Annotated in this window: 66 protein-coding genes, 1 tRNA gene and 1 pseudogene; 46 read left to right on the top strand and 22 right to left on the bottom strand. The window is 50.8% G+C overall.

Features of this window, described 5'->3' with window-relative positions; translation table 11 throughout:
- Positions 1-17: 17 nt before the first annotated feature.
- Positions 18-251: a hypothetical protein gene (locus HV302_RS14980; RefSeq protein WP_029139493.1), complete on the bottom strand. Its 234-nt coding sequence runs from the start codon at positions 249-251 to the stop codon at positions 18-20.
- Positions 252-404: 153 nt separating this feature from the next.
- Between HV302_RS14980 and HV302_RS28610 the strand changes: the two genes are divergently transcribed.
- Entirely contained in the window at positions 405-581 is a 177-nt protein-coding gene (locus HV302_RS28610) for a YnfU family zinc-binding protein (RefSeq protein WP_213083733.1), read from the top strand.
- A gap of 502 nt (positions 582-1,083) precedes the next feature.
- Here HV302_RS28610 and potB read toward each other — a convergent pair.
- Entirely contained in the window at positions 1,084-1,947 is an 864-nt protein-coding gene (potB, locus tag HV302_RS14970) for a spermidine/putrescine ABC transporter permease PotB (RefSeq protein ID WP_016150058.1), read from the bottom strand.
- Complete coding sequence (gene potA / locus HV302_RS14965; protein ID WP_016152695.1) at positions 1,931-3,067, bottom strand: spermidine/putrescine ABC transporter ATP-binding protein PotA; 1,137 nt, start codon at positions 3,065-3,067, stop codon at positions 1,931-1,933. The genes potB and potA overlap by 17 nt, the downstream gene beginning before the upstream one ends.
- Positions 3,068-3,317: 250 nt before the next feature.
- On the opposite strand from potA, the gene pepT reads away from it, so the two are divergent.
- The gene (pepT, locus tag HV302_RS14960; protein WP_181626201.1) at positions 3,318-4,544 is read left to right on the top strand and encodes a peptidase T; all 1,227 of its coding nucleotides are present in this window, start codon (positions 3,318-3,320) and stop codon (positions 4,542-4,544) included.
- Positions 4,545-4,648: 104 nt separating this feature from the next.
- Here the strand turns inward: pepT and roxA are convergent, their stop codons facing one another.
- The 5 genes from roxA to znuC form a co-directional block, all read right to left on the bottom strand.
- Positions 4,649-5,770: a [50S ribosomal protein L16]-arginine 3-hydroxylase gene (roxA, locus tag HV302_RS14955; RefSeq protein ID WP_016152697.1), complete on the bottom strand. Its 1,122-nt coding sequence runs from the start codon at positions 5,768-5,770 to the stop codon at positions 4,649-4,651.
- Positions 5,771-5,862: 92 nt separating this feature from the next.
- Positions 5,863-7,326, bottom strand: a complete 1,464-nt coding sequence (gene phoQ, locus HV302_RS14950) for a two-component system sensor histidine kinase PhoQ (RefSeq protein WP_016152698.1) — start codon at positions 7,324-7,326, stop codon at positions 5,863-5,865.
- Positions 7,326-7,997 (bottom strand): two-component system response regulator PhoP, encoded by a 672-nt coding sequence (gene phoP, locus HV302_RS14945; RefSeq protein WP_003846709.1) that lies wholly within the window; start codon positions 7,995-7,997, stop codon positions 7,326-7,328. The genes phoQ and phoP overlap by 1 nt, the downstream gene beginning before the upstream one ends.
- 153 nt (positions 7,998-8,150) lie before the next feature.
- Positions 8,151-8,936 (bottom strand): zinc ABC transporter permease subunit ZnuB, encoded by a 786-nt coding sequence (gene znuB / locus HV302_RS14940; protein WP_103766149.1) that lies wholly within the window; start codon positions 8,934-8,936, stop codon positions 8,151-8,153.
- Complete coding sequence (znuC, locus tag HV302_RS14935) at positions 8,933-9,688, bottom strand: zinc ABC transporter ATP-binding protein ZnuC (RefSeq protein ID WP_016152761.1); 756 nt, start codon at positions 9,686-9,688, stop codon at positions 8,933-8,935. Before znuC ends, znuB begins: the two co-directional genes overlap by 4 nt.
- 78 nt (positions 9,689-9,766) lie before the next feature.
- Between znuC and znuA the strand changes: the two genes are divergently transcribed.
- From znuA to lpxM, 3 genes are all read left to right on the top strand, one after another.
- Complete coding sequence (znuA, locus tag HV302_RS14930) at positions 9,767-10,711, top strand: zinc ABC transporter substrate-binding protein ZnuA (protein WP_019076521.1); 945 nt, start codon at positions 9,767-9,769, stop codon at positions 10,709-10,711.
- Between the two features lie 15 nt (positions 10,712-10,726).
- The gene (gene mepM, locus HV302_RS14925; RefSeq protein WP_016152763.1) at positions 10,727-12,046 is read left to right on the top strand and encodes a murein DD-endopeptidase MepM; all 1,320 of its coding nucleotides are present in this window, start codon (positions 10,727-10,729) and stop codon (positions 12,044-12,046) included.
- Between the two features lie 119 nt (positions 12,047-12,165).
- Positions 12,166-13,137: a lauroyl-Kdo(2)-lipid IV(A) myristoyltransferase gene (gene lpxM, locus HV302_RS14920; RefSeq protein WP_137381103.1), complete on the top strand. Its 972-nt coding sequence runs from the start codon at positions 12,166-12,168 to the stop codon at positions 13,135-13,137.
- A gap of 45 nt (positions 13,138-13,182) precedes the next feature.
- On the opposite strand, the gene pyk is transcribed toward lpxM, so the two are convergent.
- A complete protein-coding gene (pyk, locus tag HV302_RS14915) occupies positions 13,183-14,625 on the bottom strand; it encodes a pyruvate kinase (protein WP_016152765.1) in 1,443 nt (480 codons plus the stop codon).
- 118 nt (positions 14,626-14,743) lie between these two features.
- A complete protein-coding gene (locus HV302_RS14910) occupies positions 14,744-15,613 on the bottom strand; it encodes a MurR/RpiR family transcriptional regulator (protein ID WP_181627469.1) in 870 nt (289 codons plus the stop codon).
- A gap of 368 nt (positions 15,614-15,981) precedes the next feature.
- Between HV302_RS14910 and zwf the strand changes: the two genes are divergently transcribed.
- The 3 genes from zwf (at position 15,982) to kdgA (ending at position 20,177) form a co-directional block, all read left to right on the top strand.
- Positions 15,982-17,457, top strand: coding sequence for a glucose-6-phosphate dehydrogenase (zwf, locus tag HV302_RS14905; RefSeq protein WP_003034896.1), 1,476 nt, complete (start codon positions 15,982-15,984; stop codon positions 17,455-17,457).
- 232 nt (positions 17,458-17,689) lie between these two features.
- The gene (edd, locus tag HV302_RS14900; RefSeq protein WP_016152767.1) at positions 17,690-19,501 is read left to right on the top strand and encodes a phosphogluconate dehydratase; all 1,812 of its coding nucleotides are present in this window, start codon (positions 17,690-17,692) and stop codon (positions 19,499-19,501) included.
- Between the two features lie 34 nt (positions 19,502-19,535).
- The gene (gene kdgA / locus HV302_RS14895; protein ID WP_016152768.1) at positions 19,536-20,177 is read left to right on the top strand and encodes a bifunctional 4-hydroxy-2-oxoglutarate aldolase/2-dehydro-3-deoxy-phosphogluconate aldolase; all 642 of its coding nucleotides are present in this window, start codon (positions 19,536-19,538) and stop codon (positions 20,175-20,177) included.
- Between the two features lie 66 nt (positions 20,178-20,243).
- Here kdgA and purT read toward each other — a convergent pair whose 3' ends face one another.
- Positions 20,244-21,422 (bottom strand): formate-dependent phosphoribosylglycinamide formyltransferase, encoded by a 1,179-nt coding sequence (purT, locus tag HV302_RS14890; protein ID WP_181626199.1) that lies wholly within the window; start codon positions 21,420-21,422, stop codon positions 20,244-20,246.
- A 132-nt stretch (positions 21,423-21,554) separates the two neighbouring features.
- On the opposite strand from purT, the gene yebG reads away from it, so the two are divergent.
- The 4 genes from yebG to ptrB all read left to right on the top strand — a co-directional run bounded on the left by yebG (position 21,555) and on the right by ptrB (position 25,243).
- The gene (gene yebG / locus HV302_RS14885) at positions 21,555-21,845 is read left to right on the top strand and encodes a DNA damage-inducible protein YebG (RefSeq protein WP_003833810.1); all 291 of its coding nucleotides are present in this window, start codon (positions 21,555-21,557) and stop codon (positions 21,843-21,845) included.
- A 121-nt stretch (positions 21,846-21,966) separates the two neighbouring features.
- Positions 21,967-22,320 (top strand): protein YebF, encoded by a 354-nt coding sequence (gene yebF / locus HV302_RS14880; protein ID WP_016152770.1) that lies wholly within the window; start codon positions 21,967-21,969, stop codon positions 22,318-22,320.
- Between the two features lie 101 nt (positions 22,321-22,421).
- Entirely contained in the window at positions 22,422-23,081 is a 660-nt protein-coding gene (locus tag HV302_RS14875; RefSeq protein ID WP_131348360.1) for a tellurite resistance TerB family protein, read from the top strand.
- Positions 23,082-23,167: 86 nt separating this feature from the next.
- Positions 23,168-25,243: an oligopeptidase B gene (ptrB, locus tag HV302_RS14870; RefSeq protein WP_181626198.1), complete on the top strand. Its 2,076-nt coding sequence runs from the start codon at positions 23,168-23,170 to the stop codon at positions 25,241-25,243.
- Here the strand turns inward: ptrB and exoX are convergent.
- The 3 genes from exoX to HV302_RS14855 form a co-directional block, all read right to left on the bottom strand.
- Positions 25,225-25,887 carry an exodeoxyribonuclease X gene (exoX, locus tag HV302_RS14865; protein ID WP_016152773.1) on the bottom strand — a complete coding sequence of 221 codons (663 nt, stop codon included), beginning with the start codon at positions 25,885-25,887 and terminating at the stop codon, positions 25,225-25,227. The genes ptrB and exoX overlap by 19 nt on opposite strands.
- A gap of 23 nt (positions 25,888-25,910) precedes the next feature.
- The gene (locus HV302_RS14860) at positions 25,911-26,567 is read right to left on the bottom strand and encodes a carbon-nitrogen hydrolase family protein (protein WP_181626188.1); all 657 of its coding nucleotides are present in this window, start codon (positions 26,565-26,567) and stop codon (positions 25,911-25,913) included.
- A gap of 106 nt (positions 26,568-26,673) precedes the next feature.
- Positions 26,674-26,904, bottom strand: a complete 231-nt coding sequence (locus tag HV302_RS14855; protein ID WP_003034925.1) for a DNA polymerase III subunit theta — start codon at positions 26,902-26,904, stop codon at positions 26,674-26,676.
- 143 nt (positions 26,905-27,047) lie between these two features.
- Here HV302_RS14855 and yobA point away from each other — a divergent pair, with 143 nt between their 5' ends.
- From yobA to HV302_RS14840, 3 genes are read left to right on the top strand one after another with little or no spacing between them, the layout of a single operon-like run.
- Positions 27,048-27,422 (top strand): CopC domain-containing protein YobA, encoded by a 375-nt coding sequence (yobA, locus tag HV302_RS14850; RefSeq protein ID WP_046276426.1) that lies wholly within the window; start codon positions 27,048-27,050, stop codon positions 27,420-27,422.
- Between the two features lie 3 nt (positions 27,423-27,425).
- Positions 27,426-28,298: a copper homeostasis membrane protein CopD gene (gene copD, locus HV302_RS14845; RefSeq protein WP_053389206.1), complete on the top strand. Its 873-nt coding sequence runs from the start codon at positions 27,426-27,428 to the stop codon at positions 28,296-28,298.
- Positions 28,299-28,318: 20 nt separating this feature from the next.
- Positions 28,319-28,657, top strand: coding sequence for a YebY family protein (locus HV302_RS14840; RefSeq protein ID WP_181626185.1), 339 nt, complete (start codon positions 28,319-28,321; stop codon positions 28,655-28,657).
- Between the two features lie 391 nt (positions 28,658-29,048).
- On the opposite strand, the gene HV302_RS14835 is transcribed toward HV302_RS14840, so the two are convergent.
- From HV302_RS14835 to HV302_RS14800, 8 genes are all read right to left on the bottom strand, one after another.
- Positions 29,049-30,128, bottom strand: a complete 1,080-nt coding sequence (locus tag HV302_RS14835) for a tyrosine-type recombinase/integrase (protein ID WP_181626183.1) — start codon at positions 30,126-30,128, stop codon at positions 29,049-29,051.
- Complete coding sequence (locus tag HV302_RS14830; RefSeq protein ID WP_181626181.1) at positions 30,106-30,366, bottom strand: excisionase; 261 nt, start codon at positions 30,364-30,366, stop codon at positions 30,106-30,108. Before HV302_RS14830 ends, HV302_RS14835 begins: the two co-directional genes overlap by 23 nt.
- Positions 30,367-30,422: 56 nt before the next feature.
- On the bottom strand, positions 30,423-30,656 hold the full coding sequence (locus HV302_RS14825) for a hypothetical protein (protein ID WP_181626179.1): 234 nt from the start codon (positions 30,654-30,656) through the stop codon (positions 30,423-30,425).
- Complete coding sequence (locus tag HV302_RS14820) at positions 30,653-32,470, bottom strand: hypothetical protein (protein WP_181626177.1); 1,818 nt, start codon at positions 32,468-32,470, stop codon at positions 30,653-30,655. The genes HV302_RS14825 and HV302_RS14820 overlap by 4 nt, the downstream gene beginning before the upstream one ends.
- Positions 32,471-32,803: 333 nt before the next feature.
- On the bottom strand, positions 32,804-32,989 hold the full coding sequence (locus HV302_RS14815) for a hypothetical protein (RefSeq protein WP_044711810.1): 186 nt from the start codon (positions 32,987-32,989) through the stop codon (positions 32,804-32,806).
- On the bottom strand, positions 32,982-33,176 hold the full coding sequence (locus HV302_RS14810; protein WP_181626175.1) for a hypothetical protein: 195 nt from the start codon (positions 33,174-33,176) through the stop codon (positions 32,982-32,984). Before HV302_RS14810 ends, HV302_RS14815 begins: the two co-directional genes overlap by 8 nt.
- Positions 33,177-33,328: 152 nt before the next feature.
- Positions 33,329-33,453 (bottom strand) — tRNA-Leu (locus tag HV302_RS14805).
- A gap of 820 nt (positions 33,454-34,273) precedes the next feature.
- Positions 34,274-34,681: a helix-turn-helix domain-containing protein gene (locus tag HV302_RS14800; RefSeq protein ID WP_181626173.1), complete on the bottom strand. Its 408-nt coding sequence runs from the start codon at positions 34,679-34,681 to the stop codon at positions 34,274-34,276.
- An 82-nt stretch (positions 34,682-34,763) separates the two neighbouring features.
- Here HV302_RS14800 and HV302_RS14795 point away from each other — a divergent pair, with 82 nt between their 5' ends.
- From HV302_RS14795 to HV302_RS14650, 31 genes and pseudogenes are all read left to right on the top strand, one after another.
- Positions 34,764-35,003 (top strand): Cro/CI family transcriptional regulator, encoded by a 240-nt coding sequence (locus HV302_RS14795; RefSeq protein WP_080625018.1) that lies wholly within the window; start codon positions 34,764-34,766, stop codon positions 35,001-35,003.
- On the top strand, positions 35,003-35,479 hold the full coding sequence (locus HV302_RS14790; RefSeq protein ID WP_181626170.1) for a toxin YdaT family protein: 477 nt from the start codon (positions 35,003-35,005) through the stop codon (positions 35,477-35,479). Before HV302_RS14795 ends, HV302_RS14790 begins: the two co-directional genes overlap by 1 nt.
- Before the next feature lie 12 nt (positions 35,480-35,491).
- Positions 35,492-35,734 carry a DUF4222 domain-containing protein gene (locus tag HV302_RS14785; RefSeq protein WP_181626168.1) on the top strand — a complete coding sequence of 81 codons (243 nt, stop codon included), beginning with the start codon at positions 35,492-35,494 and terminating at the stop codon, positions 35,732-35,734.
- Positions 35,731-36,825, top strand: coding sequence for a DnaT-like ssDNA-binding domain-containing protein (locus HV302_RS14780; protein WP_181626166.1), 1,095 nt, complete (start codon positions 35,731-35,733; stop codon positions 36,823-36,825). The genes HV302_RS14785 and HV302_RS14780 overlap by 4 nt, the downstream gene beginning before the upstream one ends.
- On the top strand, positions 36,809-37,264 hold the full coding sequence (locus HV302_RS14775) for a replication protein P (protein WP_220131616.1): 456 nt from the start codon (positions 36,809-36,811) through the stop codon (positions 37,262-37,264). Before HV302_RS14780 ends, HV302_RS14775 begins: the two co-directional genes overlap by 17 nt.
- Before the next feature lie 13 nt (positions 37,265-37,277).
- Positions 37,278-37,940, top strand: coding sequence for a DUF1627 domain-containing protein (locus HV302_RS14770; protein WP_181626159.1), 663 nt, complete (start codon positions 37,278-37,280; stop codon positions 37,938-37,940).
- Between the two features lie 217 nt (positions 37,941-38,157).
- Positions 38,158-38,379 (top strand): hypothetical protein, encoded by a 222-nt coding sequence (locus HV302_RS14765; RefSeq protein WP_181627498.1) that lies wholly within the window; start codon positions 38,158-38,160, stop codon positions 38,377-38,379.
- A gap of 164 nt (positions 38,380-38,543) precedes the next feature.
- A pseudogene (locus HV302_RS14760) lies at positions 38,544-38,837 on the top strand (dATP/dGTP pyrophosphohydrolase domain-containing protein); the annotation flags it as partial.
- 26 nt (positions 38,838-38,863) lie between these two features.
- Positions 38,864-39,121, top strand: coding sequence for a hypothetical protein (locus HV302_RS14755; RefSeq protein ID WP_181627468.1), 258 nt, complete (start codon positions 38,864-38,866; stop codon positions 39,119-39,121).
- Positions 39,097-41,160 carry a DNA cytosine methyltransferase gene (locus HV302_RS14750; RefSeq protein WP_181626155.1) on the top strand — a complete coding sequence of 688 codons (2,064 nt, stop codon included), beginning with the start codon at positions 39,097-39,099 and terminating at the stop codon, positions 41,158-41,160. Before HV302_RS14755 ends, HV302_RS14750 begins: the two co-directional genes overlap by 25 nt.
- 456 nt (positions 41,161-41,616) lie before the next feature.
- Complete coding sequence (locus tag HV302_RS14745; RefSeq protein WP_181626152.1) at positions 41,617-41,796, top strand: hypothetical protein; 180 nt, start codon at positions 41,617-41,619, stop codon at positions 41,794-41,796.
- A gap of 10 nt (positions 41,797-41,806) precedes the next feature.
- Positions 41,807-42,301 (top strand): type II toxin-antitoxin system death-on-curing family toxin, encoded by a 495-nt coding sequence (locus HV302_RS14740; protein WP_181626148.1) that lies wholly within the window; start codon positions 41,807-41,809, stop codon positions 42,299-42,301.
- 185 nt (positions 42,302-42,486) lie between these two features.
- Positions 42,487-42,723: a DinI-like family protein gene (locus HV302_RS14735; protein WP_181627466.1), complete on the top strand. Its 237-nt coding sequence runs from the start codon at positions 42,487-42,489 to the stop codon at positions 42,721-42,723.
- A 132-nt stretch (positions 42,724-42,855) separates the two neighbouring features.
- The gene (locus HV302_RS14730; RefSeq protein ID WP_181626146.1) at positions 42,856-43,035 is read left to right on the top strand and encodes a hypothetical protein; all 180 of its coding nucleotides are present in this window, start codon (positions 42,856-42,858) and stop codon (positions 43,033-43,035) included.
- Positions 43,036-43,183: 148 nt separating this feature from the next.
- A complete protein-coding gene (locus HV302_RS14725; protein ID WP_181626143.1) occupies positions 43,184-43,492 on the top strand; it encodes a Ref family recombination enhancement nuclease in 309 nt (102 codons plus the stop codon).
- Entirely contained in the window at positions 43,485-43,844 is a 360-nt protein-coding gene (locus HV302_RS14720) for a RusA family crossover junction endodeoxyribonuclease (protein ID WP_103848999.1), read from the top strand. Before HV302_RS14725 ends, HV302_RS14720 begins: the two co-directional genes overlap by 8 nt.
- Positions 43,841-44,449: a hypothetical protein gene (locus HV302_RS14715; RefSeq protein WP_181626140.1), complete on the top strand. Its 609-nt coding sequence runs from the start codon at positions 43,841-43,843 to the stop codon at positions 44,447-44,449. Before HV302_RS14720 ends, HV302_RS14715 begins: the two co-directional genes overlap by 4 nt.
- Before the next feature lie 273 nt (positions 44,450-44,722).
- The gene (locus HV302_RS14710) at positions 44,723-45,310 is read left to right on the top strand and encodes an ORF6N domain-containing protein (protein WP_181626138.1); all 588 of its coding nucleotides are present in this window, start codon (positions 44,723-44,725) and stop codon (positions 45,308-45,310) included.
- 396 nt (positions 45,311-45,706) lie between these two features.
- Entirely contained in the window at positions 45,707-45,985 is a 279-nt protein-coding gene (locus tag HV302_RS14705) for a phage holin (RefSeq protein ID WP_016150433.1), read from the top strand.
- Positions 45,957-46,505, top strand: a complete 549-nt coding sequence (locus HV302_RS14700) for a lysozyme (RefSeq protein WP_103848997.1) — start codon at positions 45,957-45,959, stop codon at positions 46,503-46,505. Before HV302_RS14705 ends, HV302_RS14700 begins: the two co-directional genes overlap by 29 nt.
- Complete coding sequence (locus HV302_RS14695) at positions 46,502-47,008, top strand: DUF2514 domain-containing protein (RefSeq protein ID WP_103848996.1); 507 nt, start codon at positions 46,502-46,504, stop codon at positions 47,006-47,008. Before HV302_RS14700 ends, HV302_RS14695 begins: the two co-directional genes overlap by 4 nt.
- A 162-nt stretch (positions 47,009-47,170) precedes the next feature.
- A complete protein-coding gene (locus tag HV302_RS28035; RefSeq protein WP_213077861.1) occupies positions 47,171-47,335 on the top strand; it encodes a YnfU family zinc-binding protein in 165 nt (54 codons plus the stop codon).
- A gap of 87 nt (positions 47,336-47,422) precedes the next feature.
- Complete coding sequence (locus HV302_RS28325) at positions 47,423-48,124, top strand: Fur-regulated protein (protein ID WP_224774996.1); 702 nt, start codon at positions 47,423-47,425, stop codon at positions 48,122-48,124.
- Between the two features lie 15 nt (positions 48,125-48,139).
- On the top strand, positions 48,140-48,373 hold the full coding sequence (locus HV302_RS14685; RefSeq protein WP_181626136.1) for a hypothetical protein: 234 nt from the start codon (positions 48,140-48,142) through the stop codon (positions 48,371-48,373).
- On the top strand, positions 48,361-48,711 hold the full coding sequence (locus tag HV302_RS14680; RefSeq protein ID WP_181626134.1) for an HNH endonuclease: 351 nt from the start codon (positions 48,361-48,363) through the stop codon (positions 48,709-48,711). Before HV302_RS14685 ends, HV302_RS14680 begins: the two co-directional genes overlap by 13 nt.
- A 156-nt stretch (positions 48,712-48,867) precedes the next feature.
- Positions 48,868-49,365, top strand: a complete 498-nt coding sequence (locus tag HV302_RS14675) for a phage terminase small subunit P27 family (protein ID WP_181626132.1) — start codon at positions 48,868-48,870, stop codon at positions 49,363-49,365.
- Positions 49,365-51,122 carry a terminase large subunit gene (locus tag HV302_RS14670; RefSeq protein WP_181626130.1) on the top strand — a complete coding sequence of 586 codons (1,758 nt, stop codon included), beginning with the start codon at positions 49,365-49,367 and terminating at the stop codon, positions 51,120-51,122. Before HV302_RS14675 ends, HV302_RS14670 begins: the two co-directional genes overlap by 1 nt.
- A gap of 10 nt (positions 51,123-51,132) precedes the next feature.
- Complete coding sequence (locus HV302_RS14665; protein ID WP_008323320.1) at positions 51,133-51,318, top strand: hypothetical protein; 186 nt, start codon at positions 51,133-51,135, stop codon at positions 51,316-51,318.
- Positions 51,318-52,547, top strand: a complete 1,230-nt coding sequence (locus HV302_RS14660; RefSeq protein ID WP_181626128.1) for a phage portal protein — start codon at positions 51,318-51,320, stop codon at positions 52,545-52,547. The genes HV302_RS14665 and HV302_RS14660 overlap by 1 nt, the downstream gene beginning before the upstream one ends.
- Complete coding sequence (locus HV302_RS14655) at positions 52,534-53,187, top strand: HK97 family phage prohead protease (RefSeq protein WP_181626125.1); 654 nt, start codon at positions 52,534-52,536, stop codon at positions 53,185-53,187. The genes HV302_RS14660 and HV302_RS14655 overlap by 14 nt, the downstream gene beginning before the upstream one ends.
- A gap of 13 nt (positions 53,188-53,200) precedes the next feature.
- Positions 53,201-54,409: a phage major capsid protein gene (locus HV302_RS14650; protein ID WP_136346201.1), complete on the top strand. Its 1,209-nt coding sequence runs from the start codon at positions 53,201-53,203 to the stop codon at positions 54,407-54,409.
- Positions 54,410-54,444: the final 35 nt, after the last annotated feature.

Genomic DNA, 54,444 nt, shown 5'->3' with positions numbered 1-54,444 from the left:
CTGAGTCCGGACGCGCATTAACGTCTGCCGTTAATGCGCTGATTATCCCTGAGAACCTCAATCGCTGTCTGCATGGCGATTTTGTCATCTCGTTTTTTTTGCTTGTCCTGCATGACCTGAAGGTATTCCAGCAAAGTTCGGGTATTAATAGGTCGGCCCTGTTTGCCGACTGCCAGCACGGCTTCGCCAAGAATAATTTTCACTGGTGGCAACTGGGCCGGGTACCAGTCAAGGGTGTCTTCTGATTTCATGATAAATTTCTCACGGAAGGGTATTATATCATAAATCAGACGTTTATTTTTCAATATCTGATATCCTGATTTAATCATAAATTAACATAACTTAAGCCAGTTATTTTTATATTAAGGCGTATAATAATTACTGTGTTCCTCAGAGAATTATTTATGTCTTATACAAAAGGACTCAGGCACTTTAAAGAAAGACCGGTGCATGTTGCCTGCCCGGTATGCGCATACAGAGCCGATCAGAAAGCAGGTAAATTAAGAAAAGATGCGGTTCTGGAGTGCCCTGCCTGCGGGCTGTTGTTCAGACCATCAGAATGCTGGTGTATCGGCGGCTGATCGGCTTCTGCCACCTAACGTGAGTGATATTGGGAAATGACAATATTGCTCCTGTACTGTAGTTTGAGAGGATATGATGATGAAATCTAAAAAATCTATTTTTATTGAAGGACATATCCTTTCGAACAGCTGTCATGGGCAGGTTGGTCAATCTTTCTGTATCCACAGGGCCAAGTTTAATAATGGTAAATATGCGATTATCCGGGAAGCATCCGGAATATGTTTCAAGCCTGGCGAAATTATTCAACGAAACGATTGCGAGTGGTTTTATAACCTTACCAAAATTCGCCTTCTCTCATTTGAGTACCTTGAAGATGATGAATCCAGAAGACAATTTCTTGAATATCGATAATAAATTCATGCGTATCATGACGGCATATTTTTGCGGGTTTACAATTCCTTTCTGATTTTACAAATCTTATCCCCGTTCGTGACCTGGCATGCAGTTTACTTGAGGGTAAAAAGCATGCCATGATCATTTTAACTTACTGAGTAATAGCGGTTAACTATCAATGTCGCTAACCTTCTTGTTCAGCAAGCGGGAGGCGCGCCAGTAGATCAGCAGCATCAGACCCATGACGATGGTCAGCGTAATGCTGGTGGCAGCACCGAACGGCCAGTCGCGGATGTTCAGGAACTGAACTTTAATCACGTTGCCAATCAGCAGGTTTTTCGCCCCACCCATTAAGTCGGAAACGTAAAACAGCCCCATTGCGGGCAGCATAACCAGCAGGCATCCGGCGATAATTCCCGGCATCGTTAACGGAATAATGATGCGGGTGAAGGTCTGAAGTTTACTGGCGCCCAAATCGCGCGCGGCTTCCAGCAGCGGTTTATCGAGCTTTTCAATGCTGGAATAGAGCGGCATCACCATAAACGGCAGCAGGATGTACACCAGGCCGATAATCACCGCGCTGGGGGTAAACATGATGCGAATGGGGGTATCGATCACGCCGAGCCACAACAGAAATTCGTTGAGGTAGCCCTTGGTACTGAGGAATATTTTGAGTCCGTAGATGCGAATAAGCGAGTTGGTCCAGAACGGAACAATCAGCAGGAACAGCAGCAATGGACGCACTTTTTCCGGCAGTTTCACCAAAAACCAGGCAAACGGATAGCCGAGCACCAGACAGGCGAGCGTGGCAATCAGCGCCATATTGAGGGAGTGAACCAGTACCTCAAAATAGAGCGGATCGAGCAGGCGTGTATAGTTTTCCAGCGTAAAGACCATTTTGACGAAATTGGCGTCGTCGCGGGTCAAAAAGCTGGTGCCGATGATCATCAGGTTGGGCAGAAAGACAAATAACACAAGCCAACCGACAATGGTGACGATCACCACACTCTGGAATTTACTTGTGTTCTTCATCAGCCAGTACGACCTCCCAGCTTTCTACCCAGTTAATCGCCATTTTCTGATCGAGAGAGTGGTCAAAGTCAGGATCGTCTTCGTTGAAGAATTCACTGACCATCACCATCTTGCCATTTTCCAGTTCCACAACCGACTCCAGCGTCATGCCCTTGTAGTTGCGTTCACGCACGTAGCCGATCAGGCCTTCGATATGATTGTCGTCGTTGATTTCATCAACGCGCAGATCTTCAGGGCGTAACAGGACGTGCAGCTTCTGCCCGGGAATCACCGCGAAGTTGACATAAATATTGCACTCACGACCTTCAACGTTAGCACGAACGCGCTGTTCGTCCAGACGTTCTATCACCGTCGCGTTAAACATATTGATCTCACCGATAAACCCGGCGACGAACAGGTTTTTCGGCTCTTCGTAGATTTCGCGGGGCGTACCGTCCTGCTCAATCTTGCCATCGCGCATCACCACGATACGGTCTGACATGGTCAGCGCCTCTTCCTGATCGTGAGTGACAAAGACAAAGGTGATACCAAGCTTACGTTGCAGCGCTTTCAGTTCGTTCTGCATCTGCTTGCGTAGTTTGTAGTCCAGCGCAGAGAGAGATTCGTCTAACAGGAGTAAACGGGGTTTATTGACCACCGCTCGGGCAATCGCTACGCGCTGCTGCTGTCCACCGGAGAGTTGATGCGGTTTTCGCTGGGCGAACTCTTCCAGCTGCACCATGCGCAGAGCTTCGGTAACGCGGGGAGGAATGTCGGCTGCGGGCGTTTTTTGCATGCGTAAGCCAAAGGCCACATTCTCAAAAACGGTCATGTGGGGAAATAACGCATAGCTTTGGAAGACGGTGTTCACGTAGCGGTTTTCCGCAGGAACGTGAGTGATGTCCTGGTTGTCCAACATGATATGACCGGAATCAACCGTTTCCAGACCGGCAATCAGGCGAAGAACGGTTGTTTTACCGCAGCCAGAGGGGCCAAGCAGCGTGAGAAACTCGCCATTATTGATGGTCAAATCCAGGCTGGAAATCACCTCTTTGCCATCGAAACTTTTGCGAATTCCCGCTAATTGCACCAGTGGAGAAAGCGAACGCGGTTGTTTATTCAATTTTTTACTCTGTCCCATGTAAACGCAACGGATGGCTGACCGCTGCGGGGTTCGTGGTTAACCACCTTGATGACTCTTAATGAGGGCCATTATTCTACGGCAAACCATGGTAATCGCCAATCCTTGTTGCGAATTACTGACTTAGCCCTATAGTCAGAGGGGATGTCAGGGCGAAATATTCTCACTTGCGGGGATAAAAGTGACCTGACGCAATATTTGTCTTTTGTTGCTTATTGATAATGTTGTCACAAAAAGTGAGGGTGACTGCATGGATAAACTACTTGAGCGTTTTTTACACTACGTGTCGCTGGACACCCAATCAAAATCGGGCGTGCGGCAGGTACCCAGCACCGAAGGACAGTGGAAATTATTACAACTGCTCAAACAACAGCTCGAAGAGATGGGGCTGGTTAACATTTCACTGAGCGAAAAGGGGACGCTGATGGCCACGTTGCCCGCTAACGTTGCTGGCAATATTCCCGCGATCGGCTTTATTTCCCATGTGGATACCTCACCGGATTTCAGCGGTAAAAACGTTAATCCGCAAATCGTTGAAAACTATCGCGGCGGCGATATTGCGTTAGGCATTGGTGATGAAGTTCTGTCGCCGGTGATGTTCCCGGTGCTGCATCAACTTCTGGGTCAGACGCTGATCACCACAGACGGTAAAACGCTGCTGGGCGCGGATGATAAAGCTGGCGTGGCGGAAATCATGACCGCGCTGGCGGTGCTCATCCAAAAAGATATTCCGCACGGTGATATCCGCGTGGCCTTTACGCCGGACGAAGAGGTTGGTAAAGGGGCGAAGCATTTTGACGTTGCGGCATTTGATGCGCAGTGGGCCTATACCGTTGACGGCGGTGGCGTGGGAGAGCTGGAATTTGAAAACTTCAACGCCGCGTCGGTTAATATCAAAATTGTCGGCAACAATGTCCATCCCGGTACCGCAAAAGGGGTGATGGTGAATGCACTGTCGCTGGCTGCTCGTATTCATGCTGAGGTTCCGGCAGACGAAAGCCCGGAAACGACGGAAGGCTACGAAGGCTTTTATCATCTGGCGAGCATGAAAGGGACGGTCGTTCGGGCGGATATGCACTACATCATCCGTGATTTTGACCGCAAGCAGTTTGAAGCGCGCAAACGCAAGATCATGGAGATCGCCAAAAAGGTCGGCAAAGGGTTACACCCGGATTGCTATATCGAACTGGTGATTGAAGACAGCTACTACAATATGCGCGAAAAAGTGATTGAGCATCCGCACGTGCTGGATATCGCTCAGAAGGCGATGCGCGATTGCGATATTGAGCCGGTGCTGAAACCTATTCGTGGCGGCACCGACGGCGCGCAGCTGTCGTTTATGGGGTTACCGTGTCCGAATCTGTTCACCGGAGGCTACAACTATCATGGTAAACATGAGTTTGTAACTCTGGAAGGAATGGAAAAAGCGGTGCGGGTGATTGTACGTATTGCGGAGTTAACCGCAAAGCAGCAGTAAATTTATCGATAGATGCCGGATAGCGCTTCGCTTATCCGGCCTACAGTATTTCACTCCAAAAGGCCTGATAGGACGCGCTAGCGTCGCATCAGGCACCGTTCGTATTATCCTTCGAAGAACCAGTATCCGCTGTTAACCAGTGCGGCAAGCATGGCAAGGAAAGACGGATCTTCCAGCGCATCCTCAAAGTTCTCGGCCGTCAGAACAATATGGCTGGCAAGTGCTTCCAGGGCAGGGCGATGCGGTGAATCAATTTTCTCACCGTTGGCGTAGACGTCATCGCCGATGCGCAATACGCGCAATCCGCCCAGACGCACTAACACATCCCCTTGCTTCAGGGCATCGTAAATTTCGTCTGGCTGATACGGCGGCTCCGGTGGAGCAATATCCAGCTCATGACGAGACTGAGATATAAACTCGCCAAACCACTGCTGGAAATGTTCCGGCTGATTAATCAGTCCGAGCATCATTTCACGCAGCTTGTCCATTTCCTGCGGCAGAACGTCAGCCGGATGATCGCGCGGCGGCAGGTCAGGATCGCTGTAATACGTGCTACCCAGCTCACGTTGCAAAACGTAATCGGCGAAGCCGCTGATCAGTTCGCGAGTATTCGGCGCGCGGAAACCGACCGAATAGTTCATGGCGTTTTCCAGCGCATAGCCTTCGTGCGGGAATCCTGGTGGAATGTACAGGATATCGCCGGGTTCCAGCTCTTCATCGATGATGGCTTCAAACGGGGCGACCTGCAGCAGGTCCGGGTGAGGGCAGTGCTGCTTCAACTGCAGTTTTTCGCCCACGCGCCAGCGACGTCGCCCGGTTCCCTGAATAATAAACACATCGTACTGATCAAGATGTGGGCCAACGCCGCCACCGGGTACGGAGAAGGAGATCATCAGATCGTCAATCCGCCAGTCCGGCAGTTCGCGAAACGGACGCATCAGCGCGGCGGTGGGTTCATGCCAGTGATTGACCGCCTGTACCAGCAGCGACCAGTTGTTCTCGCCGAGATGATCATAGCTTTCGAACGGACCGTGGCTAACCTGCCATTTACCGTCCTGGTGGCTGACGAGTCGGCTGTCGACTTCGCTTTCCATTGCCAGTCCAGCCAGTTCGTCAGGAGAGAGTGGATCAATAAAGTTGTTAAACCCGCGTTTTAAGACCACCGGGCGTTTCTGCCAGTGGCGTTCAAGAAAATCGGGCCAGTTAAGTGTGAGTTGGTATTCCATAATGAGCATCCCGCAGGCTGGTATCTGCAACCGATTATAACGGATACTTAACCGCAAGCGGGAAATCAGTACATATTTATTACATGCGGCGATTACTCGTCTATCTGCCCCGGCTGCTGGCGGCCAAAAATAACTTCCATGCGCGCGCCACCCAGCAGGCTATCGCCTGCAATAATCTGCCCGTCATACTGTTCGGTGATTTCTCGCGCCACCGCCAGTCCAACGCCTTGACCTGGCCGTAGCGTATCGACACGCTGTCCACGGTCAAACACCACTTCCCGTTTGCTTTGCGGAATACCAGGACCATCATCTTCAACCAGAATGTGTAGCTGATCCTCGGACAAATGCGCTGAAATCTCGACAAACTCCAGACAATATTTACATGCGTTATCCAGCACGTTGCCCATCACTTCGACAAAATCGTTCTGTTCGCCCACAAAACTGATTTCGGGTGAGATATCGAGATTTATGTTGACGCCTTTACGCTGATACACCTTATTTAGCGCCGAGGTGAGTTTATCCAGCAACGGCGCGACTGGATGCAGTTCGCGGCTAAGCAGCACGCTGCTGCCACGCATGCTGGCGCGATGCAGGTAATAGCCAATCTGCTGGGAAATACGGCTGATTTGTTCCAGCATGATGGGTTCCGCGTCGCTTACGTTCATTTTTTCATTACGCATCGAGCGGAGCGTACTCTGTAATACCGCCAGCGGTGTTTTCAGGCTGTGGGTGAGGTCTGTTAACGTCGTACGGTATTTGTCGTAGCGCTCGCGTTCGCTTTTTAGAAGTCGATTAAGATTGCGGACCAGGCTGGTCAGTTCGCGCGTGGTGGCGGGGTTTAACATCTCTCGATGATGTTCCTCAAGCTCACGGACTTCACGCGCCAGCGATTCGATGGGCCGCAGACTCCACCAGGCGGCTACCCATAACAGCGGAATGACCAGCAACAGATTGGCGACCAGCACATAAATAAACCAACTCCATACCATATACGAGCGCTTTAGCTCAATAGGAATGGTATCGACAACCACTATGGTCAACTGTGGCATTCTGGCAGTGGCGGGGTAGACGTTCACGGCGACCGAGTGGGTCATTTCGGCATCGTCATCATCTTCTCTGACTTCTTTTAGCTGCTGCTGAGCGGAATGATCTTCGCCCAGTAAGGTGCTGGTGGCATCTACATTGGCTTCAATCTCATGAAAACCGTTCGCTTTTAGCCATTCCGGTTGGATACTGTGCGTCAGCCAGGGAACATTGCGCTGCGCCCACAACAACTCACCGTCTTCGTTATAGATCAGCGACATTGTTGGGCTTTGCATATCGAGATTCTCAGGCAGCTCGACGTTTATCTTACCGTTCTCCCATTTTGCCAGGGTATAGAACAGGTTACTTTCACCCCGCAGCAGGCGGAACGTTGTTTTATCAAAGCTGACGCTGTAACCCACCAGGGCAACCATGCCGTAGGCCAGCGAAAGCACCAATACCACGCCCGCGGTTGCCAGTAAAAAGCGCAACCGCAGTGATAACGGGAAAAAATGACGCAATAATTTATTCATTAGCGCAGTTCAAAAAGATATCCCTGGCCACGCACGGTGGTGATGACATCATCCGGGTATTGCGCCTGTATTTTTTTACGCAGACGCCCCATCAGAACATCAATGGTGTGGCTTTCACGTAGCTCGGCATCCGGGTAAAGCTGTAACATGAGCGAATCTTTACTGACCACTTTGCCGTTATTACGGATAAGTGTTTCCATAATGGTGTATTCGAACGCCGTGAGCTTGATAACTTCATCATTGACGGATAACTCGCGCCGAGAGAGGTCCACCTGGAAAGGAGGAAGAGAGATAATCTGCGATGCCAGACCGCTGTTGCGACGCATCAGTGCCTGCATGCGCGCTGCCACCTCTTCGATATGAAACGGTTTTGTGACGTAATCGTCGGCTCCGGCGCTGAGTACTTCCACCTTGTCCTGCCAGCCTTCACGCGCGGTTAACACCAGAATCGGCAACGAAACCTCATTGCTACGCCAACGGCGGATCAATGACAAACCGTCTTCATCGGGGAGTCCTAAATCAACGATCGCAATATCCGGCAGATGTTCATTCAGATAATAGTCCGCTTCCTTCGCATCTTCTGCATCATCCACCTGATGCCCTAAATCCTGTAACTGAACCTTGAGGTGGTGGCGTAATAAAGCATTATCCTCGACAACCAGTACGCGCATCATCGTTTCTCCCTAAAATAACGGTATAAATAGTTTAACGCTGATTATGTGGCTGTGGGGATAAACATTTAATAAACCGCGGGAAGGGAAGCATTTCGCTCATGAAATAAAAAGCCGGATAAGGCGATAGCCTCCATCCGGCTAAAATACGCATTAGCTCGCCTGTTTTTTCATCATGCTGAAGATAAACAGCAGCGCAGCACACAGCACCACGGAAGGACCTGCCGGGGTGTCATAGAAGGCCGAGAAGGTCAGCCCGCCTGTAACCGCTATCATTCCCACACCAACGGCAACCCCTGCCATCTGTTCTGGCGTACGGGCAAAGCGACGGGCGGTTGCCGCAGGGATAATAAGCAGCGAGGTGATAATTAACGCCCCGACAAATTTCATCGCCACGCCAATAGTTAATGCTGTGACCAGCATCAGCAGAAGCTTAACGCGTTGCAGTTTCACGCCATCCACAAATGCCAGATCCGGACTGATGGTCATCGACAGCAGGTTGCGCCACTGCCAGAACAAAATCGCCAGAACGATAACCACCCCAATGGCGATGGAAATAAGATCTTCCGGCGTCACGGCGAGCAAATCACCAAACAGGTAGGCCATCAGATCCACACGGATGTTAGACATCAGGCTGACGACAACCAGCCCTAATGACAGTGCACTGTGGGCCATAATGCCCAATAAAGTATCGATCGCGAGGTGGGGGCGTTTTTCCAGCCATACCAGACCGCCTGCCAGCATCAAGGTGACGACGATGACTGCATAGAAAGGGTTTACATCCAGCAGCAGGCCAAAGGCGACCCCCAGTAGCGAAGCGTGGGCCAGCGTATCACCGAAATAAGACATTCGACGCCAGACCACAAATGAGCCGAGTGGGCCAGCGGCACAGGCCAGCATGATCCCGGCTAACCAACCGGGTAATAACAATTCAATCATGAGTGACCATTTCCCCGGCGTAAGACGATACGACCCTGTAAATCGTGGCGGTGATTATGATTATGACGGTAAATTCCGAGTTGTTCGGCACCGCGTTGTCCGAACATTGAGATGAATTCCGGGTGCATGGAAACCACTTCCGGCGCACCAGAACAACAAATATGATGGTTCAGGCACAGTACCTCATCGGTTTTTGCCATCACCAGATGCAGGTCATGAGAAACCATCAGTACGGCGCAATCCAGTTCACGTCGCAACTGATCGATAAGATCGTACAGTGCGACCTGCCCATTGACATCCACGCCCTGGGTTGGCTCATCAAGCACCAGTAGCTGAGGTTTATTCAATAAAGCACGGGCCAACAGGACGCGTTGTGTCTCCCCGCCAGAGAGTTTTTGCATCGGCGCATTCATCAGATGTCCGGCCTGAACACGCTTCAGTGCCGGAAGGATATCTTCTTTTTTGGTGCCGGGACGCAGGCGCATAAACCGACTTACCGTCAGCGGAAGCGTAGTATCGAGGTACAGTTTTTGCGGCACATAGCCAATCCGCAATCGACCATTACGCTTGATAACTCCCTCATCAGCCTCTACCAGCCCTAATACAACGCGCACCAGCGTAGATTTCCCGGCACCATTTGGGCCGAGAAGCGTCAATATTTTACCGGGTCGAAGTTCAAGCGATACGTCAGAGAGGACGCGGCGTTGACCATAAGAGACCGAGACATTTTCCAGTGAAACCAAAGTCGTCATATCAATTTTAGTCTTGCAGAAGTTATAGAATGTTATAATATCACAATTCTCACATTCATTACGATGATTGGTCGCATTATGTTACATAAAAATACGCTTCTTTTCGCAGCATTATCCGCTGCTCTTTGGGGTAGTGCAACACAGTCGGCAAATGCCGCTGTCGTGGCTTCTCTTAAGCCGCTGGGGTTTATCGCTTCAGCCATTGCTGACGGGGTTACTGACACCCAGGTTCTGCTGCCTGACGGGGCTTCCGAACACGATTACTCATTACGTCCTTCAGACGTAAAACGCTTACAGGGCGCGGACTTAGTCGTTTGGATTGGACCTGAGATGGAAGCGTTTATGGAAAAATCAGTCAAGAATATTCCTAACGCAAAACAGGTAACGATTGCGCAGCTCAATGACGTGAAGCCGTTACTCATGAAAGGTGCTGACGACGATGATGACGATCATGGACATAATGATGCCGGCAGTGAAAAAAGTGACGAGCATCACCATCACGGCGATTACAACATGCATCTTTGGCTTTCCCCAGAGATAGCACGGGCCTCAGCGGTTGCAATCCATGAAAAATTAGTGGAACTTATGCCGCAAAGTCGAGCCAAACTTGACGCCAACCTGAAGGATTTTGAGGCACAATTAGCCGCAACCGATAAGCAGGTAGGTAACGAGCTCGCGCCGCTCAAGGGAAAAGGTTACTTCGTTTTTCATGACGCCTATGGCTACTACGAAAAACACTACGGACTAACACCGCTTGGTCACTTTACCGTGAACCCTGAGATTCAACCTGGTGCGCAGCGTTTACATGAAATAAGAACACAGTTGGTTGAGCAAAAAGCAACCTGCGTTTTTGCTGAGCCACAGTTCAGGCCAGCGGTCGTTGAAGCCGTCGCGAGAGGGACATCCGTTCGAATGGGAACGTTGGATCCGCTCGGAACGAATATCAAACTGGGAAAAACAAGCTATTCAGCGTTTTTGAACCAATTAGCCAACCAGTATGCGAGCTGCCTGAAAGGAGATTAATGAGGAAGTGATTACGTGCAACAGATAGCCCGCTCTGTCGCTCTGGCATTTAATAATCTGCCGCGGCCCCATCGCGTTATGCTGGGGTCGCTTACCGTACTGACATTGGCCGTCGCTGTCTGGCGGCCCTATGTTTACCATCCTGATTCTGCACCTATCGTCAAAACTATCGAGCTGGAAAAAAGCGAGATTCGTTCACTATTGCCTGAGGCCAGCGAACCTATCGATCAGGCCGCTCAGGAAGACGAAGCTATCCCACAGGACGAACTGGATGACAAAACGTCTGGTGAAGCCGGCGTGCATGAGTATGTTGTCTCCACGGGCGATACGCTGAGCAGTATTCTGAATCAGTACGGCATCGATATGGGTGACATCAGTCAGCTCGCGGCTTCCGACAAACAACTGCGTAACCTGAAAATTGGTCAGCAACTTTCCTGGACGTTAGGCGCGGAAGGTGATTTGCAGCGCCTGACCTGGGAAGTCTCCCGTCGTGAAACCCGTACTTACGATCGCACCGCGACGGGTTTCAAAATGAGCAGCGAAATGCAGCAGGGCGATTGGGTTAACAGCCGAATCAAAGGCACCGTGGGCGGAAGCTTCGTCGCCAGTGCCAAAGATGCCGGACTGACCAGCTCTGAAATCAGCGCAGTGATTAAGGCCATGCAGTGGCAGATGGATTTCCGCAAACTGAAAAAAGGCGATGAGTTCTCGGTACTGATGTCTCGCGAAATGCTGGACGGTAAACGCGAGCAAAGCCAACTGTTGGGCGTACGCTTGCGTTCTGAAGGTAAAGATTATTACGCAATCCGTGCTGAAGACGGTAAGTTCTATGACCGCAACGGTACCGGACTGGCGAAAGGCTTCATGCGTTTCCCGACGGCTAAGCAGTTCCGCATCTCTTCCAACTTTAACCCGCGTCGTCTGAACCCGGTGACCGGACGCGTTGCGCCGCACAAAGGTGTCGACTTTGCGATGCCGCAGGGGACGCCGGTGCTGTCGGTGGGTGATGGCGAAGTGGTTGTAGCGAAGCGCAGCGGCGCAGCCGGATACTATGTTGCGGTTCGTCATGGTCGCACCTATACCACACGTTATATGCACCTGCGTAAGTTGTTGGTCAAACCAGGACAAAAAGTGAAACGTGGCGATCGTATCGCGCTGTCTGGCAATACCGGGCGTTCAACGGGTCCGCATCTGCACTACGAAGTCTGGATCAACCAGCAGGCAGTGAATCCTCTGACGGCGAAACTGCCGCGCACAGAAGGTCTGACCGGGTCGGATCGCACCGATTACCTGGCACAGGTGAAAGAGGTTGTTCCTCAGTTGCGTTTCGATTAATTAACACGTTGACAGAGCCGGTACGCTATGCGTGCCGGCTTTTTTATTTTGTACGGCGCATCGCGCGCCGCTACACTATCAGCAGATCTACTTTTCGCCGCACCAGACACTGGAAGAGCATGGAAACGAAAAAAAAGAATATTGAATATATCCCTGAGTTTCACAAATCATTTCGCCATCCGCGCTACTGGGGTGCATGGCTTGGTGTGGCGGCGATAGCAGGCATTTCGTTAACGCCAGCATCATTTCGCGATCCAATTCTGGCAAAGCTCGGAAGAATGGCCGGGCGGCTGGGAAAAAGCTCGCGTCGCAGAGCACTGATCAATTTATCCCTCTGCTTTCCTGAGCGCAGCGAAGCTGAGCGTGAAGCTATTGTCGATGAGATGTTTGCGACTGCACCTCAGGCGATGGTCATGATGTCGGAACTCGCCATACGCGGCCCGGAAAAAATTCAGCATCGGGTTGACTGGCAGGGGCTGGAAATCATCGAAGAGATGCGTCGCAACGATGAAAAAGTGATTTTTCTGGTTCCTCATGGTTGGGGCGTAGATATCCCAGCGATGCTGATGGCTTCCCAGGGACAGAAAATGGCTGCGATGTTCCACAATCAGGGAAATCCGGTATTCGATTTTGTCTGGAACACGGTGCGTCGTCGTTTCGGTGGTCGTTTGCATGCGCGTAATGATGGCATCAAACCGTTTATTCAGTCTGTACGTCAGGGATATTGGGGATACTACCTGCCGGATCAGGACCATGGCGCTGAGCACAGCGAGTTTGTGGATTTTTTTGCTACCTATAAAGCCACGTTACCGGCGATTGGCCGCCTGATGAAGGTGTGTCACGCCCGTGTGGTGCCGCTGTTCCCGGTATACAATGGGAAAACGCATCGCTTAACGATTCAGGTTCGTCCTCCGATGGATGACATCCTGACGGCGGATGACCACACCATTGCCAGACGAATGAACGAAGAAGTGGAAATCTTTGTGACGCCGCATCTCGAGCAATACACCTGGATTCTAAAACTGCTTAAGACGCGCAAACCCGGTGAAATTGAGCCTTATAAGCGCAAAGATCTTTATCCGAAGAAATAAAAAAAAGCCTCTCAAACGAGAGGCTTTTTTACATCAAACGGGGCGTTACTCGACGGTCAGAATACGCGTGGTATTCGTTGAGCCAATGGTGCTCATGACATCGCCTTGCGTCACAATGACCAGGTCGCCGGAAACCAGATAGCCTTTATCGCGCAGCAGGTTCACTGCTTCACTGGCGGCAACGACGCCGTCAGTTTCGCTGTCAAAGTGAACCGGGGTGACGCCGCGATACAGGGAAGTCAGATTCAGCGTACGTTCATGACGAGACATCGCGAAAATCGGCAGACCAGAACTGATGCGTGAGGTCATCAGTGCAGTACGACCGGATTCCGTCATTGTGATGATAGCGGTAACCCCTTTCAGGTGGTTAGCGGCATACATCGCTGACATGGCAATCGCTTCTTCAACGTTATCAAACTGCACGTCAAGGCGGTGTTTAGAAACATTGATGCTCGGGATCTTCTCAGCACCCAAACAGACGCGCGCCATAGCCGCGACGGTTTCAGCAGGGTACTGACCTGCTGCAGTTTCTGCAGAGAGCATAACGGCATCGGTACCGTCGAGGACGGCGTTAGCCACGTCCATCACTTCCGCACGGGTCGGCATTGGGTTGGTGATCATCGACTCCATCATCTGCGTGGCGGTAATGACCGCACGGTTCAGCTGACGTGCGCGGCGAATCAACGCTTTCTGAATACCTACCAGCTCAGGATCGCCAATTTCAACGCCCAGGTCGCCACGCGCCACCATCACCACGTCGGAGGCAAGGATGATGTCATCCATCGCATTCTGGTCGCAGACGGCTTCTGCACGTTCTACCTTGGCGACAATTTTCGCATCGCAGCCAGCGTCGCGCGCCAGACGGCGGGCATAGTTCAGATCTTCGCCGCAGCGCGGGAAGGAGACGGCCAGATAGTCAACGCTGATTTGCGCAGCGGTGACGATGTCGGCTTTGTCTTTTTCGGTCAGGGCTTCAGCAGAGAGACCGCCGCCCAGTTTGTTAATGCCCTTATTGTTGGACAGCGGGCCACCGACGGTAACTTCGGTGAAGACTTTCATGCCCTGAACTTCCAGCACTTTAAGTTGTACGCGGCCGTCGTCGAGCAGCAGGATATCGCCTGGGACGACGTCAGCAGGCAGTCCTTTATAATCAATACCGACTTTTTCTTTGTCGCCTTCGCCTTTGCCGAGGTTGGCGTCTAACAGGAACTTGTCGCCAACGTTAAGAAATACTTTACCTTCTTTAAAGGTTGATACGCGGATTTTAGGTCCCTGCAGGTCACCCAAAATAGCTACATGACGTCCCAGTTTTGCGGCAATTTCACGGACTTTATCCGCCCGCAGTTTGTGATCTTCTGGAGAGCCGTGAGAAAAGTTCATACGTACGACGTTCGCACCCGCGGCGATAATCTTTTCAAGGTTATTATCGCGGTCAGTTGCCGGGCCTAACGTGGTAACGATTTTGGTTCTGCGAAGCCTTCTGGACATGTAATACTCCGTTGACTGAAACAACTTGGTGTTGCGTGAACATTAATCCGGTCGTTCTCAAATATTAACGGTAAATGAACGACCCGGATGATAAAAGGGTAGAACATTGTTATTGCTTTTAGCGGTCATCACTCTTGATGAGTAATTCTTTATCAAAACGCGATTCCTTGAGCGCTTCCTTGACACGCTTCAAGTTATCTCTAAATTTTGCCCCACGGCGCAAAGTAAATCCTGTAGCCAGCACATCTATCACGGTCAGTTGAGCAAGTCGAGAGACCATGGGCATATAAATGTCAGTATCTTCCGGTACATCGAGAGTAATTGCCAGCGTTGCTTCACGCGCCAGTGGCGTGCCGGGAGAGGTGAGGGCGATAACCATGGCGTCATTTTCCCGCGCCAACTGCGCCAGTTCCACCAGACTTTTGGTTCTTCCGGTATGAGAAATAAGCACAATGACGTCATCGTCGCAACAATTCATGCAACTCATGCGTTGCAGAACAATATCGTCGGAATAGATTACCGGTACGTTAAACCGGAAAAATTTATTCATTGCGTCATGCGCCACTGCGGCAGAAGAACCGAGGCCAAAGAAGGCAATTTTTTTCGCCTGAGTTAATAAATCTACGGCCCGGTTTACCGCTGCGTTATCCAGTGACTGGCGGACGTGGTCGAGGCTTGCCATCGCTGACTCGAAGATTTTCCCCGTGTAAGATTCTACGCTGTCATCCTCATCCACATTGCGATTAACATATGGGGTGCCATTTGCCAGACTTTGCGCCAGATGCAGTTTAAAATCAGGGAAGCCGCGGGTATCCATGCTGCGACAGAAACGGTTCACCGTCGGTTCGCTGACATTGGCTTCCACAGCAAGTGTGGCGATGCTTGAATGGATTGCCCGCTCGGGAGAGGCAAGAATAATGTCGGCGACTTTACGCTCTGACTTGCTCAACTGTTCCAGTTTTAACTGGATTTTTTCCAGCATATTCATGATGTAGGTAGACTCATGGGTCATGGGCAAAAACGATTTCAATGATACGGAGAAACCGGGGCATAATTTCGTGTATAGATATTACCCCTGCTAATGCAGCAACGGGGCAAAATGGACAGAATAGTTGTTGTTTTTTTTCATTACATGATCGGAGTCGGGTTTTCTTACGTCTTCAGGGGTACGAAAAAAGACGACTTTTTTGTCCAATTTGCGACGACAAATGCCCATAAAGCGACTGTTCGCGGTAACAGCACGGCTGGATAAGCGTTTACGGTTTCCGGATTCACGTAAAAGCAGTACAGTGCACTGTAATAAAATTACAACCAGTGTCTGGCAAAAGCACCAGGCACTTAATTGAGGAGAATGACATGGCGGTAACGCAAACAGCCCAGGCATGTGATCTGGTCATTTTCGGCGCGAAGGGCGACCTGGCGCGGCGGAAATTGCTGCCTTCCCTGTATCAACTGGAAAAGGCCGGCCAGATTAACCCGGAAACCCGTATCATTGGGGTAGGGCGTGCCGACTGGGACAAAGCAGCCTATACCAAGGTTGTGCGTGAAGCGCTCGAAACCTTCATGAAAGAAAAAATCGACGAAGGTTTGTGGGAGACTCTCAGCGGTCGTCTGGAGTTTTGTAATCTGGACGTCAATGACACCGCCGCGTTTAGCCGTCTGGGCGAAATGCTGGATCAAAAATCACGTACCACCATTAACTATTTCGCGATGCCGCCGAGCACCTTTGGCGCGATCTGCAAAGGCCTGGGTGAAGCAAAGCTGAATGCTAAACCAGCCCGTGTTGTGATGGAAAAACCGCTGGGTACGTCGCTGGCAACATCCCGTGAAATCAACGATCAGGTCGGCGAGTATTTCGAAGAGTGCCAGGTTTATCGTATCGACCACTATCTTGGCAAAGAGACGGTCCTGAACCTGCTGGCACTGCGTTTTGCCAACTCCCTGTTTGTGAACAACTGGGATAACCGCACTATCGATCACGTAGAAATTACCGTGGCGGAAGAAGTGGGTATTGAAGGCCGCTGGGGCTATTTTGACCAGGCAGGTCAAATGCGCGACATGATTCAGAACCACCTGCTGCAGATCCTGTGCATGATTGCGATGTCTCCGCCGTCCGATCTGAGCGCCGACAGCATTCGTGATGAAAAAGTGAAGGTACTGAAATCGCTGCGTCGTATCGATCGTTCGAACGTACGTGAAAAAACGGTTCGCGGTCAGTACACCGCGGGTTTTGCCCAGGGCAAAAAAGTGCCGGGGTATCTGGAAGAAGAAGGCGCGAACAAGAGCAGCAACACGGAAACGTTTGTGGCGATCCGTGTGGATATCGATAACTGGCGCTGGGCGGGAGTTCCGTTCTACCTGCGTACCGGTAAACGTTTACCGACGAAGTGCTCTGAAGTGGTGGTTTACTTCAAAACGCCTGAGCTGAATCTGTTCAGAGAATCCTGGCAGGATCTGCCGCAGAACAAGTTAACCATCCGTTTGCAGCCTGATGAAGGTGTCGATATCCAGGTACTGAACAAAGTACCGGGTCTGGATCACAAGCATAATCTGCAAATTACCAAGCTTGATCTGAGCTATTCCGAAACCTTCAACCAGACGCACCTTGCCGACGCCTATGAGCGCCTGCTGCTCGAAACAATGCGCGGAATACAGGCGCTGTTTGTGCGTCGTGATGAAGTTGAAGAAGCATGGAAGTGGGTCGACTCAATTACCGAAGCCTGGGCGATGGACAACGACGCGCCGAAGCCGTATCAGGCAGGGACCTGGGGCCCGGTTGCTTCTGTGGCGATGATTACCCGAGATGGTCGTTCCTGGAACGAATTCGAGTAAAATATCATCTAGCCCATAGGTGTTATTTTACCGGTAACATGATCTAACACAGATTGTAGAATAATTTTTGCACTTTTAAGCTCCGCGTGGATTCACCCGCGGGGCTTTTTTTATTACACTGCCTGAAACGATTTTGCCCCTGAGCTACGGCCAACAAGCGATTCAGATGTTTTTACCCAACTGAAACACATTGTTGATCCAACGCTCTGACAGATAAATTTTAGGAGCCTCTATGAATCCGAATTTGTTACGCGTAACACAACGTATCGTCGAACGTTCTCGTGACACACGTTCCGCCTACCTCGCCCGTATTGAACAAGCGAAATCAACTACCGTTCATCGCTCGCAACTGGCATGCGGTAACCTGGCGCATGGTTTTGCTGCGTGTCAGCCGGACGATAAGGCCTCGCTGAAAAGCATGCTGCGTAACAATATCGCGATCATTACCTCCTATAACGACATGCTTTCCGCGCATCAGCCGTATGAACACTATCCGGCCATCATTCGTAAAGCACTGCATGAAGCCAATGCAGTAGGCCAGGTTGCTGGCGGTGTACCTGCAATGTGCGACGGTGTGACCCAGGGACAAGATGGGATGGAGCTTTCGCTGCTCAGTCGTGAAGTGATTGCGATGTCTGCTGCAGTGGGCCTTTCCCACAACATGTTCGACGGCGCGTTGTTCCTCGGCGTGTGCGACAAAATTGTCCCGGGCCTGGTAATGGCTGCGCTGTCATTTGGTCATCTGCCGTCAATCTTTATTCCTTCCGGTCCGATGGCGAGCGGTCTGGCGAACAAAGAAAAAGTGCGTATCCGTCAGCTGTATGCTGAAGGTAAAGTCGATCGCATGGCGCTTCTTGAATCCGAAGCGGCGTCTTATCACGCTCCAGGTACCTGTACGTTCTACGGCACGGCGAACACTAACCAGATGGTAGTGGAGTTTATGGGTATGCAACTGCCTGGCTCCTCATTTGTACATCCTGATGCGCCGCTGCGTGAAGCGCTGACAGCGGCAGCAGCCCGTCAGGTAACACGCCTGACCGGCAACGGCAATGAATGGATGCCGATCGGTAAAATGATCGATGAAAAAGTGGTAGTGAACGGTATTGTGGCGCTGCTGGCGACCGGGGGCTCTACCAACCATACGATGCACCTGGTGGCTATGGCGCGTGCGGCCGGGATTCTGATTAACTGGGATGATTTCTCCGATCTGTCCGATATCGTGCCGCTGATGGCGCGTCTGTACCCGAATGGTCCAGCAGATATTAACCACTTCCAGGCGGCGGGTGGCGTACCGGTGTTAATGCGTGAACTGCTTAATGCGGGTCTGCTACATGAAGATGTGAACACCGTTGCCGGATTCGGTTTATCCCGCTACACCATGGAACCGTGGCTTAACGAGGGTGAACTGGACTGGCGCGAAGGGGCGGTGAAGTCTCTGGACAACAACGTGATCGCCACCTTTGACCAACCATTCTCCCACCACGGCGGCACCAAAGTGCTGAGCGGTAATCTCGGGCGTGCGGTGATGAAAACGTCGGCGGTACCGGTAGAAAACCAGATTATTGAAGCGCCGGCAGTTGTCTTTGAAAGTCAGCATGATGTGTTACCCGCGTTCGATGCGGGTCTGCTTGACCGGGATTGCGTGGTGGTTGTGCGCCATCAGGGACCAAAAGCGAACGGAATGCCAGAATTACATAAACTCATGCCGCCACTTGGTGTATTATTGGACCGTTGTTTCAAAATTGCGTTAGTTACCGATGGACGACTTTCAGGTGCTTCAGGTAAAGTGCCTTCAGCAATCCATGTAACCCCGGAAGCCTATGATGGCGGGCTGCTGGCAAAAGTACGCGATGGCGACATCATTCGTGTGAATGGACAGACAGGTGAATTGACGCTGCTGGTGGATGAAGAGGAACTTGCCTCCCGTCAGCCACACATTCCTGATCTCAGCGCATCGCGCGTGGGTACGGGACGTGAAATGTTCAGCGCGTTGCGTGAAAAGCTGTCCGGTGCGGAGCAGGGCGCAACCTGTATCACTTTTTAAGACTTATTTTGTAATCAGGCGAGAGAAAACTCTGATGAAAAACTGGAAGACAAGTGCAGAAGCAATCCTGACCACTGGCCCGGTTGTACCGGTTATCGTGGTTAACAAGCTGGAACACGCGGTGCCAATGGCAAAAGCGCTGGTTGCAGGGGGCGTGCGCGTTCTGGAAGTGACCTTACGTACCGCATGTGCGATGGACGCCATTCGCGCGATCGCAAAAGAAGTTCCCGACGCTATCGTGGGTGCGGGTACCGTACTGAATCCACAACAGCTGGCTGAAGTCACTGAAGCGGGTGCGCAGTTTGCTATCAGCCCGGGCCTGACCGAGCCGCTGTTGAAAGCTGCAACTGAAGGCACTATTCCGCTGATCCCAGGCATTAGCACCGTTTCTGAACTGATGCTGGGTATGGACTACGGTTTGAAAGAGTTCAAATTCTTCCCGGCGGAAGCAAACGGCGGTACTAAAGCGCTGCAGGCAATTGCGGGTCCGTTCTCTCAGGTCCGTTTCTGCCCAACCGGCGGTATCTCTCCAGCGAACTACCGTGATTACCTGGCACTGAAAAGTGTGCTGTGCATCGGTGGTTCCTGGCTGGTTCCGGCAGATGCCCTGGAAGCTGGTGATTACGCACGCATTACCAAGCTGGCTCGTGAAGCAGTAGAAGGCGCGAAGCTGTAATAACGCAAAATGCCCGGTAATCATTACCGGGCCTGCGAGTCTGAAACGGGCCATCTGGCCCGTTTTTTATCCTGCGACTTTCACCTGTGCCGCCGCGTCTTTCGCGCGTGTCACCGCGTCTTCAATACTCTGCGCTGTTGCCAGCACAACGCCCATACGACGGCTCCCGTCGATGTCCGGCTTGCCGAAGAATCTGACTTGCATACCTGTGCCCACAGCGGCCTGTACGTTATCAAACGTGACATTCTGGCTGGTAAGCTGCGGCAGAATAACGGCGGAAGCAGAAGGCCCATACTGACGGATTGCGCCAACCGGCAGACCGAGAAATGCGCGTACATGCAGGGCAAACTCAGACAGATCCTGCGAAATCAAGGTCACCATACCCGTGTCGTGAGGGCGAGGGGAAACTTCGCTGAAAATGACCTCATCACCGCAGACAAATAGCTCTACCCCAAACAGACCGTGGCCGCCCAGCGCCAGCACCACCTTACGGGCAATCTCCTGCGCTCGAGCCAGCGCCAGGTCACTCATCTGCTGCGGCTGCCAGGATTCGCGATAATCGCCATCTTCCTGACGATGTCCTACCGGTGCGCAGAAATGTACGCCATCAACGGCGCTGACGGTAAGCAGGGTGATTTCAAAATCAAAATTCACTACGCCTTCGACGATAACGCGTCCGGCACCTGCTCGGCCGCCTTGTTGAGCATAATTCCAGGCTTCAGTGAGTCGATCGGCGGAACGAATAAAGCTCTGTCCCTTACCGGAGGAACTCATTACCGGCTTCACGATGCAGGGATAGCCGATTTCGGCGACGGCCTCGCGAAAGCGGGCTTCGCTGTCAGCAAAGCGGTAAGAAGAGGTCGGTAGAGATAATTCTTCGGCGGCGAGACGACGGATTCCTTCGCGGTTCATGGTCAACTGCGTCGCTCGGGCGCACGGCACGATGTTGTGACCGTCTTGTTCCAGTTTTACCAGCATATCCGTGGCAATCGCCTCTATTTCCGGCACGATATAATGTGGTTTTTCACGCTCGACGAGCTGGCGTAAAGCATCGCCATCCAGCATGTTGATTACGTATGAGCGATGGGCAACGTGCATGGCTGGCGCGTCGGGGTAACGATCCACGGCAATGACTTCCACACCCAGGCGTTGGCATTCAATCGCTACCTCTTTACCCAGTTCACCTGAACCTAATAACATCATTCGCGTTGCTGCGGGACGCAGCGCTGTGCCTAATAACGTCATAAATTAATCCCCTGTTTTATCTGGGCGCAGTATATACGAAAACGTTTGCGTCTGTCTTTATTACCAGGTTGATTTCAAGGCGCAAAAAGAATATACTGTACATAAATACAGGTAATTTAAGAGGCTGCAAAAATGGCGGTTGAAGTTAAATACGTAGTCATTCGGGAAGGTGAGGAAAAAATGTCGTTTACCAGCAAAAAGGAAGCCGATGCGTATGACAAAATGCTTGATACAGCAGATTTGCTCGACACATGGCTGGAGCAATCGCCGGTAGCGCTGGAAGACGAGCAGCGCGAAGCGCTTTCCCTGTGGCTGGCTGAGCAGAAAGATGTGCTGAGCGCCATTCTGAAAAACGGCAAGCTGCCCTCTCCGCAGGCGGTCGAAAACGATGCGCACGCTGAGGATGATACTCAGGCTGCCTGAAACGACTTGCGCTCCTGACGTTTTGTACCATGCTTTTCCCTGAATCATTGTGCAATCCCTGACGTCTTTTCACGTTGCAACAGGCAACCTGAAGGACGAAGGGGAGATTAAGGAGAAAAGAATGTATAAAAAAAGAGCGTTGTTGAGCCTGCTGTTGTTATCTGCCAGCGTATCTGTATTTGCGGCAAATATGGAAAGCAAGAAAGTTCAGTTCCCCAAGTGCGAAGGACTGAATGCTGACGGTATCGCGGCGAGCGTGAAACGTGATTATCAGCAAAATCGCATCGCGCGCTGGGCTGACGATCAAAAACGCGTCGGGCAAGCCGATCCTGTCGCCTGGGTCAACACGCCCGATATTACGGGCAAAGATGGGAAATGGTCAGTTCCCCTCACGGTTCGCGGTAAAAGCGCGGATATTCACTACCAGGTAAAAGTCGACTGCAAAGCCGGAACGGCGGAGTATCAGTCGCAGTAACGAAGGTAGAAGGTATTTGCACTTCTTTTGATGACCTGAACACTTCCTGACATCCCCTCGGGTACGCTTTGATGATTATTCGTCTGTACTTGAGGGGCAACATGGCTAACTGGCTGAATCAACTTCAATCTCTTCTTGGGCAAAAAGGATCTTCCGCGTCATCTTCTGGTGAGCAAGGGCTGAGTAAACTTCTGGTTCCCGGCGCGTTAGGCGGTCTGGCAGGATTACTGGTTGCCAACAAATCTTCACGTAAATTACTGAGTAAATACGGCACCAGCGCGCTTCTGGTGGGCGGCGGTGCGGTTGCCGGTACCGTGTTATGGAACAAATACAAGGATAAGGTTCGCGCGGCGCATCAGGGTGAGCCGCAGTTCGGTGCACAAAGCTCGCCGCTGGATGAGCGAACCGAACGACTTATCCTGGCGCTGGTTTTTGCGGCGAAAAGCGATGGTCATATTGATGACAAAGAACGTACCGCCATTGAGCAGCAGCTCCGTGAAGCAGGCGTGGAAGAGCAGGGCCGTGTTCTGATCGAACGCGCCATTGAACAACCGTTAGATCCTCAGCGCCTGGCACAAGGGATCCGCAACGAAGAAGAGGCGCTGGAAATATACTTCCTGAGCTGTGCGGCGATTGATATCGACCACTTTATGGAGCGTAGCTATCTGAACGCGCTGGGCGATGCGTTGAAGATCCCGCAGGATGTTCGTGAAGGCATTGAACAGGATCTCAAGGAACAAAAACAGGCTTTACCGGGTTAATTACTTACCGTTAAGGCGCATGTTTCGCTTGCATCATTGCTGTCTTTTGCCACCCTTATAGGATGTTTAAGCAAAAGAACAATGACATGCTACCAAAAGCTTCTCGTATCCCCCACGCCATGACGAATCATGGCGATACCTGTGTTGATAATTATTACTGGCTGCGAGATGACACCCGCTCGCAGCCAGAAGTGTTGGATTATCTGCAACAAGAAAATGCGTATGGCCGCCAGATTATGGCCTCGCAGCAGGCATTGCAGGATCGCGTCCTGAAAGAGATTATCGACCGTATCCCGCCTCAGGATGCTTCCGCCCCCTATGTGAAGAATGGTTATCGCTACCGGCATATTTATGAGCCGGGGTGCGAATATGCCATTTATCAACGTCAGTCTGCCTTCAGTGAAGAGTGGGATGAATGGGACACCTTGCTGGATGGTAACCAGCGCGCGGCCCACAGTGAGTTTTATACGCTGGGGGGACTGGCGATATCTCCGGATAACACCATCATGGCGTTGGCCGAAGATTATCTCTCTCGTCGGCAATATGGCGTGCGTTTTCGCAATCTGCAAAGCGGTAACTGGTATCCGGAAGTGCTGGAAAACGTTGAAGCGGATCTGGTCTGGGCGAATGACTCGCAAACATTCTATTATGTGCGCAAACACGCAACGACGCTGCTCCCGTATCAAGTGTGGCGGCATACCGTCGGCTCGCCGTCATCAATGGATGTGCTGGTGTATGAAGAAGCCGATGACATGTTTTATGTCAGTCTACATAAAACCACCTCGTTACATTATGTGGTTATTCATATCGCCAGCGCGACCACCAGTGAGGTTTTGCTGCTTGACGCAGAACTGGCGGATGCCGAGCCGTTAGTCTTTTTAGCGCGACGCAAAGATCACGAGTACAGTCTCGATCACTATCAGCATACGTTTTATCTGCGTTCCAACCGGCAGGGTAAAAATTTCGGTCTGTACCGTACCCGTGTGCGTGATGAACAAGCCTGGGAGACGCTGATCCCGCCGCGCGACAGCGTCATGTTGGAGGGCTTTACGCTGTTCACAGACTGGCTGGTGGTGGAAGAGCGTCAGCGGGGCTTAACCAGCCTGCGACAGATTAATCGTAAAACGCGCGAAGTGGTCGGTATCGCTTTTGATGATCCGGCGTATGTGACATGGCTTGCCTATAATCCAGAACCTGAGACATCGCGCCTGCGTTATGGCTATTCCTCCATGACCACACCGGACACGCTGTTTGAACTGGATATGGACACCGGAGAGCGTCGCGTACTCAAACAGACGGAGGTCCCAGGATTTGATGCGGCGAACTACCGTAGCGAACACGTCTGGATCACCGCGCGTGATGGCACCGAGGTTCCGGTTTCGCTGGTTTACCATCAAAAGTATTTCCTGAAAGGGAAAAACCCGTTACTGGTCTACGGCTATGGCTCGTATGGCGCCAGCATGGACGCCGATTTCAGCAGCAGCCGCTTGAGCTTACTGGATCGCGGCTTTGTTTATGCCATTGCTCATGTGCGTGGCGGCGGCGAGTTAGGACAGCAGTGGTACGAAGACGGTAAGTTTCTGCTCAAGAAAAATACCTTCAATGACTACCTCGACGTCTGCGACGCGCTGCTAAAAATGGGTTATGGCGCGCCTTCGCTGTGTTATGGCATGGGGGGGAGCGCCGGAGGAATGTTAATGGGTGTTGCCATTAATGAGCGCCCGGAACTCTTCCATGGCGTTATTGCGCAGGTGCCTTTTGTCGATGTGGTGACCACGATGCTGGATGAGTCCATTCCCCTGACGACCGGTGAGTTTGAAGAGTGGGGGAATCCGCAGGACGAAGAGTATTACACCCACATGAAAAGCTACAGCCCGTATGACAATGTTACAGCGCAGGCTTATCCTCATCTGCTGGTTACGACGGGATTACACGACTCCCAGGTGCAATACTGGGAACCGGCAAAATGGGTGGCAAAACTGCGTGAGCTGAAAACGGACGATCGTCTGCTGTTACTCTGCACGGATATGGATTCCGGGCATGGCGGAAAATCCGGGCGTTTTAAATCATACGAAGGCGTGGCCCTGGAATACGCGTTTTTGATCGGACTGGCGCAGGGGACTCTGCCTGGGTATGCGTCTGCTCAGGCGTTATCCAGATAGTGCTTCAGCGTTAAGCGCAGCTCCGGGCTCATACTGTCGAGGTTATTAAATAACCAGCGCAGATAGCCCGGATCGCGTTCAGCCACTTCTGATACAGGTTTTCCGCGGTACTTGCCGAAAGTGAAAGTAGTAAGTAACGCAGGACGGCCGGTAATATCGACCATCTGTTCTGCTGACCAGCCTGACGTTTGTATGATGTCGATCAGCAGTGCCGCGGTGATGTAGCAGTCGTACAGGGCACGGTGATGATGCAGGCCAGCTGGCGTCTGCACGCTCAGCTTGCGCGATTTATACAGCGCCATGTTGCTGTATTTGATTCCTGGCCACAAACGACGGGAGAGTTTCATGGTGCAAATCCACTCCCCGGGCATGTCGGGTAATACGCGGCGATCAAAACTTGCATTGTGCGCCACGTACCATTCGCTGCCGTAATATTGTGGGATGACATCTTCAATCCACGGCTTATCGGCCACCATCGCTTCCGTAATGCGATGAATTGCCATCGCCTGAGGGCTGATGGGGCGGTCAGGACGCACCAGGTGGCTCATGGGATTGACTATTTTTCCGTCAACCACATCGACAGAAGCAATCTCAACAATGCCTCCCTGCAGACCACAGGTTTCTGTATCTATTATGCGCAACATGCCATGCTCCTGACCCAAAACGATTAGCGTAAAGGAATGATATCACCTTGCCAACCCCGTGGCGTGCGTTGACCGGTTAAGAGTAAGGAACCGCTGTCTGCGCGAACAATCAATCGACCTTGCTCATCCCATAACGCGCTGCTGCCACGCGCATTTGCCATTAATACCGCAATGGCAAATTTATGCGAGAAACTCTGTAGACGAGATGTGGAGGAGAGCAATTCGGGCTCACTGACAGACTGACTGCTGGTGAATAGCGAGTACGCCGGGTCGATATCGATACCTTCCGGCTGGCTATCCACAACGCTGATGGCATTTTGCTGTCTGGCGATACAGGCCCCGTGGCTCTGATGAAACATTAAGGGGGAGGTCATCCAGGGAGAGAAAAGCGCGATACCTTTTACGAACCGATTGTTATGTTCTACCGATAGCCCCGCAATAATCGTCATGCGATAAGTCACGGCTGCATGCGCGATAGGTTCTAACAACGCTTCATCGGGTGGGGCAGGGAGCGCGTCATTCTCATCAATACAACCCAACAGGGAAAGGGAGGGGAAAACCAGCAATTCACATTGGCATTGAGCGGCTGCCTGAATGAATTGCAGGTGATGCGCGACATGTTCGGTAACTGAGGTCTGAAGAGGTTCGTACTGTGCTGCTGCGATTTTCCAGTGTGACATAATGATTTCCTTTTCATAGTGTCTACAACCATCTTTAAAGTATAGATTAAGAATATACTTATACTGTAGCAGGCATCATGTAAGGAATCGTAACGTAATATAAGTTTTATTTAACTTTAGGCTCGTAGGGTAAACGTGAAAGGGAAACGGATGCCAGACGATGTGCGATCAGTCTTTCCCGAAACCAGTCGCGTAAATGTTCGGGCTGTTCACGCTCAACGACTTCGGCAACAACCGGCATGTTGTATCGCTCTTTAAATGCGACACCCGCCGCGGCCAGGTCAACATTGACCTTATCCATTTCAGCTTGCTCAAGTTTGGCCAGATTGATGTTCATGGGCTTCTCCTTTTCTCTGTCTTTCGGCGCGCAAAGTTACTAAGAGTGTGCATTAATGGCAAGACCGAAATGATGATTCTCGACTCGATCATTGTAGAAGGTTATTCTCTATAGATTAGACATAACAAAAAGGAATAGTTGAAATGGCTTCATCTGCATCTATGCTTCGTAACGCTCTCATCGTACTCGCCAGCGTTCTGGCAACTCCCGCCGCCCTGGCTCATGCTCACCTGACAAAACAAAGCCCGGCGGCTAATGCCGATGTTGCGGTATCTCCTCAGGCGTTGACGCTGAATTTCTCAGAAGGTGTCGAGCCGGGATTCAGCGGCGCAACGCTGACAGGCCCAAACAAAGAACAGATCAAAACGGGCAAGGCATCACGCAGTGAACAGGACAAAACACAACTGATTATTCCACTTGCTCAAACGCTTGAGGCCGGAAAATATACTGTCGACTGGCACGTCGTCTCCGTGGATGGTCATAAGACAAAGGGGCAATATACCTTTAGCGTGAAATAACCGATGCTGGAATTTACCTGGGTTGCACTACGGTTTATCCATTTTACCACGTTGATGCTGGTCTTTGGCTGTGCGCTCTACGGCGCATGGTTGGCTCCCGTTTCGGTTCGTCGTTTAATGATGCGTCGTTTTTTGCGTCTGCAACGACATGCCGCAGCGTGGAGCTTTATTAGCGCGACGCTGATGCTGGCGATCCAGGGTGGTTTAATGGGCTCAGGCTGGCGGGATGTTATTTCTAGTGACATATGGGGTGCCGTGTTGCAAACGCAGTTTGGCGGCGTCTGGTTATGGCAGATTATCCTCGCGCTGGTCACGCTGGTGGTGGTAATTATAGTACCGCGCAGCATGCCGCGACTGCTGTTAATGCTGACGATTGCGCAGTTTATTTTGCTGGCTGGCGTCGGACACGCGACGCTGCATAGCGGTATCGCAGGGGCAATCCAGCAGGTTAACCACGCCTTGCATTTGGTATGCGCAGCCGCCTGGTTCGGCGGTTTGCTGCCCGTACTTTACTGTATGCAAATGGCGCAAGGTCGCTGGCGGGAACAGGCCATCAATACTATGATGCGTTTCTCTCGCTACGGGCATCTTTTCGTTATCGGAGTTTTACTTACCGGCATCCTGAATGCGCTGTTTATTGTTGGTTTTTCTGTTCCCTGGCACATGGCTTACGGGCAACTGCTTTTGTTAAAAGGTGCTCTGGTGATGCTAATGGTGGCGATTGCGCTGGTGAATCGGTATGTTCTGGTACCACGCATGCGGCAGGATAACCGCAGTATGACACTCTATTTTGTTTGGATGACTAAGCTGGAATGGGGAATTGGGGCCGTTGTGCTGGCGATTGTCAGCCTGTTTGCCACCCTCGAACCTTTCTGATTGATGGATTGGCAAAACGCATGAAAAAAATCATTATCTCGTTATTACTACTGGCAAGTTCAGGGGCCGCGCTGGCTGCGCCACAGGTCATCACCGTCAGCCGTTTTGAGGTTGGCAAGGATAAGTGGGCGTTTAATCGGGAAGAGGTGATGCTGACCTGCCGTCCGGGTAACGCGCTGTATGTCATCAATCCCAGTACGCTGGTGCAATACCCATTGAATGATGTTGCCAGACAGCAGGTAGATAGTGGGAAAACTACGGCGAAGCCAATCGAGATTATCCAGATTGACGACCCGGCGAAACCGGGCGAAAAAATGAGCCTCGCACCGTTTGTGGAGCGTGCAGAAAAGCTCTGCTAATTGTCAGATGTAGCGTTCTGATTTCCAATAAAAAACCGCAAGGCTCTCTCAGGAGAACTTGCGGTTTTTACGTTTGGATGTGTGACAATCGTCCTTTTTTTCAGGCCACTTTAGTCGCGGACTGGAAAACCTGGCGCTGTCATCTATTCTTAAATGGCAGGGTAACTTAGCCTGCATTAATGCCAACTTTTAGCGCACGGCTCTCTCCCAAGAGCCATTTCCCTGGACCGAATACAGGAATCGTATTCGGTCTCTTTTTATCGGGCTTTAATTTCAGTCACTTAGGACTCCATGTCCGAAAATGTCCGAAATTTGTCCGAATTCTAATATTCGGTCTTTATTCGTTATACCACACCATTTTTAACATTCACAATTCATTTACGAAGAAAAATTAGATCAGCACATACTCTTTTTTTCTCGTATCAAGATACTTCTCCGTCATTTTTTCTGACTTGTGCCCCAGCAGTTTTTGCGCAAAATCCTTCCCGAACTCCTTCTCATACATCCTTCCCGCCAGACTCCGAATTTCATGAAATGAAGGTGGGTTTTCTGAAAACTTTAAACCAGAAAAATTTCGTGCTTTCACAAAACCTTTTGTCAGACTGTCCAGGTTTATGCTTCCGTCTTCACTGTTTTTTCTGATCCCGGGGCTTATCAAGAAATCGCATCGACTGACAAGCCGGCAGCGATCGATGACGGTCGACAGTCTCAGGCCGGATGCTTTCAATGTCAGTGAAAGAGGGATAGCCAGGCAAGACCCGGTTTTTTGTTGTTCGATGTACAGTCGGTCATCTTTAATGTCACTGAAGCGCATCCGGGCGACGTCCTCACGTCGCTGACCGGTAACCAGGGCGAGATCCATCGCCAGGCCGAACCATGCTGGCATTCGCTCTGCACCAGCACGAACGGCCATAAACATTTCATATTCCAGGCGCTCGCGCAGCACTTTAATTTTCGGTGCTCGAGTTGGGTCAACGGGATTGGAATCAACACGCCCTTCCACAACGGCCTCACGGAAAACATCAGACAGTACTGATCGCATGGTTCCTGCCATTGTTGTTTTGCCGCACTCCGTCCAGCGTTCAATAAACTCGGCCACATCGCGGGTGGTTATGTTGGCCAGTATCATTACGCCAAAGTATTCTCTAATGGTCGCCAGCTGCCCGGCACGAACTTTGTAAGTATTGGCCGCCAGCTTGCGTCGCTGCAGGATAATTTCGTACCGATCGAGCCAGTTGGCCATGGTGTATTCATTAGTACCTTTCAGTTGTTCGAGTAGGGCGATTGGAGTGTAATTTTTATCGATGTAGTGATTTGCTTCGATGGCCTGGGCGATCGCTTCCCTGCGCGAAATCTTACCCAGAGATATCTCTTTTCCGTCGACGGGATTGCGCCAGGAATATGACTTCCTGGCTTTACGATAGGTCAGATTCTTAGGCAAATTAGCGTCATACTTGTCCGGCCTCGCCATCGATAATCCTCTCTATCAATCGCCCTTTTAACGGGTATCTGCTCTGATTTGAGTTAACAGTCTTACAGTATTTATTTGGCCTGATAAAAATGGCATCGGGCCTGACTTTGTACTCTGTTCCCTCTTTTTCCGGAGGCGGGTAAATATTACCGTTACGCGCCCATTTTCTGAGGGTTCCTATCTGCGGAGGCTCTTCATAGCGTTCTTCAGCCCAGCGCTCGAGTGATAAAAGTTTCATATGCACCTCGATAGCCAGCTGCGATCATACGTGACGCAGCAGGCGCAGGTTGATTGTCAAAAATCAGTCAGGTTTACCGCTGGTTTAACCCGGCGCCGCTTTTTCCTGACTTTCGGCCTTATCGTTGGCTTTACGATTTGTGGTAGTGCTGGCGGTAAAGAATGGGCATGTTCGCTAATACGCTTACGATCCCCCATCATCCACACGAGTCTTGCTGTCCAGTCTCGCCCGTCATCACAGACGTGCAGAGAGCGAATCAGGGCTTCATCGCCGGTTAAGTTCTCTGTCACTGCTCCGCCTCCGCACTTATAACCCCAGCGGCCAACGCTGCGGCCATGTGCGGCAATTCGTCAAAATCGCCGCGGTATGCCGGGTTTGCACACATCCCCTGCAGAGCTGCGAGCGTCAGTTGCTGGCGATAGGTCAGGGTGGTAAACGGTTCACCATTGGTGAAATCGCTACTCGGTGCGGAAACAGGCAGTTCAGGTTCTTTCTTCGGTTTGGCGGTGACAGATGGTGGATCCATCACTATCGGTTTTGGTGGCACTGGTCGGCGATATTCCACTATCGCATCGAGGGCGATCTTCTGACGCGAGGCAGCATCATCAGACCAGCTATCAAGAATTGTCGTTGCGACATCGTGAATTTCTTCATCGTTGAAATTAGGGGACAGGCAAAATTCAGTTGTTGCGATATCGATGATCAGCAGAGGAAGAACGTCAGCGATAATATGGCCAGTACATGCCACAACGCCTTCCGCTTCTTCCTTGCCCATAATGTCAGTACGTCCCGAAAGCAGGTCGTTCAGCGCGTGGGCAATCTCAATTTCATGATCATCCAGAAGTGGGCGATCGTCTTCCTGTTCGGTTACTTCCGTTTTTTCACCCTCATTTGAGGCGCTATTGGCAAATGCTGCATCCAGTTCCCTGTCGAGTTCTGCAGCGCGAGCCGGGCAGACTGCTGGTGGTAAATTTTCGTCCTGTAACGTCTGTTCGGTTTTACCATCAGATTTTGCTCCATCATTTTTTTGTGGCAGTGGTGCTAATGTGCGGCCACAGGCGATATCAATGACCAGCGGTGGTGGATTAACGCAGTCAAAACCCGCAATGCAGTTATCGATGTATTGGCGAAGTTCGCCGGGGTAAATATGAAGTTTTTCATCAGCGGTTTTGATGATGGCCACGATGGAAGCCGGGTGATAATCATGAATACCCGGTGTACGTGAAAATGGCGCACACCAGTCATCAATCTCGACATCTTTACTGCACAGCATGGTATTGATGCGCATTTCAATGCCAACTGGAGGGCTGCACACGTCGAAATCCATGGATCGGGATAATTTTCCCATGGCTGTGCGATAGCGCAGTCTGGTAGCAAGTTCGCTCATGGTCGGCTTGTCACTGCTCCTGGTGCCAGTCTGAACACACTTTTCTGGCTCGCGTTTATCGGGCGGGGTATCAGCCCATTGGGTAAACAGGTTTTTATAGTCTGGCCATTTAGCATTGTCGCGCGCCTTCTGACGCACCCAGGCCAGGCATTCGGTCTGTTTTTCAGGAAGCATGGCAAGAATGCGGGGTTCTTTGGCAAGACCCTCTGCCTGTTCACGTAAAGGGCTAAATTCATCATCATTCAGCATGTCGATTAACTGGCCATACTGAGAAGGGGTGATTTCATCAATGGCACCAAACACCGCAAGGCAGTATGCGCGGGCCAGCACATCCAGCTCTTTCACTGGTTTCATTTTTTCTTCTGTCGCGTCAGCATTAAGTTGTTCATTTCTATCAGCAAGCTCTGGCTCAACTATGATGCGCTCTGGTTCGCCTTTCTCAGCATTCCAGACAATTTCACCAGTGAAGAGGTCGGTATAGAACTGCCCTTCAACAGTGCAGAACATTCCCTCCTCTACTTCCCATACCTTGGGAGCAAAATAATCATCAGCATAATCTGGCGCGAACTGTATAAAATCTGCATGCAGTAATGTTTTTGCTATTGTTTTATTCTTGGCTTGTTTAAAAGCAACATAAACCGGAAGCGTACTATCTTTTTCAAGCGCGCTTTTTTTCGGTTCGAATCTCCCGCCAAATTTTTTTAATCCAGTTGTCATAATAACCTCAATAATGTTTATGTGAATGGCGCGCATTGCTTCTGCTTAAATTGCAGCGCCGCGGTTCATGAATTTGTTTGTAGGAGATAGCATGCTCAAGGCTACAGAAATAAGCAGTCACTACTCTCTTATGCATTCTTTTTGTTGATTTATACATGGAGTCATCAGAACTCCATTTTTTGCAATACGGACAGCACTCAAGTGTCACTTACCCTCCCTGCATAGCTGGCTATGACAGGACAGTCATTGATGGATATAGTTAGCCCTGCCAGTTAAGGCATAAATAAAAACTCTCTTAATTGTTTGAAGTTATCGAAGGGGGTAAATAAAATCTCAGCGTAAAAACTCGCTAATATTAACCCTCTGGTCGTTAACTATTTTGGTCATTACTTTGATGAAGCACATATCTAGCACCGCCTCATCTTTATATTTTTGAACGCCGGTTATATCAGCCACAGCCTTTTTATATTCAGCTTCAGCTGTACGTTGGGCAATATCTTCGCTGGTAAATTTAACCATTGGCACGCACCATCCTGAGTAGATGTTCAGTGTGATCAAGAGCAGCCTTCTGTTGTTCGTACAGTGCTTCAAGTTCAGTTGTCAGGTGGTCGCGAAACGCAGGAACGGTTAACTGGTGAATAAAATTACTTACTGAGCTTTCCACATCAGGATCCCCGTCCGGTATAACTGGCTGTAAATTTCTCATAAACCCTCCGGTAAAAAAGGTGCCCATCGTGGGTGATGGGCAAAGACCACGCGGCACACACAGCAACTAATCACATCTGCAAGCGCACTCCGCCTGTTTCACACCTGTCACCCATAACTGGTAAGTGAAGGAGTGCACTTTCATGTTGTGAGTTGTGCTGCCGGGACTCGAACCCGGATAACGTCTGGCCAGCCGCATGAGATAACCCAGGTTATGATCCTTGGTTAGTGCTCAACTCCTCCTTCAGGAGGCGCTCTACCAATTAAGCTACAACACAACGAAAAGAGCACTGCCGGTGTCCGAATCGAACGAACCTTTCCCTGCCCAACCCTCCCAACCGAATGGGACTGTCTGGAATCGAACCAGCACTTATGCCTTGCTCGTCAATGCTCTCATCGTTGCGTGCTGGTCTTTCCCAGCCGTCAGCGGTCTACTTCCCGCCGTCACTGCCGTCACTGCCGTCGAGAGTGCTGGCATCTCACTGACCTGATAACTCCCAGGATCAACTGGAGTGGTTGTTATCGCGACCAAAGCGCCACTGTCCAGGACATTTATAAGGACCGTCTCCAAGTGGTAACTCTTCCAGTCCCGGTAAGGATCCTGCGAGATGCTTACCATGACCGGCTGATATTCCCTGAAAAAAGCTGGCGGTAACCGGACTATTACGGGAAAACACCGGGCCGCCAGAACAGGGTTCTACTTCTTATTGCTTTGGCCTGCTTTTAACCACATCAGGCGCGGTGGTAGGTATCTTCGGGCGGGGTGCTAAGGGGGGGATTGACCCTGTTCCCTAACACTCCTACTGGTTTTCGGTATTCCGGCTTGGGTATCGCCACCAGCTATAGGAATTTGACTACGAGTTGCGGTTAATCAGACCGCGCCTCTGTTACCCCTCCCGAAGACACCTGTTTAGCGTTTAAAACTTAAAATCTGTTTCCCCTGTATCGCTAGGGTAAGCGGAACATTTTGATTCTGAGTAATCACTGCGTGTGGTTACTTGATGAGATAAGGTTAAGATTACTAACCAAGTTTGGCAAGCTATTTTTGGTGATAAAACTCAACAAAAGGAGCGTAAGAAGATAACTTACTGAAAATGATTATTTTTTCTCTGTTCGTTTGCGGGCTTTTAGGAGTTCTTCGAAGAGCTGGTTGAAGTTTTCAACTCGAGCCCGGAGATTTTGAATTTGAGCTAGTTGCTCTGATTCTGGCAAAGATCGATAGAGCTCAAGCATCTCTTGTTCATCAGCGCTTAAAGTTCTCTGCTCTTCAATTGAGACTGGTTCTGGCGGAGTCTGGTCTTCATCACCAAACAAAATCCAAGTAGGGCTGCACTGTAACACCTTAGCAAGTGCATGCAGGTTCTTACCTGAAGGCTCTGTGTTGTCACTTTCCCATAGTGAAATAGTGGCGTGCGATATCCCGAGAGCTTTTCCAAGATCTCGCTGCGTTAACCCAACGTCTTTGCGTCGACGTAATACTCGACGGCCTAAAGTTTCACTATTCATGTTTAGATATCTTAATTCTTCTTGACTAAAGAATTCTCACCAAATAACCTTGTTAAATAAACTCAACAAACGAGGTTGCTTAATGTACAAAATTGATGCCGTGAAATTTTTCGGCACAAACACTCAAGTGGCACATGCTGCTGGCGTCGACCGCTCTGCTGTAAGCCAGTGGAAAGAACTTGTTCCCGAGCGCTGTGCTCAGCGTCTCGCAGATGCCTCAAATGGCGCTCTCCATTACGACAAAGACGTTTATGACCGTTACCGCCAGGCCAAACGCCTTGGTAAACAGAATACCTGCACAACCAAGAAGGAATCTGATTGATGAAAATCAACGAGATCAAATTGCTGGCTATCGAGCTGGAAGAGTGGGCGATGAAGGATGGCAGGAAAGGGGGCTGGAAAAAGATTGTCCCGCTGATTACCTCGCATCACTACGGTGATTTGCTGGACAGCCTGGCGGATGTCGTTGATCCGTCAGAGTATGCGCGTCGCCTGCATAACAATACGCAGATAATCCAGCGGGCATTTCGAAATGACACGCCGAACTATCGTGGTCAGGCAGCTGCGCTGGCACCAGCAATCAGGGCTGCGATGGATGCAGAGCTGGCTGGCCAACATGACTTACATAACCTGGTGGCCATTGCGAACCGCGAGTGCATCGAGGCGACCAGCGCGGTGCTGACTGGTAAGCCCATGCAGGTTATCCGCAAAGAAACGGCAGAGGCAATTCAGGCGCTGGCCGATCTCATTCCCGGCGTCAGCATCCAGTTCAACCATATTGGTCCGCGTGCGGCGTAACAGGAGGCTCCCATGCTTGCCCAGGAATTAGTAGCCCGCATGAAAAATGCGATGAAGCACAAAGTACCGGCGGAGACAGTCGATCGCAGCGCTGAACTGATTCCGGGGATGAAATATCGCAACGAACGCGGACGCATGGTGACGGTAATGAGAGTTTCTCATCTTCGGGTTATGTACCGATACGAAGGTTATCAGGACATCTGCGAGACAGGCCGGAGAGAGTTTGATTTGAAATTTAGAAAGGTGCAGTCGTGAGCAGCAAATTACACGGTCTTGTTTGGGAAGGATGCGCTCCTGCTGGATTGGGAATTTCCCGCGTTGCGCTTATGGCCCGCCTAGCTGATTACAGCAATGCTGACGGCGTATCGTGGCCAGCGATTGAGACGCTCAGGATTGAGATCGGCGCTAAAAGCGATACGACAATAAAAACTGCGTTAGCTGAGCTTGTTAAAGGCGGCTGGATTAAAAAAACAGAACGCAAGCTGGGCGGAAGAAATCTGACAAATGTTTATCAGATTGATATCGCAAAACTGGAAGAAGCGGCAGCAGAGGGGCGTAAAAAAATACGGGAAGTGAGAGCCAAAAAGAAAGGTTCCCGTTGCCTGCCAGCAGGACAGGAAGATAAGGCGTCAATTTTTGACCCGTCAAATAATGGCCCCTTAAAAGAGGATAGTAAGGGGGCAGATTTTGACCCGTCAAAAATTGAGGGGTCAAAAATTGGTGAAAACAGCGATTTAACCCCCCCAAAAATTGACCCCGATCCGTCATTAAAACCTGATCCGTCATTAAACCCCACACATAACACGCTAGGTGGAGAGGTCGAACCAGTTAATAACAACCCGGTTCCTGAATACCCTGGACAACCTGGTATGAATTTTCCCGCCGGAGAGTCATTTGGGAAGGTCCCAATGACCATTGACTGGAAACCGTCGGCTGACTTCCGCCAGCGCGTTGGATTCTGGGGCATAACGATTCCGAATGGACTGAACCTCAGAGCCGAGCTGAACAGCTTCATTGCCTACTGGCAACCAGAGAACAAAGTTTTTTACCAGTCGCAGTGGGAGCAGAAATTTGCCCGCCACCTGCAACAGGCCAAACCCACGAAACCGCGAGGTAACTCACATGCAGGACTGGATCCAAACTCCACAGCAAACGCAGCTGTACAGCGAGCACGCGCAGCACGCGCTGCACAACTCCGCGCTCGAGGAGAAGGCGTGGAAGTTCTGGGTTCTCATGCTGGAAATTTACTCCAGCCGGTGGGAAACCAAAAACGGATCGGCTCCGTCGGACCTATGGATTGCTCAGATTGGGAATTTGACCAGCGACCGGATGACGAGCGTCTGTAACGCGATGGTTGCTCGCTGTGCAGCGGGTAATTCATGGCCACCTGACCTGGCTGAGTTCGTGACGCTGGTGGCTGACTGTGAGGGTGGGAAGCTTGGACTGAAGGTTTCTGACGTTATGGCGGAATACAGGAACTGGCGCAACGAATCTTACCGTTACGCCAGCACTGAGGAATATTTCATTGCCCGCGAATGTAATCCGGTCCTGTACCAGATTTGCACTGAACTTCGCCGAACCGGTGTTGAGCGACAAATGACTCAACCCGAGCTGGAGAGACTGGCAGCGGACCAACTGGCGAAGTGGGAAAAACACCTGGAGGACGGCAAACAGATCCCTCCGGTAAGAAAACAGATTGCGGCGCCACGCCATCCGGCAGGACCGACACCCGCGCAGCAGCTGCTTGAAGAATACAAACGCCGTAAAGCGGCTGGCTTAATTTAACCTGGAGAATGTTATGGAAACCATTTTAGACGTACTGAAAGCGATGGAAAAAGCGACTGCCCGTGAAATTGCGGCGCGCATGAAAATTGAGCCTGCGGCGGTGATCGGGATGCTACGTGAACACGAAGAGCGTAACGAGGTTGTTCAGGCTAACGGGTACTGGAAAGTTGCTATCGGGGAAGTTAAATCACAGCCCACGGCGGCCAGTTCTGTCAGCAAAACACCGGCAAGTGTATCAGTCAGCGACGTCATCGCATTACTGGCGGAACATGGACCACAGACATCTCTGGAGCTGGCAACACTGGCAGGTATTGAGTCAAAACGTGTGGCACCAATGCTGACCCACCACATGACAAAAGGGCGGATCATTCGCGAAAAAGTGGGCAGCAAGTTTGTTTATTCGGTGCCGGCTGCTGGACCAGTGAAAAACAAAAGCTCTGCACAACGGGAACCGGAGATATCAACTCCACCGGTACCAGAAAAATCCGTCACTGAAATTGTCGAGGAAATCCCCGCTTTCGTCAGCCGTCCTGATGATCTGCTGATCCCAACGGTACGCGGTATCTCAAGTGAAATTCGGCGCACAAAAGCGAAGCTGGCCAACCTGGAAAAACTTCGGGAAGCCGTTCGCAGCATTCGCAAACACGGTGCGCTGATGCAGGAGCTGGCGCAATGAAACAGTCTGAGTTACCACGCTGTCCTGAGTGCGGAAACATGCCTGAATACGCGTTGAAGCCTAATCATATGGGTTGGGTTTGGGGCGGATTGAAATGCCCATATGATCATTACCGTGTGAATTTGAACGGTCCAGCGGGCAGCCGCGCGCAGGCAGAAAAAAAGCTGGCGCCACAGTGGGTTGAACTGGTCGAAAAAGTTAGCAGAGAGGCTGTGCAATGAGCACTATTACCAGAGAACGCCTTCTAAAAATCCAATCGTGGCGCGAAACATATGGACCTGGTAGCAACATTGTGCTGCCAGCAGAAGAAGCGGAAGAGCTGGCGCGTATAGCGCTGGCCTCACTCGATGCTGAGAAAAATAAGTGCTGTCACGGTGCTCTCGATAATGAGGATGGTGTCATTACCTGTCGGTCATGCGGTAGGGAGTGGAATGTATGAACAATAGCGAATTAACAAACGAGCAGGTCGTAATGCTGCAATTAAGGATCATGAGCGCTTTATCGTTTTACCGCCAGCGACCAGAGAAAGAGGCAAAAAATATGGCTGACCTGCTTATGTTGTGTGGTGCAGCTGCAAGCGAGCTACAGGAACGCCGCAAAGCTGATAGCGAACGTGAACAAGTTCGCAGCGCCCACACCGAATGGTCACAGGCTACTTTCGGTGACGTAGGTCCTGTTGGTCCACTTAAGCATCTTTCCAAAGAAGCGCTTGAGGCTGCTGCTGAGCCAGGCGACCTTAGCGAATGGGCTGACATGCAGTTCTTGTTATGGGATGCGCAACGACGTGCCGGTATCAGTGATGAGCAGATTACCCTAGCGATGGTAGAAAAGCTGGCGGTTAACAAAGAGCGCGAATGGCCTGAACCGAAAGATGGTGAGCCGCGCCTGCATATCAAAGCGGATCAGCAGCAGGGAGAAAAATGATGGGGTTACGCCTGCAATACGCAACTAAACGGATTGCTGAACTCGAGGATCTGTTGCTGGTTGATGTTCCTGATACTGTATGGCCAGCCGAGGTAAAAATGGTTTTTTCTCAGGTTGAAAACGTTGAGGCGCTCCCGCCACATCAGCAGCGCCGCCTTAAGCATCACATCAACCGCATGTGGCTGGAGAAAATGCCGGTACCGTCAATTGTTACAGCGGCCCGTTCGCTGGCATGCGCGATGGGGAAATACGCGTGAGAGAAATCATTGTCGATAATTTTGCTGGTGGTGGCGGTGCATCAACCGGTATTGAAATGGCGATCGGTCGTAGTGTTGATATAGCAATTAACCATGACGAGAACGCCGTGGCGATGCACACAACGAACCACCCTGATACATTGCACTACTGCGAGTCTGTGTATGAGGTTCGCCCAAAGGTAGCTACCGCGGGTCGTCCGGTGGCGCTGGCGTGGTTTTCTCCTGATTGCCGCCACTTTTCTAAAGCTAAAGGCGCTAAACCTGTCGAGAAAGCGATCCGCGGACTGGCCTGGGTTGTACTGCGCTGGGGGCTTGATGTGGAGCCGCGGGTAATGAAACTGGAGAACGTCGAAGAGTTTAAAACGTGGGGGCCATTATTACGCGAATTGCCATTCATCAGTCACGCGGATCGCTTCCTTGATGAATTTATCGGACCACCTGAACCAGTTGAACAGCGTCCTGACCCGGCGCGTATGGGGGAGACCTTTAACGCCTTTGTCGCAATGCTGACGACAGGTATTTCTGCATCACATCCGGCGCTGGCTGAATGTTGTGAGTTTCTGAATATTTCGCTTGATAGCGAGGATGCCGCACGGCTGGTTAAAGGTCTGGGCTATGTTGTGGAGTATCGCGAACTGCGCGCCTGCGACTATGGCGCACCGACAATCAGAAAACGTTTCTTCATGGTCATGCGTCGCGATGGGAAGCCGATTGTGTGGCCAGAACCAACACACGGAGATCCGAAATCTCCTGCGGTTCAATCGGGCAGGCTTGCGCCATGGCGTACAGCTGCGGAGTGTATCGACTGGTCAATTCCGGCCCCATCGATATTCGGGCGCAAAAAGCCGCTGGCAGAAAATACCCTGAAGCGGATCGCGCGCGGCATACAGCGCTTTGTTATCGACAGTGCGTCGCCGTTCATTGTGAAATGCAATCACACCAGCACCAAAACGAGTTACGACTGTTTCCGTGGTCAGGCGCTGGGCGAGCCTTTGCAAACCATTACTAAAACCCACGGTTATGCGTTAGCCGTACCGCACCTGACAAAGTTTCGCACTGGTGCAACCGGCCAGCCCGTTACCGAACCGGTACCGACGGTTACCGCTGGCACATCAAAACGCCCTGGCGGGAATGGGCATGCTCTTGGTTTGGTAGAAGCCGCGCTGACCCCGTTCCTGGCTGGCAACGGCGGCATTGAATACCAGGCTAAACAGCGCCCGCTGGATAAACCTGCTCATACCATTCTGAAGCAATCCTGCGCCTGTCTGGTTGCGCCGGTTATCGCCCGGCAGTTCGGTGCCAGCGTCGGCCACCGGGCCGACGAGCCAAGCGCGACTATCACAGCGGGCGGTGGTGGCAAATCACAACTGGTGACGCCGACGCTGATTCAGATGGGATATGGCGAGCGCCCCGGGCAGGAACCGCGCGTGCTGCAACTAGACAATCCGCTGGGTACCGTTACTGCTGGCGGCAATAAGTTCGCGACGGTGAGCGCATTCCTGGCGAAGCATTACGGTGGGAATTACTCCGGGCCGGGCGTCGGTATGGATGAACCCGCGCACTCAGTGACTACTGTCGACCACCATGCAGTTGTTGCCTCACACCTGGTGAAATTGCGCGGAACATGCCGCGACGGGCAACGCCTTGATGTACCCATGCCAACGGTCACCGCTGGTGGCCAGCACGTTGGCGAGGTAAAAACAACTCTTGCGGTCGATGAATACGACGAACACCGCGCGCAGCAAACACTGACGTTCCTGCGCAAATACTGCGGTGAGGATTGCGACGGGCTGGTGACAGTTGACGGCATAACTTACCGCATAGTTGATATTGGCATGCGTATGCTGCAACCGCACGAGCTATACCGCGCGCAGGGCTTCCCGGAGTGGTACATCATCGACCAGGACTATCGGGGCAAGAAGTACGCGAAGGATAAGCAGGTTGCCCGCTGCGGTAACGCGGTGCCACCGCCGTTCGCTGAAGCATTGGTGCGGGCAAACCTACCGGAGTTGTGTGACAGAAGAGGTCAGGCTGCATGAGCCTAGATGATAACTATGTTCACATAAGTGAGTTGTTAACGATGAATATTTGCCTTTGTAACTGCTCAAAAAGCATGCCCCATATCGTGGGGGGCGAATACTACAGCAATAAAAGGAAAGTGGCACAACCAACACGTTATGATTTTGTGCAAAAAGTGCTATCTCTGCAAAATTAACATATTCGTCATTGCTGCTTGTTATGCGTGTATCGTCTATCTACATCACACAACTAAAGGTTGAAAATCGGCGAACGTGTATGGAACGTGAATACGCGTCTTTCAGAACGTCGGCGAACGTGACGACTTCTTTAGCGTTCGCCGATTGCTCAAGTATTACCGATGGTATTAAATAGACTTCAATAGCCCTGAATAGTCTTCAGTGGCTATGATTTCTTTGGATGTACTTTACATCCTTTAAGTTGATAAAGCACTGCCAGACGTGCATGAGGGGAAAATCATGGGTCACGCATTAAAAAAGGCAGATCGCTTGTACATTCCGCCTCGTGACAAATCTACGGTGGCGAAACCTCGTGCAGCGATCAGCGAAACATGTTCACATACTGATCAGGTAAAAAATGCCTTTGAGTTTGGTTTTGCTCGATATGAAAAGGCAATGGAAGATCTTTCTAAAGTCTGAGTGATTACGGATGACAGAGCACGTTGAAGGGGTTAACTATCTTTCGCTTGAAGATATTGTTTACATCAATAAAGCTCTTATCGAGACTCAGACTCCAAATGAACCTGTAGGTGTTCTTAATCAGAATAATCTCAGTTCATCTCAATCAAGACCAAGCACAATCAGATATTATGAGCAGACAGACGACATGTTTCGCCTGTCTGCTGTTCTGATCGAGAGTCTTATTCAGAACCATCCCTTTGCGAATGCTAACAAGCGCACCGCCATAATGGCTGGTTACGTTTTTCTGCTGCTGAATGGCTATGAACTCACGGCACCTGGAGATGAGGTTGTCATTATTGCTGAGGGCATAGCTCGTAAAGATTATTCGGTAGATGATTTGGAAAATTGGCTCTGCCACTGGTCACGCGAATACGACTCACGCTCTTTATGCTCGACAAGAACGAATCCGGTTCAGACTCTCATAGCAACATCGAAGTACATACGAATCATATCAAATGAATAACCCGCTACGGCGGGTTTTTTCTTGCCTATTCTGCGTTACCCTTCTGAATCAATAAGTTCTGAATGCTAGGAAAAACCCAGTGTATACAACGGTATGGCTTTGGCGAAAAGTGCTATTAACCACTTGAATATGAGCTTCAATAGGTATACTGTATGAATGTACAGTATATTGATGTAGAGGGAATTATGAAGATAGAACTTACCATCAACAAATCAAAAGACCTGCCGCGTGGCGCCATACCCGCACTTGAGAAAGAGTTGCTTAAACGACTTCAGAATCAATATGAAAATTGTTCTCTGGTTATCCGCAGGGCTGGCGGCGATAGCCTGACAGTTTTCGGTGGCGACAAGGGCGATAAAACGAAGGTGGAAGAAATCCTCCAGGAAACATGGGAAAGCGCCGACGACTGGTTTTTCAGTTGATCAATCCTCTCAGGCGGCATTGACCGCCATTTGTTACGCCTGATTGCTAAATTTCTCGTTGCGCGCCGCGCTACTGTTAAGAGGCAATTTCCGTTGGCTTAACGGTGTGGATATCACCGCAAGGGGCATCTCATGCAAATTCCGGATGATTTAATTCCCGGACTGCCGGAGCATACTGGCCCGGTTCTGATTTATGTCGTAAAGGGCAGGGCAGAAAGGGGATTCATGCTGCGCAAAGATGAATTTGTTACGTCTTTGCGGGCACTGGAAGAAGCAAGAAAGAAAGCTGGCCTTCCTGTTTCAGATGTCTGATAAGTTGGGTTATACTCGAATACGGGTCTGAACAACCCTCTGAGTAACACTGCGCCAAACGGGAAATCACGATGGCGCATAAAACTGAAATATCCCAATCATACCGTTCCTTCGTGAGCGGTGTCTTTGTTCGTGCTGGCGGTGCAGCATGAGCAGATCAAAAAATAAAGCTGAAAAACTCCATTTATCCCGCGTTGCCGATTTGCATTGTATTGTCTGCCGCAACGAAGGGCTGGGAGATACCCCCGCTGAAATCCATCATTGCAGCTCCGGTACCGGGATGTCTGTTCGCGCAGATAATTTTCACGTAATTCCTCTCTGTCATACCCATCATCGTACCGGTGGTCATGGTGTGGCCATTCATGCCGGGCGCCAGTCCTGGGAAAACAAATTCGGCACTGAAACAGAGTTGCTCGTGCAGGTTCTCTACGAGTTGGGGGAATCGGCTCATGCCTGAATATAAAATCATGCCAGTCGGTAAGCCCAGGATGACCCGCGCTGACAAATGGAAAAAGCGCCCCGAGGTTCTGCGTTACCGGGCTTTCTGTGATGAAGTTCGTCTGCAGGGTATTGAGCTGCCGGAAAGTGGTTCGCATGTCACCTTCATCCTTCCGATGCCAGCGAGCTGGAGCAAAAAGAAACGGGCTGAGTTCAATGGTAAACCGCACCAGGTTAAACCTGATTTCGACAACATGATGAAAGGCCTGATGGACGCTATTTACGAAAATGATGCTCATATATGGGATGCACGGGTATCAAAATTATGGGGTGAAACAGGGAGAATTATTATTGAGGAGCTAAAAGCATGACGCCACGCCAACGCAGACTACAGCAGTCAGCATTTGAAAAAGCAGCAGCTGCGCCGCGTAAAAGCTGGCTTGGTAAATGCATTCTTCTGACGGGGATTCAGTCCGGATGGATTAAATCCCTGCTCACTACATGGGGCGAGGGTGTGGGAGGAAAAACAGCACCTCGTATGCCGCGGGGCCATGCGTGCTGGAATGTGCTTAAGGGACGGAACTGGTCAGATAAGGCGCTTGAGCGTTTCACTGCTGCGTTGAATCAGGCGAGAGAAGAGGGATTCCGTGGACAGCAGGCAATGAACAGGGCACACAGCATTCTCTGGCCGCAGTCACCTGCCAGTGTAATTGACGAAGCCCTGCATAATGATGATGTCGATTTTGTTGAGCACTGCGTGCTGCAGGCGCTGGATATAAACGATCCGGTTTATGTTGTTGGTCTTCAGTATTACACCACCCGAAAAAAAATCGCAGATATCGCCCGGGAACTGAAAATGATTGCCCCGTGGTTAACTGACAGAGCTGCGCGAGAACGCGTGCGTTGGTGCCTGGAAATATTCAGAGCAAAAACATTCCTAGCTGTGCGTAATCAGATGCAAGCTGGGGATAGTTGATTGACAGAAATCAGGATCCGGGGCTATATTCTCGCTGCGCCAGCAAAATCTGGCGTCGGGATTGGCGTCCTGGAATACTACCGCGACAACGACACGCCGCGAGCGTGTTTTTTATTGTCGCTTGCATAGTCACATCTTCGCATTATGGTGGGCTGTGTGGGGGAGCCGAGAGGCTCGCCGGAAGGTAGACCGGTTACGCCAACCCTGCACAGTTCACCACCCCTGATTGGCGTCAGTCGTGGTGAGTTTAATCATCTACCGGAGGAAGTCACTATGACTACTCGAATAAATGCAGAAAACCTTTCCCCTATTACTCATAACCAGATTGCAGTTATTACAACTGAGTTATTGGCTCAGGTTTATGGCACGGAAGCTATTCGCATTCGTCAGAATCACAAACGAAATGATGATCGTTTTATTGAAGGGAAACATTTCTTCCATCTGAAAGGATCTGACTTAAAAGCATTTAAGGACAGAGTATCTCAAAGATACTCTGTTGATAGCGACAGGGTGACTTTAAGTCACTCAGTTGCAAAACACACCCGTTCCCTTATCCTCTGGACAGAGCGCGGCGCCGCCCGCCACGCAAAGATGCTCGAAACCGATCAGGCATGGGAAGTTTTCGAGAAACTGGAAGATCATTATTTCAGCACGCATAAAAAATCAGATCTGCCTGCTGTTGGATATGGTCCACTTAACATCGATATCCTGCTGGCCATACGAGATGATAAAGTTGCGTTTATCAATCAGCACAGAGCTGGAACGCTGATTACTGTAGAAGAAGCATTAACACTCCTGCGGGCCAGAGGATGGTTGGTCATGCCAAAAGAGGAACTGGCCAGGAGGCTGATGGATCTTTGAATACCTGACATCTAATTAGCAAAAAATGCTTATTTTTGCTGGTGAACTTGAAAACGCGTCAGAAAAGTGAATAATCAATTCATGCTTGGCAGAGCTGCGCCACGATGGCAGCGACGAAAAGCGAACAATTTGAATATAACGAGAACCCCGCCAGCGCGGGGTTTTTGCTTTCCGGCGATACGACAGGGGTATTCGCGAACGTGCTACGGCACAGTACCCCTGTCATATCGTCGATCCATAATCGTCCACAAGAAAATAAGGCCTCGCAATTATGCGGGGCTTTTTCATTTCAGGCTCACGGGTATCACTCACTGCGTGCTTTGTTGATAAATCCAGCCCGTGAAGCCTGACCCTTTCATCACACACAGCGCCATCCGAAGAATCGGAGGTGAGGCTATGACCAGAATGAGCACCATTTACAGCAGACTTTCATATGGATCAGGAACCACGCTTGCCGGCTGCGGTGTATCAGCGAAGGCATACGCCGAAACAGCTAAAACAGCAAAAGAGGTATCCTGGATGTTGGCCGACAGAATTGCAGGGTTAAGCCTGAGCGACTGGGCAATTATTGTCGGTATCGCATGCACTGTTATCACTTGTGCAGTGAACTGGTATTTCCGCTGGAAAGAACGGGAGGATCGGCGCAATGGGTATGCCACCAAAGCTGAGGAATAAGCTGAGCGCAGCGGTCGTTGGTTTGATTCTTGCCGGGGCTTCCGCGCCCGTGATTCTCGATCAGTTTTTGGATGAGAAAGAGGGTAATAGTCTGACGGCGTATCGCGACGGCGGTGGACTCTGGACTATTTGCCGTGGCGCCACGATGGTTGATGGCAAGCCAGTAGTTCAGGGCATGAAGCTGTCTGCTGAAAAATGCGCTCAGGTAAACGCCATTGAGCGTGATAAGGCACTGGCGTGGGTTGAGCGAAATATAAAAGTTCCGCTGACCGAGCCGCAGAAAGCTGGTATCGCTTCTTTCTGCCCTTACAACATTGGCCCCGGGAAATGTTTCCCGTCTACGTTCTATAAGCGAATAAATGCTGGCGACCGTAAAGGCGCATGTGAGGCGATTCGCTGGTGGGTTAAAGACGGTGGCCGCGACTGTCGTCTGACCAAAGGCCAGAAAAATGGCTGCTATGGCCAGGTAGAACGACGAGACCAGGAAAGCGCGCTGACGTGCTGGGGGATAGACCAGTGAACCTGCGCTTTCAGTTCATTGCTATTTCGTTGCTGGTGGCCGTTGCATTCATCGCCGGTAGCGTATGGAGCAGCCGCGGTTGGGAAAAGAAGTGGGCAGAGCGTGACAGCGTGGAATCATCGCAAACCGCGAACGCGCAGTCCGCCGCCCGCATGATTGAACAAGGGCGAATTATTGCCCGTGATGAGGCTGTGAAAGATGCACAACAACAAGCGGCAAAAGCTGCTGCCACTGCTGCTGGTCTGTCTGCCACTGTTAGCCAGTTGCGCACCGAAGCAACAAAGCTTGCCACCCGCCTGGACGCCGCAAAGCACACCGCAGATCTTGCCGCTGCCGTCAGAAGCAAAACAGCCGGAGCCGACGCAGGATTGCTCGCCGACATGCTCGGACGCCTTGCAGAAGAAGCTCGATATTATGCTGGACGAGCTGACGAAAGCTACCGCGCTGGAATGACGTGTGAGCGGATTCATGACTCGGTGAGAGAGTCAAATAACCAACAATGAGCTTCGCAATCAGCAGTCGCCAGATGAAAGAAAATAAGCATGTACTGGCTATTGAGCATGAGTACATTATGCATCCACATTTGCTAGTTGGACGACAGTAATTGGTTAATAATTGAACGGAATGCGGTATGATAAACCACATTCATTAAAAGGTCAGCCATCATGTCATTCTTCGATTACGCAATGCAGCGTGTTGGGCTTGTAGCCAATATGACTGTCACGTGTCCGATATGTGGACATAAATCCACACACTCGACCACGAAAGTACGCCAGCAACAGGCGTTACTTTGCCCTAAATGTAAATCGCTGTTTGTCATTCACAGGTAGTGGGTCGCGATACAAATAACCCCAGGCCTCGCAATTGCGAGGCTTTTTTATGCGTATCACACATCCACATGTAAAAGGAAAAATACCATGAGTAACAAAATTATTACGCTATCTGGCGCTGCTAATGAAGTGCTTTATGCGCTCTTTTTCCGTGGCGCGTTGCTGTCAGGTGACCTGCCGTCTAAATCTGGTGCCGCTGAATTACGCGAGCTGGGTTTTGCTGAAACCAGGCATACAGCAACTGAATACCAGAAAGAAAATCACTTTACCTTTCTGACATCAGAAGGGCAGAAATTTGCCGTAGAACACCTGGTCAATACGCGCTTTGGTGAGCAGCAATATTGCGCTTCGGTGACGCTTGGCGTTGATATTTATACCTCCGCTGCACAGAAGGCAATCGACGAGCTGGATCAGCGCATTCGTGACACCGTCTCCTTCGAACTTATTCGCAATGGAGTGCCATTCATCAACGACGCCACTATCGCCAATGGTGCGATCCACGCAGCGGCAATCGAAACACCTCAGCCGGTGACCAATATCTACAACATCAACCTTGGTATCCAGCGCGATGAACCGGTGCAGAACAAGGTAACCATCAGCACCAATGAAATAAGTATTCATGCAAACATTGAAGAGGTTCTGCGGAATGCTCTGGCAGCCAATGAAGAGGTTGAGCGCTTGCGAGATGCTATGAAGAACGCTGCTAACGAAGGTGTACAGCAGGCTTTAGTGGCGGTAGAAAGAGATTTCAAAAGTAACGGTAAACTCCGTCGCCTTCTTGGGATTTAAATAGCAGGAGGTCATATGCGTCTCACTGTATTAGATGACGATCCCGGCAGAAAAATTAATCTCGCTCAGGAACGATACACCGTTTATCTCGACGGTGTAGAGGTTAAGCATGTCTTCACTGCTGATGATGAGAAGGGAGAAGCAATCGCAGCCGTTCCTGATGAGCGTGGTTATATGACGACAGAGAACGGTGAAGTGAAGCGGCATACGCTTTACGGTTCTGTGAGGATTGAACCATGCCAGCGTTAATCCCTCGCGCATGTCGCAAGAGAGGTTGTCCCGGTACGACAACGGATCGCTCTGGCTACTGTCAGCAGCATCGCAATGAGGGCTGGCAGCAGCATCAGCAGGGTAAGAGTCGCCATGAACGTGGCTACGGCGGCAAGTGGGATATCAAGCGCACCCGCATCCTGAAGCGTGATAATCATCTGTGTCAGAACTGCCTGCGTACTGGACGTGCTGCCGCGGCCACAACCGTTGACCATATCAAGGCTAAGGCACATGGGGGTACCGATGATGATTCGAACCTTGAAAGCCTGTGCTGGCCCTGCCACCGCTCGAAAACAGGTCGCGAGCGCTTTAAATGATAGTAATTATCATAAACAGGTATGAAGGGGAGGGGGAGGTCAAATCCCTGTAGCCGGGCGCCCAAAGGACCGCCGCCTAGCCTTTCTTCATATCGCCGCAGGTTAGAAAACTTTTTTTGGGGTCTCCCAGCCGATGATTAATAGGAGTTTTCGATTATGTCAGGACCGCCGAAAACCCCTACCCATCTGCGTTTGGTGAGGGGTAACCCATCCAAACGACCAATCAACAAAAATGAGCCACAGCCAGCTAAAGGGGTCCCCCCAGTTCCCAAGCATTTCGACAAGCAGGGGAAGTACTGGTTTAAGCGGATGGCTGAAGAACTTGATGCCATTGGCGTCATATCTCAGCTGGATGCCAGGGCTCTGGAGTTGCTGGTAGAGGCATATACGGAATACCGCCATCATTGTGAAACGCTGGATCGGGAAGGTTATACCTATGCGGTATACAGCGATGATGATGCTGATGAAGGGAAAGAACGAGAAATACGCATGATCAAGCCGCATCCTGCAGCCATGATGAAAGCTGATGCCTGGAAGCGACTCCGCGCGATGTTAGCGGAGTTTGGTATGACTCCTTCCAGCAGGTCTAAGGTCAGTAAAGACAAACCAGACGATGATGATCTGTTAAGTCAATTTCTTAATTCGAGGGACTGATGGCAAAAGTTACTGATGGCATACGTTACGCCGAACGCGTCGTTGCCGGGGAGGTTATTGCCTGTGAATTTGTCCGTCTTTCCTGTCAGCGATTTCTTGATGATCTGAAGCACGGTGAAGAACGTGGCATCTATTTCAGCGAGCCCCGCGCACAACATATCCTCAATTTTTATAAATTCGTGCCTCATGTTAAAGGAGCACTGGCAGGCCAGCCGATTGAGCTGATGGACTGGCATGTTTTCATTCTGATCAACATCTTCGGTTTTGTTATCCCACTGGTAAATGAAGAAACAGGCGAAGTCGTGCTGCGTAATGATGGCAGTGGCCGTCCTGTGATGGTCCGCAGGTTTCGCACGGCATATAACGAGGTAGCCCGTAAAAACGCCAAGTCGACATTATCCTCTGGCGTTGGTCTCTATATGGCTGGCGCCGATGGTGAGGGCGGGGCAGAGGTTTATTCCGCAGCGACAACGCGGGATCAGGCTCGCATCGTTTTTGAAGATGCGAAAAACATGGTTAAAAAAGCGAAACCCACACTTGGGCGACTGTTTGAATTCAATAAACTGGCGATCTACCAGGAGCAGACAGCATCCAAGTTTGAACCGCTATCTTCTGATGCCAACAATCTTGATGGCCTCAACATCCATTGTGGCATCGTCGACGAACTTCATGCGCATAAAACCCGTGATGTCTGGGACGTTCTGGAGACTGCAACCGGCGCACGATTGCAGTCTCTTCTGTTTGGCATGACGACAGCTGGGTTTAATAAAGAAGGGATTTGTTACGAGCTGCGCGATTATGCCATTAAGGTGCTGCGTGGCTATAACAGCGAAGTGGAAGGCGCGGTTAAGGATGATACCTTTTTCGCCATCATCTTCACCCTGGATAAAGATGATGATCCGTTTGATGAAACGGTCTGGCAAAAGGCTAACCCCGGGCTGGGTATCTGTAAGCGCTGGGATGACCTTCGCCGCCTGGCTAAGAAGGCCAAAGAACAGGTTTCCGCCAGGGTTAACTTTTTCACCAAACACATGAATATCTGGGTGACCGCTGAGTCAGCCTGGATGGACATGATTAAGTGGGAAAAATGTGAGTTTATAGCCCCCCGTCATGAGCTGAAAACCTACCCGATGTGGGCTGGCGTGGATCTGGCCCATAAGATTGATATTTGCGCAGCAGTAAAACTCTGGCGGGCAGACAACGGTCACGCGCATGCAGACTTTAAATTCTGGTTACCCGAAGGGCGGCTGGAAAAATGTTCCGCTCAAATGGCGCAGATGTATCGCAAATGGGCTGAGCTTGGGAAGCTGGAACTGACCGATGGTGATGTTATTGATCATGCGCAGATTAAAGCTGATTTTCTGGAATGGATTAGCGGCGAAAACCTGAAGGAAACGGGGTTCGACCCGTGGAGCGCAACGCAGTTTAGCCTGGCTCTGGCAGAAGAGGGCGTTCCGCTGGTGGAGGTTCCGCAGACGGTCAGAAACTTTTCTGAGTCAATGAAAGAGGTGGAGTCTCTGGTTTATGGCGGGCGTTTTCATCACAGCAATCATCCGGTTATGAACTGGATGATGTCTAACGTCACCGTCAAGCCTGACAAAAACGACAATATTTTTCCGAACAAATCCACGCCAGAAGCGAAAATAGACGGGCCTGCCGCCTTGTTTACCGCAATGAGCCGCATGCTTGTAAACGGCGGCGAACAACAGGACAGCCTCTCTGACCATCTGGAAAGTTACGGCGTCCGTTCATTATAAAGAGGCAGTTATGATCCTGATGATTCTCGCCCCGCTGATCGGGGTGATGGGCGCTATTTTGCTTTCGTTTGGTGTATGGATGATTTATCCGCCAGGAGGTTTAATCAGTGCCGGTATGCTTTGCCTTATCTGGTCATGGCTGGTTTCCCGCACGCTTTCGCTGGCCGGGAAAACATTGCGAGGAGGGACTGACTGATGTTTTTCCCCGGAATGTTCAAAAAAAGTGATGCCCCTGTCACTACTGCGGCAGAACTCGCTGAAGCAGTGGGAATGACTTACGACACCTATACAGGGAAAAGGGTAAGCAGCCAGAAAGCCATGCGGCTTACAGCGGTTTTCGGTTGCATCCGTGTTCTTGCTGAGTCGATGGGCATGCTGCCCTGTAACCTTTACAAGGTAACCGGAAACAGTAAACAAAAAGCGACTTCCGAAAGGCTGCATAAATTACTGACGATGAAGCCAAATGATTACATGACCCCCCAGGAATTCTGGGAACTGGTCATTGTCTGTCTTTGTCTTCGTGGTAATTTTTACGCCTACAAAGTAAAGGCGCTTGGCGAGGTGGTGGAACTTCTTCCCATTGATCCTGGATGCGTGGAACCGAAGCTTAACAGCCAGTGGCAACCGGTTTACCAGGTAACATTCCCCGATGGCTCAACAGATGTGCTTGGGCAGGATGATATCTGGCATGTCAGGACGCTTACCTTTGACGGGCTGGTGGGACTGAATCCTGTTGCTTACGCAAGAGAGGCAATATCTCTGGGAATGGCAACAGAGGAGCATGGTGCGCGGTTGTTTTCAAATGGCGCGGTTACCTCTGGTTTACTCCGTACTGAGCAAACGCTGACCGATGAGGCTTATGCGAGGCTGAAAAAAGATTTTGAGGATCGCCACCTCGGGCTGAGCAACGCGCACAGACCGATGATTCTCGAAATGGGACTGGACTGGAAATCAATGGGACTCAATGCTGAGGACAGCCAGTTTCTTGAGACCAGAAAATTCCAGCTTGAGGAGATATGCCGCCTGTTCCGGGTCCCGATGCACATGGTGCAGAACACTGATCGCTCGACGTTTAACAATATTGAAAATCTCGGCATGGGGTTTATCAATTATTCGCTGGTTCCGTATATGACCCGCATAGAGCAGCGAATCAACATCGGGCTGGTGAAGGAATCAAAGCAGGGTGTGTACTACGCAAAATTCAATGCCGGCGCATTGCTGCGCGGGGATATGAAGTCGCGATTTGAGGCGTATTCAACAGGCATTAACTGGGGTATTTACTCACCAAATGACTGCCGGGAACTTGAAGAACTTAACCCACGCGCAGGCGGAGATATTTACCTTACGCCAATGAACATGACGACGAAGCCGTCAGACAGCAGCAAGAACAAAACAACCGAGGAACAACATAATGCCGATGACTAAACAGCGGCTGGATATTCCGCTACAGCTAAAGTCTGTCAGCGACAGCGGGGAGTTTGAAGGCTATGGCTCTGTTTTTGGCGTAAAGGACAGCTACGATGATGTTGTCGTGCCAGGCGCTTTTTCGGCCTCCCTTCAGGCATGGAAAGAAAAGAATGCTCTCCCTGCATTACTCTGGCAGCACCGTATGGATGAACCCATCGGTATTTACACTGAGATGAAAGAGGATGAGGTTGGCCTTTATGTTAAAGGCCGGTTACTCATTGATGACGATCCTCTTTCGAAACGCGCACACGCCCACATGAAGGCCGGTTCTTTAACCGGCCTTTCTATTGGTTACATGCAGAAAGACTGGGAATATGACCGTGTTAAGGGCGTGTTCCTTCTCAAAGAGATCGACCTGTGGGAAGTCAGTCTCGTCACGTTTCCGTCGAACGATGAAGCGCGTGTAAGTGATGTCAAAAGCGCATTTTCCCGCGGAGAAATCCCTTCTCAAAAAAGTATTGAACGAGTCCTGCGCGATGTTGGGCTCTCACGCACCCAGGCTAAAGCATTCATGGCCGGGGGTTATAGCTCACTTTCACAGCGTGATGTTGATGAAGTGAGTACCGCACTGGATGCACTGAAAAACATCAAATTTTAATCAGGAGTTAATTATGTCAGTTGACGTTAAAGACGTAGAGCAGGTCGCGCAGGAACTGCAGGCGAAGTTTGATGCGTTCAAAGAAAAGAACGATAAGCGCCTGGAAGCAGTTGAACAGGAAAAGGGCAAGCTGGCGGGAGAGGTTGAAACCTTAAACGGCAAGTTGTCTGAACTGGATGAACTTAAATCTGCGCTGGAAGAGGAACTGAAGCAGGTTAAACGTCCAGCCGGTGGTTCTCAGAGCAAAGCCGCAAGCGAACATAAAACCGCCTTCATTGGTTTTATGCGTAAAGGTAAAGATGACGGGCTCCGCGAACTTGAACGCAAAGCTCTGCAGGTTGGTGTGGATGAAGATGGTGGTTATGCTGTGCCGGAAGAGCTGGATCGCACGATCCTTAATCTTCTGAAAGATGAAGTGGTGATGCGCCAGGAAGCGACAACCATTACAGTCGGCGGCGCTAACTATAAAAAACTGGTTAATCTCGGCGGTACGGCTTCGGGATGGGTTGGTGAAACGGATGCCCGCCCGGAAACCGATGCGTCTAAGCTCGGCCAGATTGAGCCGTTCATGGGGGAAATTTACGGTAACCCGCAGGCCACTCAAACCATGCTGGACGATGCTTTCTTCAACGTCGAAGACTGGATCAACAGCGAACTGGCAATTGAATTTGCAGAGCAGGAAGAAATCGCCTTTACCAGCGGGAACGGGACGAAGAAGCCGAAAGGTTTTCTGGCATACGCCTCCACGCTTGATCCGGACAAGACTCGTGCATTTGGTACTCTCCAGCACATTCTCTCTGGCGCTGCGACGGGTGTAACGGCTGATGCGATCATCAAACTGGTCTACACGCTGCGCAAAGTGCATCGCAATGGCGCGAAGTTCATGATGAACAACAACAGCCTGTTTGCTATCCGAATCCTGAAAGATTCAGAAGGCAACTACCTGTGGCGTCCAGGTCTGGAACTGGGTCAGCCTTCATCTCTGGTTGGTTATGGTGTGGCAGAGAACGAACAGATGCCGGATATCGCTGCTGACGCTAAAGCAATTGCATTTGGCAATTTCAAGCGTGGTTACACCATTGTTGACCGCATTGGCACCCGTATTCTTCGTGACCCCTACACCAAAAAACCATTCGTTGGTTTCTATACCACCAAACGCACCGGGGGAATGCTGGTGGATTCTCAGGCCATTAAACTGCTGCAGATCGGCACTGGCGCTTAATTCTCTGGGGCTTCGGCCCCGATTTTCGAGGTGAT

This window comes from Citrobacter sp. RHBSTW-00859 (genome assembly GCF_013729795.1).
GTDB classification, from domain to species: Bacteria; Pseudomonadota; Gammaproteobacteria; order Enterobacterales; family Enterobacteriaceae; genus Citrobacter; species Citrobacter braakii.
This window is presented reverse-complemented; position numbering and strand designations above follow the sequence as displayed.

What these genes read in the sequence shown, in the direction of transcription:
- HV302_RS14785 (WP_181626168.1), top strand. Translation starts at nt 35,492, where the DNA reads ATGCTTGCCCAGGAATTAGTAGCCCGCATGAAAAATGCGATGAAGCAC.
- yebF (WP_016152770.1), top strand. Translation starts at nt 21,967, where the DNA reads ATGTATAAAAAAAGAGCGTTGTTGAGCCTGCTGTTGTTATCTGCCAGC.
- HV302_RS14755 (WP_181627468.1), top strand. Translation starts at nt 38,864, where the DNA reads ATGGGGTTACGCCTGCAATACGCAACTAAACGGATTGCTGAACTCGAG.
- HV302_RS14810 (WP_181626175.1), bottom strand. Translation starts at nt 33,176, where the DNA reads ATGAGAAATTTACAGCCAGTTATACCGGACGGGGATCCTGATGTGGAA.
- HV302_RS14660 (WP_181626128.1), top strand. Translation starts at nt 51,318, where the DNA reads ATGTTTTTCCCCGGAATGTTCAAAAAAAGTGATGCCCCTGTCACTACT.
- roxA (WP_016152697.1), bottom strand. Translation starts at nt 5,770, where the DNA reads ATGGAATACCAACTCACACTTAACTGGCCCGATTTTCTTGAACGCCAC.
- HV302_RS14860 (WP_181626188.1), bottom strand. Translation starts at nt 26,567, where the DNA reads ATGTCACACTGGAAAATCGCAGCAGCACAGTACGAACCTCTTCAGACC.
- HV302_RS14830 (WP_181626181.1), bottom strand. Translation starts at nt 30,366, where the DNA reads ATGAAACTTTTATCACTCGAGCGCTGGGCTGAAGAACGCTATGAAGAG.
- HV302_RS14650 (WP_136346201.1), top strand. Translation starts at nt 53,201, where the DNA reads ATGTCAGTTGACGTTAAAGACGTAGAGCAGGTCGCGCAGGAACTGCAG.
- znuB (WP_103766149.1), bottom strand. Translation starts at nt 8,936, where the DNA reads ATGATTGAATTGTTATTACCCGGTTGGTTAGCCGGGATCATGCTGGCC.
- yebG (WP_003833810.1), top strand. Translation starts at nt 21,555, where the DNA reads ATGGCGGTTGAAGTTAAATACGTAGTCATTCGGGAAGGTGAGGAAAAA.
- zwf (WP_003034896.1), top strand. Translation starts at nt 15,982, where the DNA reads ATGGCGGTAACGCAAACAGCCCAGGCATGTGATCTGGTCATTTTCGGC.
- HV302_RS14720 (WP_103848999.1), top strand. Translation starts at nt 43,485, where the DNA reads ATGCCTGAATATAAAATCATGCCAGTCGGTAAGCCCAGGATGACCCGC.
- HV302_RS14775 (WP_220131616.1), top strand. Translation starts at nt 36,809, where the DNA reads ATGACGAGCGTCTGTAACGCGATGGTTGCTCGCTGTGCAGCGGGTAAT.
- HV302_RS14800 (WP_181626173.1), bottom strand. Translation starts at nt 34,681, where the DNA reads ATGAATAGTGAAACTTTAGGCCGTCGAGTATTACGTCGACGCAAAGAC.
- lpxM (WP_137381103.1), top strand. Translation starts at nt 12,166, where the DNA reads ATGGAAACGAAAAAAAAGAATATTGAATATATCCCTGAGTTTCACAAA.
- HV302_RS14795 (WP_080625018.1), top strand. Translation starts at nt 34,764, where the DNA reads ATGTACAAAATTGATGCCGTGAAATTTTTCGGCACAAACACTCAAGTG.
- HV302_RS14655 (WP_181626125.1), top strand. Translation starts at nt 52,534, where the DNA reads ATGCCGATGACTAAACAGCGGCTGGATATTCCGCTACAGCTAAAGTCT.
- HV302_RS14715 (WP_181626140.1), top strand. Translation starts at nt 43,841, where the DNA reads ATGACGCCACGCCAACGCAGACTACAGCAGTCAGCATTTGAAAAAGCA.
- HV302_RS14740 (WP_181626148.1), top strand. Translation starts at nt 41,807, where the DNA reads ATGACAGAGCACGTTGAAGGGGTTAACTATCTTTCGCTTGAAGATATT.
- kdgA (WP_016152768.1), top strand. Translation starts at nt 19,536, where the DNA reads ATGAAAAACTGGAAGACAAGTGCAGAAGCAATCCTGACCACTGGCCCG.
- HV302_RS14770 (WP_181626159.1), top strand. Translation starts at nt 37,278, where the DNA reads ATGGAAACCATTTTAGACGTACTGAAAGCGATGGAAAAAGCGACTGCC.
- edd (WP_016152767.1), top strand. Translation starts at nt 17,690, where the DNA reads ATGAATCCGAATTTGTTACGCGTAACACAACGTATCGTCGAACGTTCT.
- ptrB (WP_181626198.1), top strand. Translation starts at nt 23,168, where the DNA reads ATGCTACCAAAAGCTTCTCGTATCCCCCACGCCATGACGAATCATGGC.
- phoP (WP_003846709.1), bottom strand. Translation starts at nt 7,997, where the DNA reads ATGCGCGTACTGGTTGTCGAGGATAATGCTTTATTACGCCACCACCTC.
- yobA (WP_046276426.1), top strand. Translation starts at nt 27,048, where the DNA reads ATGGCTTCATCTGCATCTATGCTTCGTAACGCTCTCATCGTACTCGCC.
- HV302_RS14815 (WP_044711810.1), bottom strand. Translation starts at nt 32,989, where the DNA reads ATGGTTAAATTTACCAGCGAAGATATTGCCCAACGTACAGCTGAAGCT.
- exoX (WP_016152773.1), bottom strand. Translation starts at nt 25,887, where the DNA reads ATGTTGCGCATAATAGATACAGAAACCTGTGGTCTGCAGGGAGGCATT.
- HV302_RS14745 (WP_181626152.1), top strand. Translation starts at nt 41,617, where the DNA reads ATGGGTCACGCATTAAAAAAGGCAGATCGCTTGTACATTCCGCCTCGT.
- HV302_RS14670 (WP_181626130.1), top strand. Translation starts at nt 49,365, where the DNA reads ATGGCAAAAGTTACTGATGGCATACGTTACGCCGAACGCGTCGTTGCC.
- HV302_RS14705 (WP_016150433.1), top strand. Translation starts at nt 45,707, where the DNA reads ATGACCAGAATGAGCACCATTTACAGCAGACTTTCATATGGATCAGGA.
- copD (WP_053389206.1), top strand. Translation starts at nt 27,426, where the DNA reads ATGCTGGAATTTACCTGGGTTGCACTACGGTTTATCCATTTTACCACG.
- HV302_RS14685 (WP_181626136.1), top strand. Translation starts at nt 48,140, where the DNA reads ATGCGTCTCACTGTATTAGATGACGATCCCGGCAGAAAAATTAATCTC.
- HV302_RS14820 (WP_181626177.1), bottom strand. Translation starts at nt 32,470, where the DNA reads ATGACAACTGGATTAAAAAAATTTGGCGGGAGATTCGAACCGAAAAAA.
- purT (WP_181626199.1), bottom strand. Translation starts at nt 21,422, where the DNA reads ATGACGTTATTAGGCACAGCGCTGCGTCCCGCAGCAACGCGAATGATG.
- HV302_RS28325 (WP_224774996.1), top strand. Translation starts at nt 47,423, where the DNA reads ATGAGTAACAAAATTATTACGCTATCTGGCGCTGCTAATGAAGTGCTT.
- phoQ (WP_016152698.1), bottom strand. Translation starts at nt 7,326, where the DNA reads ATGAATAAATTATTGCGTCATTTTTTCCCGTTATCACTGCGGTTGCGC.
- HV302_RS14875 (WP_131348360.1), top strand. Translation starts at nt 22,422, where the DNA reads ATGGCTAACTGGCTGAATCAACTTCAATCTCTTCTTGGGCAAAAAGGA.
- HV302_RS14765 (WP_181627498.1), top strand. Translation starts at nt 38,158, where the DNA reads ATGAGCACTATTACCAGAGAACGCCTTCTAAAAATCCAATCGTGGCGC.
- HV302_RS14750 (WP_181626155.1), top strand. Translation starts at nt 39,097, where the DNA reads ATGCGCGATGGGGAAATACGCGTGAGAGAAATCATTGTCGATAATTTT.
- HV302_RS14835 (WP_181626183.1), bottom strand. Translation starts at nt 30,128, where the DNA reads ATGGCGAGGCCGGACAAGTATGACGCTAATTTGCCTAAGAATCTGACC.
- potA (WP_016152695.1), bottom strand. Translation starts at nt 3,067, where the DNA reads ATGGGACAGAGTAAAAAATTGAATAAACAACCGCGTTCGCTTTCTCCA.
- HV302_RS14840 (WP_181626185.1), top strand. Translation starts at nt 28,319, where the DNA reads ATGAAAAAAATCATTATCTCGTTATTACTACTGGCAAGTTCAGGGGCC.
- potB (WP_016150058.1), bottom strand. Translation starts at nt 1,947, where the DNA reads ATGAAGAACACAAGTAAATTCCAGAGTGTGGTGATCGTCACCATTGTC.
- HV302_RS14725 (WP_181626143.1), top strand. Translation starts at nt 43,184, where the DNA reads ATGAGCAGATCAAAAAATAAAGCTGAAAAACTCCATTTATCCCGCGTT.
- HV302_RS14730 (WP_181626146.1), top strand. Translation starts at nt 42,856, where the DNA reads ATGCAAATTCCGGATGATTTAATTCCCGGACTGCCGGAGCATACTGGC.
- HV302_RS14855 (WP_003034925.1), bottom strand. Translation starts at nt 26,904, where the DNA reads ATGAACATCAATCTGGCCAAACTTGAGCAAGCTGAAATGGATAAGGTC.
- HV302_RS14665 (WP_008323320.1), top strand. Translation starts at nt 51,133, where the DNA reads ATGATCCTGATGATTCTCGCCCCGCTGATCGGGGTGATGGGCGCTATT.
- znuC (WP_016152761.1), bottom strand. Translation starts at nt 9,688, where the DNA reads ATGACGACTTTGGTTTCACTGGAAAATGTCTCGGTCTCTTATGGTCAA.
- HV302_RS14700 (WP_103848997.1), top strand. Translation starts at nt 45,957, where the DNA reads ATGGGTATGCCACCAAAGCTGAGGAATAAGCTGAGCGCAGCGGTCGTT.
- HV302_RS14980 (WP_029139493.1), bottom strand. Translation starts at nt 251, where the DNA reads ATGAAATCAGAAGACACCCTTGACTGGTACCCGGCCCAGTTGCCACCA.
- znuA (WP_019076521.1), top strand. Translation starts at nt 9,767, where the DNA reads ATGTTACATAAAAATACGCTTCTTTTCGCAGCATTATCCGCTGCTCTT.
- HV302_RS14735 (WP_181627466.1), top strand. Translation starts at nt 42,487, where the DNA reads ATGAAGATAGAACTTACCATCAACAAATCAAAAGACCTGCCGCGTGGC.
- HV302_RS14790 (WP_181626170.1), top strand. Translation starts at nt 35,003, where the DNA reads ATGAAAATCAACGAGATCAAATTGCTGGCTATCGAGCTGGAAGAGTGG.
- HV302_RS28035 (WP_213077861.1), top strand. Translation starts at nt 47,171, where the DNA reads ATGTCATTCTTCGATTACGCAATGCAGCGTGTTGGGCTTGTAGCCAAT.
- pepT (WP_181626201.1), top strand. Translation starts at nt 3,318, where the DNA reads ATGGATAAACTACTTGAGCGTTTTTTACACTACGTGTCGCTGGACACC.
- HV302_RS14680 (WP_181626134.1), top strand. Translation starts at nt 48,361, where the DNA reads ATGCCAGCGTTAATCCCTCGCGCATGTCGCAAGAGAGGTTGTCCCGGT.
- HV302_RS14710 (WP_181626138.1), top strand. Translation starts at nt 44,723, where the DNA reads ATGACTACTCGAATAAATGCAGAAAACCTTTCCCCTATTACTCATAAC.
- pyk (WP_016152765.1), bottom strand. Translation starts at nt 14,625, where the DNA reads ATGTCCAGAAGGCTTCGCAGAACCAAAATCGTTACCACGTTAGGCCCG.
- HV302_RS14910 (WP_181627469.1), bottom strand. Translation starts at nt 15,613, where the DNA reads ATGAATATGCTGGAAAAAATCCAGTTAAAACTGGAACAGTTGAGCAAG.
- HV302_RS28610 (WP_213083733.1), top strand. Translation starts at nt 405, where the DNA reads ATGTCTTATACAAAAGGACTCAGGCACTTTAAAGAAAGACCGGTGCAT.
- HV302_RS14675 (WP_181626132.1), top strand. Translation starts at nt 48,868, where the DNA reads ATGTCAGGACCGCCGAAAACCCCTACCCATCTGCGTTTGGTGAGGGGT.